The organism is Flavobacterium sp. KH_001 (assembly GCF_057840745.1).
Genome location: NZ_CM174520.1, coordinates 4498375 through 4556045, shown reverse-complemented (window position 1 = coordinate 4556045; position 57671 = coordinate 4498375). Strand labels below are relative to the sequence as shown.

54 protein-coding genes (2 of these 54 only partly in view) are annotated in these 57671 nt (G+C 33.2%); 34 read left to right on the top strand and 20 right to left on the bottom strand.

Translation table 11 applies throughout. From position 1 onward, the window contains the following. Window positions 1-1711: the 5' end (the start) of an amino acid adenylation domain-containing protein gene (locus AC3ITQ_RS19435; protein WP_489235782.1), read on the bottom strand. Its footprint begins 3641 nt before the window's first position; 1711 of the gene's 5352 nt are visible here — the first part of the coding sequence; it begins with the start codon at window positions 1709-1711; the stop codon falls past the left edge of the window. Between the two features lie 941 nt (window positions 1712-2652). Between AC3ITQ_RS19435 and AC3ITQ_RS19430 the strand changes: the two genes are divergently transcribed. From AC3ITQ_RS19430 to AC3ITQ_RS19410, 5 genes are all read left to right on the top strand, one after another. Continuing rightward, window positions 2653-3078, top strand: a complete 426-nt coding sequence (locus AC3ITQ_RS19430; RefSeq protein WP_489235781.1) for a T9SS type A sorting domain-containing protein — start codon at window positions 2653-2655, stop codon at window positions 3076-3078. Window positions 3079-3082: 4 nt separating this feature from the next. Next, entirely contained in the window at window positions 3083-3820 is a 738-nt protein-coding gene (locus tag AC3ITQ_RS19425) for a DUF8740 domain-containing protein (RefSeq protein WP_489235780.1), read from the top strand. Further along, window positions 3817-5997 carry a hypothetical protein gene (locus tag AC3ITQ_RS19420; protein WP_489235779.1) on the top strand — a complete coding sequence of 727 codons (2181 nt, stop codon included), beginning with the start codon at window positions 3817-3819 and terminating at the stop codon, window positions 5995-5997. The genes AC3ITQ_RS19425 and AC3ITQ_RS19420 overlap by 4 nt, the downstream gene beginning before the upstream one ends. 610 nt (window positions 5998-6607) lie before the next feature. Beyond that, window positions 6608-6841, top strand: a complete 234-nt coding sequence (locus AC3ITQ_RS19415; RefSeq protein ID WP_072973991.1) for a helix-turn-helix domain-containing protein — start codon at window positions 6608-6610, stop codon at window positions 6839-6841. A gap of 73 nt (window positions 6842-6914) precedes the next feature. Beyond that, entirely contained in the window at window positions 6915-7118 is a 204-nt protein-coding gene (locus AC3ITQ_RS19410; protein WP_194655958.1) for a helix-turn-helix domain-containing protein, read from the top strand. 95 nt (window positions 7119-7213) lie between these two features. On the opposite strand, the gene AC3ITQ_RS19405 is transcribed toward AC3ITQ_RS19410, so the two are convergent. Then, entirely contained in the window at window positions 7214-7678 is a 465-nt protein-coding gene (locus AC3ITQ_RS19405; RefSeq protein ID WP_489235778.1) for a UpxY family transcription antiterminator, read from the bottom strand. Between the two features lie 319 nt (window positions 7679-7997). Beyond that, a complete protein-coding gene (locus AC3ITQ_RS19400) occupies window positions 7998-8120 on the bottom strand; it encodes a hypothetical protein (RefSeq protein WP_489235777.1) in 123 nt (40 codons plus the stop codon). 160 nt (window positions 8121-8280) lie between these two features. On the opposite strand from AC3ITQ_RS19400, the gene AC3ITQ_RS19395 reads away from it, so the two are divergent. The 23 genes from AC3ITQ_RS19395 (at window position 8281) to AC3ITQ_RS19285 (ending at window position 31940) form a co-directional block, all read left to right on the top strand. Then, complete coding sequence (locus tag AC3ITQ_RS19395) at window positions 8281-8715, top strand: adenylyltransferase/cytidyltransferase family protein (protein ID WP_375033110.1); 435 nt, start codon at window positions 8281-8283, stop codon at window positions 8713-8715. Next, a complete protein-coding gene (locus AC3ITQ_RS19390; RefSeq protein WP_489235776.1) occupies window positions 8705-9706 on the top strand; it encodes a mannose-1-phosphate guanylyltransferase in 1002 nt (333 codons plus the stop codon). The genes AC3ITQ_RS19395 and AC3ITQ_RS19390 overlap by 11 nt, the downstream gene beginning before the upstream one ends. A gap of 32 nt (window positions 9707-9738) precedes the next feature. Beyond that, complete coding sequence (locus tag AC3ITQ_RS19385) at window positions 9739-10692, top strand: GDP-L-fucose synthase family protein (protein WP_489235775.1); 954 nt, start codon at window positions 9739-9741, stop codon at window positions 10690-10692. 97 nt (window positions 10693-10789) lie between these two features. Next, window positions 10790-11914, top strand: a complete 1125-nt coding sequence (gmd, locus tag AC3ITQ_RS19380; RefSeq protein WP_489235774.1) for a GDP-mannose 4,6-dehydratase — start codon at window positions 10790-10792, stop codon at window positions 11912-11914. Window positions 11915-11967: 53 nt separating this feature from the next. Next, entirely contained in the window at window positions 11968-13380 is a 1413-nt protein-coding gene (locus AC3ITQ_RS19375) for a UDP-glucose 6-dehydrogenase (RefSeq protein ID WP_489235773.1), read from the top strand. Window positions 13381-13431: 51 nt separating this feature from the next. After that, a complete protein-coding gene (locus tag AC3ITQ_RS19370) occupies window positions 13432-14745 on the top strand; it encodes an MATE family efflux transporter (protein ID WP_489235772.1) in 1314 nt (437 codons plus the stop codon). Window positions 14746-14821: 76 nt separating this feature from the next. Then, a complete protein-coding gene (locus AC3ITQ_RS19365; RefSeq protein WP_489235771.1) occupies window positions 14822-15904 on the top strand; it encodes a hypothetical protein in 1083 nt (360 codons plus the stop codon). Next, window positions 15901-17142 (top strand): glycosyltransferase family 4 protein, encoded by a 1242-nt coding sequence (locus AC3ITQ_RS19360; RefSeq protein WP_489235770.1) that lies wholly within the window; start codon window positions 15901-15903, stop codon window positions 17140-17142. Before AC3ITQ_RS19365 ends, AC3ITQ_RS19360 begins: the two co-directional genes overlap by 4 nt. A gap of 14 nt (window positions 17143-17156) precedes the next feature. Beyond that, window positions 17157-18476, top strand: coding sequence for a hypothetical protein (locus AC3ITQ_RS19355; protein ID WP_489235769.1), 1320 nt, complete (start codon window positions 17157-17159; stop codon window positions 18474-18476). Then, a complete protein-coding gene (locus tag AC3ITQ_RS19350) occupies window positions 18473-19612 on the top strand; it encodes a glycosyltransferase family 4 protein (protein ID WP_489235768.1) in 1140 nt (379 codons plus the stop codon). The genes AC3ITQ_RS19355 and AC3ITQ_RS19350 overlap by 4 nt, the downstream gene beginning before the upstream one ends. Window positions 19613-19614: 2 nt before the next feature. Next, the gene (locus tag AC3ITQ_RS19345) at window positions 19615-20280 is read left to right on the top strand and encodes an acyltransferase (RefSeq protein ID WP_489235767.1); all 666 of its coding nucleotides are present in this window, start codon (window positions 19615-19617) and stop codon (window positions 20278-20280) included. A gap of 40 nt (window positions 20281-20320) precedes the next feature. Then, window positions 20321-21394, top strand: a complete 1074-nt coding sequence (locus tag AC3ITQ_RS19340; protein WP_489235766.1) for a glycosyltransferase — start codon at window positions 20321-20323, stop codon at window positions 21392-21394. Between the two features lie 3 nt (window positions 21395-21397). Further along, window positions 21398-22516, top strand: a complete 1119-nt coding sequence (locus AC3ITQ_RS19335; RefSeq protein ID WP_489235765.1) for a glycosyltransferase family 4 protein — start codon at window positions 21398-21400, stop codon at window positions 22514-22516. Between the two features lie 2 nt (window positions 22517-22518). Then, window positions 22519-23070 (top strand): DapH/DapD/GlmU-related protein, encoded by a 552-nt coding sequence (locus tag AC3ITQ_RS19330; RefSeq protein WP_489235764.1) that lies wholly within the window; start codon window positions 22519-22521, stop codon window positions 23068-23070. Beyond that, window positions 23063-23893, top strand: coding sequence for a glycosyltransferase family 2 protein (locus tag AC3ITQ_RS19325; protein WP_489235763.1), 831 nt, complete (start codon window positions 23063-23065; stop codon window positions 23891-23893). Before AC3ITQ_RS19330 ends, AC3ITQ_RS19325 begins: the two co-directional genes overlap by 8 nt. Continuing rightward, window positions 23890-24834 carry a UDP-glucuronic acid decarboxylase family protein gene (locus AC3ITQ_RS19320; protein ID WP_489235762.1) on the top strand — a complete coding sequence of 315 codons (945 nt, stop codon included), beginning with the start codon at window positions 23890-23892 and terminating at the stop codon, window positions 24832-24834. The genes AC3ITQ_RS19325 and AC3ITQ_RS19320 overlap by 4 nt, the downstream gene beginning before the upstream one ends. 117 nt (window positions 24835-24951) lie before the next feature. After that, window positions 24952-25704, top strand: coding sequence for a glycosyltransferase family 2 protein (locus AC3ITQ_RS19315; protein WP_489235761.1), 753 nt, complete (start codon window positions 24952-24954; stop codon window positions 25702-25704). A gap of 240 nt (window positions 25705-25944) precedes the next feature. Further along, window positions 25945-26709, top strand: a complete 765-nt coding sequence (locus AC3ITQ_RS19310) for a polysaccharide biosynthesis/export family protein (protein WP_489235760.1) — start codon at window positions 25945-25947, stop codon at window positions 26707-26709. A gap of 49 nt (window positions 26710-26758) precedes the next feature. Next, window positions 26759-29098, top strand: coding sequence for a GumC family protein (locus AC3ITQ_RS19305; RefSeq protein WP_489235759.1), 2340 nt, complete (start codon window positions 26759-26761; stop codon window positions 29096-29098). Between the two features lie 85 nt (window positions 29099-29183). Further along, window positions 29184-29594, top strand: coding sequence for a VanZ family protein (locus AC3ITQ_RS19300; protein WP_489235758.1), 411 nt, complete (start codon window positions 29184-29186; stop codon window positions 29592-29594). Then, window positions 29564-30964: an exopolysaccharide biosynthesis polyprenyl glycosylphosphotransferase gene (locus AC3ITQ_RS19295; protein ID WP_489235757.1), complete on the top strand. Its 1401-nt coding sequence runs from the start codon at window positions 29564-29566 to the stop codon at window positions 30962-30964. Before AC3ITQ_RS19300 ends, AC3ITQ_RS19295 begins: the two co-directional genes overlap by 31 nt. 16 nt (window positions 30965-30980) lie before the next feature. After that, on the top strand, window positions 30981-31181 hold the full coding sequence (locus AC3ITQ_RS19290; protein WP_194655979.1) for a hypothetical protein: 201 nt from the start codon (window positions 30981-30983) through the stop codon (window positions 31179-31181). A gap of 306 nt (window positions 31182-31487) precedes the next feature. Next, complete coding sequence (locus AC3ITQ_RS19285) at window positions 31488-31940, top strand: hypothetical protein (RefSeq protein WP_489235756.1); 453 nt, start codon at window positions 31488-31490, stop codon at window positions 31938-31940. A gap of 484 nt (window positions 31941-32424) precedes the next feature. Here the strand turns inward: AC3ITQ_RS19285 and AC3ITQ_RS19280 are convergent, their stop codons facing one another. The 6 genes from AC3ITQ_RS19280 to AC3ITQ_RS19255 form a co-directional block, all read right to left on the bottom strand. Continuing rightward, complete coding sequence (locus AC3ITQ_RS19280; RefSeq protein ID WP_489235755.1) at window positions 32425-33207, bottom strand: GLPGLI family protein; 783 nt, start codon at window positions 33205-33207, stop codon at window positions 32425-32427. Between the two features lie 4 nt (window positions 33208-33211). Then, window positions 33212-36010 (bottom strand): outer membrane beta-barrel family protein, encoded by a 2799-nt coding sequence (locus AC3ITQ_RS19275; RefSeq protein ID WP_489235754.1) that lies wholly within the window; start codon window positions 36008-36010, stop codon window positions 33212-33214. An 886-nt stretch (window positions 36011-36896) separates the two neighbouring features. Next, complete coding sequence (locus tag AC3ITQ_RS19270; protein ID WP_489235753.1) at window positions 36897-38081, bottom strand: DUF3570 domain-containing protein; 1185 nt, start codon at window positions 38079-38081, stop codon at window positions 36897-36899. Window positions 38082-38098: 17 nt separating this feature from the next. Next, a complete protein-coding gene (locus tag AC3ITQ_RS19265; RefSeq protein ID WP_489235752.1) occupies window positions 38099-38332 on the bottom strand; it encodes a DUF4266 domain-containing protein in 234 nt (77 codons plus the stop codon). After that, window positions 38329-39222, bottom strand: coding sequence for an FAD:protein FMN transferase (locus tag AC3ITQ_RS19260; protein WP_489235751.1), 894 nt, complete (start codon window positions 39220-39222; stop codon window positions 38329-38331). The genes AC3ITQ_RS19265 and AC3ITQ_RS19260 overlap by 4 nt, the downstream gene beginning before the upstream one ends. A 40-nt stretch (window positions 39223-39262) precedes the next feature. Further along, entirely contained in the window at window positions 39263-39697 is a 435-nt protein-coding gene (locus AC3ITQ_RS19255; protein WP_489235750.1) for a thioredoxin family protein, read from the bottom strand. Between the two features lie 462 nt (window positions 39698-40159). On the opposite strand from AC3ITQ_RS19255, the gene AC3ITQ_RS19250 reads away from it, so the two are divergent. Genes AC3ITQ_RS19250 through AC3ITQ_RS19240 form a run of 3 tightly spaced genes read left to right on the top strand, consistent with a single transcriptional unit; the run spans window position 40160 to window position 42264 of the window. Further along, window positions 40160-40819, top strand: coding sequence for a BON domain-containing protein (locus AC3ITQ_RS19250; protein WP_375033132.1), 660 nt, complete (start codon window positions 40160-40162; stop codon window positions 40817-40819). A 24-nt stretch (window positions 40820-40843) separates the two neighbouring features. After that, window positions 40844-41515: a BON domain-containing protein gene (locus AC3ITQ_RS19245; protein ID WP_489235749.1), complete on the top strand. Its 672-nt coding sequence runs from the start codon at window positions 40844-40846 to the stop codon at window positions 41513-41515. Beyond that, entirely contained in the window at window positions 41509-42264 is a 756-nt protein-coding gene (locus AC3ITQ_RS19240; RefSeq protein ID WP_489235748.1) for an LOG family protein, read from the top strand. Before AC3ITQ_RS19245 ends, AC3ITQ_RS19240 begins: the two co-directional genes overlap by 7 nt. 82 nt (window positions 42265-42346) lie before the next feature. Here AC3ITQ_RS19240 and AC3ITQ_RS19235 read toward each other — a convergent pair whose 3' ends face one another. The 6 genes from AC3ITQ_RS19235 to AC3ITQ_RS19210 form a co-directional block, all read right to left on the bottom strand. After that, on the bottom strand, window positions 42347-42994 hold the full coding sequence (locus AC3ITQ_RS19235; RefSeq protein WP_489235747.1) for a hypothetical protein: 648 nt from the start codon (window positions 42992-42994) through the stop codon (window positions 42347-42349). Window positions 42995-43196: 202 nt separating this feature from the next. Beyond that, window positions 43197-44027 (bottom strand): universal stress protein, encoded by an 831-nt coding sequence (locus AC3ITQ_RS19230; protein ID WP_489235746.1) that lies wholly within the window; start codon window positions 44025-44027, stop codon window positions 43197-43199. Window positions 44028-44094: 67 nt separating this feature from the next. Beyond that, entirely contained in the window at window positions 44095-44574 is a 480-nt protein-coding gene (locus AC3ITQ_RS19225) for a hypothetical protein (RefSeq protein ID WP_489235745.1), read from the bottom strand. Between the two features lie 29 nt (window positions 44575-44603). Further along, entirely contained in the window at window positions 44604-44774 is a 171-nt protein-coding gene (locus AC3ITQ_RS19220) for a hypothetical protein (RefSeq protein ID WP_489235744.1), read from the bottom strand. 213 nt (window positions 44775-44987) lie between these two features. Next, entirely contained in the window at window positions 44988-45656 is a 669-nt protein-coding gene (locus AC3ITQ_RS19215; RefSeq protein WP_489235743.1) for a BON domain-containing protein, read from the bottom strand. A gap of 51 nt (window positions 45657-45707) precedes the next feature. Continuing rightward, complete coding sequence (locus AC3ITQ_RS19210) at window positions 45708-46235, bottom strand: hypothetical protein (RefSeq protein ID WP_291141687.1); 528 nt, start codon at window positions 46233-46235, stop codon at window positions 45708-45710. 258 nt (window positions 46236-46493) lie between these two features. On the opposite strand from AC3ITQ_RS19210, the gene AC3ITQ_RS19205 reads away from it, so the two are divergent. Together AC3ITQ_RS19205 and AC3ITQ_RS19200 are read left to right on the top strand one after the other, a co-directional pair. Then, window positions 46494-46931, top strand: a complete 438-nt coding sequence (locus AC3ITQ_RS19205) for an OsmC family protein (protein ID WP_489235742.1) — start codon at window positions 46494-46496, stop codon at window positions 46929-46931. 98 nt (window positions 46932-47029) lie between these two features. Next, on the top strand, window positions 47030-49522 hold the full coding sequence (locus tag AC3ITQ_RS19200) for a cation-translocating P-type ATPase (protein WP_489235741.1): 2493 nt from the start codon (window positions 47030-47032) through the stop codon (window positions 49520-49522). Between the two features lie 8 nt (window positions 49523-49530). On the opposite strand, the gene AC3ITQ_RS19195 is transcribed toward AC3ITQ_RS19200, so the two are convergent. The 5 genes from AC3ITQ_RS19195 to ppsA all read right to left on the bottom strand — a co-directional run bounded on the left by AC3ITQ_RS19195 (window position 49531) and on the right by ppsA (window position 56604). Next, window positions 49531-50886 (bottom strand): MBL fold metallo-hydrolase, encoded by a 1356-nt coding sequence (locus tag AC3ITQ_RS19195; RefSeq protein ID WP_489235740.1) that lies wholly within the window; start codon window positions 50884-50886, stop codon window positions 49531-49533. Between the two features lies 1 nt (window position 50887). Further along, window positions 50888-51718 carry a restriction endonuclease gene (locus tag AC3ITQ_RS19190; protein ID WP_489235739.1) on the bottom strand — a complete coding sequence of 277 codons (831 nt, stop codon included), beginning with the start codon at window positions 51716-51718 and terminating at the stop codon, window positions 50888-50890. A gap of 156 nt (window positions 51719-51874) precedes the next feature. Next, window positions 51875-52924 (bottom strand): response regulator, encoded by a 1050-nt coding sequence (locus tag AC3ITQ_RS19185; RefSeq protein WP_489235738.1) that lies wholly within the window; start codon window positions 52922-52924, stop codon window positions 51875-51877. After that, the gene (locus AC3ITQ_RS19180) at window positions 52917-54107 is read right to left on the bottom strand and encodes a PAS domain-containing sensor histidine kinase (protein ID WP_489235737.1); all 1191 of its coding nucleotides are present in this window, start codon (window positions 54105-54107) and stop codon (window positions 52917-52919) included. The genes AC3ITQ_RS19185 and AC3ITQ_RS19180 overlap by 8 nt, the downstream gene beginning before the upstream one ends. 58 nt (window positions 54108-54165) lie before the next feature. After that, on the bottom strand, window positions 54166-56604 hold the full coding sequence (gene ppsA, locus AC3ITQ_RS19175) for a phosphoenolpyruvate synthase (protein ID WP_489235736.1): 2439 nt from the start codon (window positions 56602-56604) through the stop codon (window positions 54166-54168). Window positions 56605-56829: 225 nt separating this feature from the next. Here ppsA and dinD point away from each other — a divergent pair, with 225 nt between their 5' ends. Then, window positions 56830-57671, top strand: the 5' portion of a protein-coding gene (dinD, locus tag AC3ITQ_RS19170) for a DNA damage-inducible protein D (RefSeq protein WP_489235735.1). It continues 43 nt past the right edge of the window; the window shows 842 of its 885 coding nt (coding positions 1-842); its start codon is at window positions 56830-56832; the stop codon falls past the right edge of the window.

Here is a 57671-nt window from a genome sequence, read left to right as displayed (position 1 = left end):
ATACCGAAGTAATTTTTTGTGCCAATACTGAACTACCCCCAATATCAAAAAAATCATCATCTATACCTATACTTGGTATTTTTAATTCTTCGCTCCAGATCTTTGCAATATCTTTTTCTAATTGTGTATTAGGTTTATTGAATAGAGGAGCAGAGTCTGGTCTGGTATATTCAGGAATTGGTAAATTCTTTTTATCAATTTTCCCATTTGGTGTTATTGGAAAATCCTCTACCCAAATATATTTGGAGGGTAATAATATTTCTGGTAAAATTTTTGAAAGTGCCTCATGAATTATTTTTTCATCCTTTAGTTGTTCATTAGATTTAAAATAAGCTATAAGTTTATCTTCATTTCCATAATAATTGCTTACGATTACTGCTGACTGTTTTATTCCTGGAAAACTATTTAAGGCAGTTTCAATTTCACCTAATTCAATACGATGTCCTCTAATTTTTACTTGATGATCTATACGCCCCAAACATTGAAATTCTCCATTCGGTAATAATTTTCCCAAGTCACCAGTACGATAAAGAATAGCATTTGGTTCTGTCGAAAATGAATCTGGAATAAATTTTTCAGCTGTCAGTTCCGGACGTTTCCAATAACCTTGAGCAACACCATCTCCACCAATAACTATTTCTCCAATTGTTCCCGGAGAAACAGCTTGCCCATGCTCATCTAATAAGTAAATTTGTGTGTTTGCAATAGGTCCTCCAATTGTAATTAATTCATCTTCTGCGTAAATTTGCTTGATAGCTGACCATATTGTAGTTTCTGTTGGACCGTACATATTCCAAAGAGAATCACATCTTGCAGTTAACTGATGCGCCAGATTTAAAGGCATAGCTTCGCCGCCACAAAGGGCTTTTAATCCCAATGGTGTTTCCCAGCCAGAATCAAGTAGTAATTGCCATGTAGTTGGCGTAGCCTGCAGTATTGTAATTTCTTTTTTTTGCAAAAGCTGAAGTAAAAGCTGTCCATCATGAGTAGTCTGGTAATCAGCAAAAACTACTGTAGCACCTTTAATTAATGGTAGAAATAATTCGAGACCTGCAATATCAAAAGAAATTGTAGTAATGGACAGTAATTTATCTTCAGGATTTATACCTGGCTCAATCGCCATGCTGAATAAGAAGTTTACTAAATTTTTATGAGTTACTGTAACTCCTTTTGGTTTTCCGGTAGATCCGGAGGTATACATCATATAAGCAACAGCCTCTTGAGCAACAGTTAGTAAAACAGGTGAAATAGGATAGTTGTCTATTGCAGACAACGCATTTTCGACCAATATTGTTTTTGAATAAATTGGCAATGAAGCTGCAAGTGATTTTGTAGTTAGCAAAAAACTAGCCTCAGAATCTTCCAGCATAAATTCTAAACGTGCAGTTGGAAATTTAGGATCTAATGGTAAATATGAGGCACCACATTGTAAAATGGCAAAGAGAGCGATAATTAATTTAGGACTTCGCTCCATGGAGACAGCAACTATTTGTCCAGAGGATAAACCCTGAGACAGAAAATAATTAGCCATTTGGTTTGTCTTTTTTAATAATTCGCCATAAGTAAGCTTTTCATCTTCAAATTCAAGAGCTATTGAATTAGGGAAAATGGCAGCTTGCTCTGCAAAAAGGTCATGTAACGCAATTGTTGGGTACGTCATTTTAGTCCAACTTATCTTGTTGTCTAAATTATTTTTGTAAAGTCTTTTCATTTTAATGCTATTAAAATTAAAGTTGAGCAAAATAATATGATGAGTTTAACGTCATGATATTTATAATTTATTACTTAAAACTGAGTGTTTTTTTTAACTAAATAGTTTGTTTATCTAACAAATAGATGTGGGAGTTATAATTCTTTTTGGCTAATAATTTTGATGTAAAATATTTCTGTATATATCTGTTAATTAGCTGTTAATGGTTTTTTTAAATAAAGTTTTTCTTCACTTATACTTGTATTCTCATTATATGCTATTATCATCTATGAATGACATATTCTAAATTAGATTTGGGTAATTTTATTAAATCTGATAAGTTGGTTACGAAACCAATTTCGTTTACCAATTTTCCTTTTTTGCAACTGCAAGATTTTTGTATGTAAATATCCTACCTATTTATCTTTCTGTTTTTTGTTTTAAAAGGCAATAATTCCTTGTTGAGACCAATTTACCCTTGAACAGGACAGTATTTATTTTGACAGAAATAAAATATTTAATTTTACGTTTTAATAAGTTGCTTTTGTTTAGATGTTTACATGTTTTTTGGAAGGTAAATATCTAGTAATAGCGCTTCAGGTTTTTAAAGAAATCAGATATGCTAATAAGTAAAAAAAGAAGCAACCAATATATTTTCATGAAAACATAACAGTTGTCATATTAGGTGTGATCTGGTTTATTATTATTTTTTAGTAAAGAGACAGGAACGCTATAAAGGATTTTTTCAATGTAGGTAAATAGTCATTAAAATACTACATTTAATGTCGTTTATCGGAATTAAAATTAGTTTTATCGGTTTTATTTTGTAAATAAATATTTTTGCAGTAAAATAATAAGCCTATAAAACTGTGAAGTATCAAAATTTAAAAATTATTAATCTGCTCATAATTATGCTGTTGTTCTTTCCTTTTAAAGGAAATAGTCAAAATACACAAGATATTATGGAAACCATAATTACATCTGGTAGTAATGCAACAGGAAGTTCTGGTTCTGTAACTTATTCAATTGGCCAGGTATTCTATACTTATATAGGAGTACAAACAGTTTATAATGTAGCTCAGGGTATACAGCATCAGGAAAATGATGAAAGTCTTGGTACACCAGAAATTGAAAAACCTACAACAGAAATATTTGTTTTCCCAAATCCAACGGCAGATTTTGTCAATATAAGTATGAAAGGCGATGAGCTGGAAGCCGCAAATAGATTCTATCGTCTTTATGACTTACAAGGCAGGCTTTTGAAGCAAAATGTAATTACTCAAGCTGAAACCCAGATTAGCTTAAACAACTTTAGTTCATCCCTTTATGTACTTACGGTATATGTGGATAACAAACTTTATAAATCTTTTAAAATATTAAAAAAATAATACAATGAAAATTGCACTTACGATACTTTTATTTTTGACTTTTACCTTTACAGTATTTGCTCAAGCACCTGAAAAAATGAGTTATCAGGCAATTATTCGCGCACAAGATAATAGTCTGATCATGAATTCGAGAATTAGCCTTAAAGTTATTATACATCAAAGTACTGTTAACGGAACAAGTGTATATCAGGAAACGCATTCTCCTACTACGAATAACAATGGTTTAGTTTCTCTTGAAATTGGAACAGGAACAGTTTCGATAGGTAATTTTAGCCAGATAGCCTGGGATAAAGGCCCTTATTTTATAGAAACGCAAGTTGATGTAAAGGGTGGTTCTAATTATAATATTACCGGAGTTACACAGCTTTTGAGTGTGCCATATGCGTTACATGCAAAAACAGCCGACAGATTAACCGGAGGGGTAACTACTCCAATTACCAAAGCAACCGTTATTTCATTCACTTCTTCAAGAAACATTGCTGCTGCGGATGTAAATAATACAATAGAGTGTACAACATCAGCCACATTAACATTAACCGCCAATTTTAGTAGTATGCTAATAGGGGAGACTATTAATTTAGAAGCGCATAACGGTGCTGTATTGACTATACTAGCCCCTTCAGGAGTGTCAATTAATTACAAAGCAAATGGTAGTGCAAAGTTTACCAGTGTTTCTGGAAACGTAAGGTTTGGCTTTCTTAGAAAAACGGGCACAAATTCCTATATTATATCTGGACAATGAAACATTTAATATTTTTTTTACTCTTTACGACTATAGTTTTTTCACAAAACTATCATTATGCTATTGATGATGCTCCCGTAAAAACTCCAGAAATACCACCAGGGGTCAATAATCAATTAGAAGAAATTAAATATTTTGAAGCTTTTTTGTTACCAATTGCTCAAAAAGCGAATCTTCAGGCGGCTTTAGACTTGCATGGTGCTGTACGATTAGAAAAAGGGGATTATTCAGGAGTAGATATTGTCATGAAAAGCAATCAAAGGCTTTATGGTTATCCATCATTAACCAAAGTATCTAATATTACCATAACAGCCGGAAGTACAGGAGTGGTTTTAGAAAACTTACTTCCACAAGATAAAACGATAACGCTTCAGGCAGGAGGAGTAATTTCTAATTGTACTTTTAAATCTATAAAGTGGGCAACTTTAAAAGCAACAAATGCAACGTTTACAAATAATACCTTTATAAATTACGGTGGTAATATTTTAATAGATTGTAGCCAGTCTGGTTATTTTAGAAATAATAAATTTATAAAACACCAATCAGGAGGGTTAACGACGGTTTTGACTATGAAAGGAAATACCGCAACTCCTAGTTATGGTAATGTGAATTTGCACACCAATTTTCTAACACCTCATGGAGATACAAGCGAACTGAATAATTTAGTATCGGCTACTTTTGTTGGTATTGATGCAGAAGGCTGGAATCTTACCGGAGACGGAACCAAAGCTATGTTTAAGGCGAGTAATATGGGCAATGTTAAAATAACAGATTTAGGAGGTGGTAACTCATATTCTGCTGTTCGAACCGGAGCTTATGATATCGATGCTGCCAATGTATCTATATTAAATAAAAAACTTTTTACAGAATTTGATGTAATATCACCGAGAACTAACATGATAATGATAGCTGCTTTAGGGGGATATAAAAGAGGGAGCGGGACAGTTACCGGGTATGATCTCTTGGGAAATTTAGATAATACCAACACTCTAAAATATAATAATGTTGAACAAACTACTGCTATAACTAATACAGCAATAGTTTCAAATCTTAGTGCTTCTATTCTGGGAAATAAATACACGCCCTGGAGTCGACCAGCATGGGAGACATTACCGGATCCGACAGGTGCAAATTGGAGATCTGACAGAGTAGGTAAACCAGATAGTACAACTTATATTCAGAATTTAATAAATACAAATGGAGTCGCAGAACTTCCTGAGGGTGTCTATTATATTAGTTCGACTTTAAAAGTCCCTCTTGACAGAGCTCATGGAATTATGGGTAAGGGTACAGGAAAAACTTCAATAGTAGGTTTGAAAGATGATTTCCCTTTAATAACGCTTACGGGTGGTCAGGACGATAATTTTGTATTGGCACATTTGACGCTGCAAGGCGGCAGTGTAGGTGTTTATTCATCACAAAACTTTGGTACACAACATATGAGTTTTGTATGGTTAAAATATGTAGTATTTAGAGATCAAAATTATGGCTTTCAGTTAGATAAAATGATGGGCTTCGATAATAATTTCTTTGATAATATTTCTTTTGTAAATTGCAATAAAGGATTTTTTCAAGATCCTCTTGTAAACGGAGATTCTGATCATTCCAGCTTTGTTGATAAAACAATGTTTTACAGAAGTCAGTTTATAAATTGCAATACAGCGGTTTCTATGTTGGCAACAAGGGCAGACAATTTAAATGCCTGGGTAGATTGTAAATTTAGCGGAGGACAATCCGCTCTTATCTTAGGTGGAAATAATTATCCAATAGCTGCGAATTGTGATTTTACAGGTTTTACAGGAAAGCAAGTTATAAGCAGTGGAGATATCTCTCTTTATAATTCTAATTTTTACAGTAACAGCACTACAGCTTCAACTATTAAAGCTATTAACTCCTATATTGAAGGATGTAATTTTTCAGATGCAACGACCTTATTTTCATCTGTTATATATAATCCTGTAAATGCCTATATAACAAACTCTACTGTAACAAGTACAGTATCTTCTTTAGTGATAGATGGAGATTGGAACAGTAAATATTCAGGAGTATTTATGAATAGTAATTTTAAGTCAAACTCCACACTTAGCAAGCTGTTAGTAAATGTAAAAGAAGGTACGGCAACCGTAATTATAAATACAGCTTCTAACCCTTATCCGCAGCTTTTAGTAACACGATAAACAGTATAATTTTTGATATACCATCTAACTTAACTGATCAATTTTTTTATTGATCAGTTTTTTGTTTTAAATACCTCTTGTGCATTATATAGTTATTAGACGTACTATCTTGCTTCTTTTATTATTTGGATAATTATGGATCAAAATTCCAAATGAGTTCTAAAAAAAATCAGATACTTTCGTAGTTTATAAAATCTGATTTCAAAAATTTTCGTGCACCGTTTTAATTAAAATTTATTTTTGGCAAGATTTTTCCTTTTTTCATTGTCATAATGATAAAGGCTTTGTTTGGCAACGCGTCGTTATTGTGGTTATTATCTGGTTAAATATAATTTTTAAACGGCTTAAATCGGCTATAGAAGGCGACTAATTGCATTTTATCGATTTTAAAATCCGTTGGACAGATTTATTATTTAAAACTATGAAAAATGCATATTTTTGAGCGAAATTTAAAATTGACAAAACAAAATTGATTGTTTGGTCAGAAATATTGTTAATAATTTATCATTTAAGGTTAAAGTTTAACTTTTTGATAACATTGAAAGAAGGGCGAATTATTTTTAACTACAATAGTAATTCAAGATAAGAATTATTAAAATTTTTTATTTTTATGAAATATAGTGTATACGAAAATATCAGAAAAATAAGAGAATTAAAAAACTTAACCAGAGAGTTTGTCGCGGCTGAATTAAAAATGAGCCCTAGTGGTTATGGTAAAATTGAAAGAGGAGATGTCGATTTAACTGTTTCTAAATTAATTGAAATTTCAAAAGTTTTAGATGTTTCAATTGAGTTCATATTTAAATTTGATGTGTCTATTTTTTTTAATGAAACTGCAAAATAAAGTATTCTGAAAAAATGTAAAATTAAAAGTTTTAATAGCGAGACATAAATAGAGTAAATTAAATAATAAAGTTATGGAAAATTACTATTTAAGAATCAAAAAGTATCGGATAGAAAATAATCATACTTCTGAATATATAGCTATTCAAATGGAAATGAGTTTGAAAAAGTATGAGAGTATTGAGAAAGGAATGGTTGATCTCAAATTATCAAAGTTAGATAAGTTAGTGAAAATTTTAGGAATCAAAAAAAGTGAAATTTTCAAATTGGATACTTAATTTTAGAAAAAAAACATTTTTGTTAATCACAAAAAAAAAAATAGAGTTCATTATTAAAAGAACTCTATTTTTTTACTTCCTATTAGTATCTATATTTATTTTTTTACTTTTAAAACATATCCCAAAGACTCCAGAATTAAAACATAATGCGTTTTTGTGATGTCCTTGACAACAGCATTATGATCACAAAATGGTCCGGAATTCAAATGTATTTCATCTCCAATTTGGTACTGCATAACCGATATTTCTTTGGCAGTATCGCCACTTTTAAGCCATTCTTTTATTGTCTGAATTTCCTGGTCTTTTACAACAGCATGTTTACCCAACCAAAATAAATACCGTACCACACCAGGTGAATTAAAAACCAGATTTCTGTCTTTTTCTTCCAATTGTACAAATATATAATGATCAAATAATGGTGATTCGACCTTTATTTTTCTATCAGATCTTTGTATGATTTTTTTAATCAAAGGGCAATAACAATTGACATTAAACCTGGTTAATTGTTCTGCGGCTCTTTTTTCCCATTTGGGTCTAGTGTATACGACGTACCATTTCATAATCCTAATTATTTATTGTATTAAAATACATTATGATTTAAATAGAGATTTACTCTTTTGTATTTACCTCAGTGATTTTTTTAAGAGTAATAGCTCTGCTTTAATTTTTCACTGCAAATAAACATTCTTCAAAATCTAAACAATCACGAGGGTTTGCAGCCTTTTTTATTAATAATCAGACGTGCTGTTTCAAGTATTAATTACTTTGTGAATTTAATTCCAAGTACGGTAAGCCTTTACATTTTTAATAGCATTTTTTCCTTAGTAAGGACATTTAGCAACGAAAATGTAGTTTTAATTCTACATGAATATTATAATTTTAACATAAATTAACATTGTTGATATAGCCGATAAAAATGATTTCTAATTTCTGGATTCTTAAGTCTGAATTTGAATTGTTTTTATTCTTATAAGGAACAATAATTTTAATTTCTTTAAACATAATTTTTCTTTTTTGGATAGCTAGATTGTAGCTATTCACGGGGAACCCCTTTTCATTTCTAAAAAAAGAAGCATTAAAATCCTGTAACAAGGTTAATAATGTATTTCGACTACAAAATCCATATTAACAAACTTACTTTTAACTTAAAAACATTAAGCTTATGAAAATTGGAATAACTTTTAGTGCTTTTGATTTATTACATGCAGGGCACGTGAAAATGCTTGAAGAAGCAAAACTACATTGTGATTATTTAATTGTTGGTTTACAGACCGATCCCACCTTAGATCGCCCAACAAAAAATAAACCAACCCAAACTGTTGTCGAACGTTACATACAATTAAAAGCGTGTAAGTTTGTTGATGAAATAGTTCCTTATGCTACTGAACAGGACTTAGAAGATATTTTGAAAGCCTTTACTATTGATGTCCGTATCTTAGGAGATGAATATAAAGAGAGAGATTTTACAGGCAGAAGCTATTGTGAAGAAAAAGGAATTGAGTTGTACTTTAATATAAGAGACCATCGTTTTTCAAGTACCAATTTGCGTCATGAAGTGTATCAGAAAGAAATTTTAATAAACAGTAATGGCAATTAGTACTCTTACTCATGTAATTCTAACAGGGGGAGTTGGCAGCAGATTGTGGCCTCTATCCAGAAAAACACTGCCTAAGCAATATCTTGAACTTTTTGACGGAGAGTCACTTTTTGAAAAAACAGTGAACCGTAATCAAGTTGTTTCCAATAAAACGATAGTGGTTGGAAATATAGAAAATTACAAAATGAGTAATGCCATTATGTCAAAATTAAGTAAGTCTTTTACTCATATTGTAGAAGCTGTACCTCGCAATACAGCTGCAGCAATTGCATTTGCTGCATTTGCATCAAAGCCAGAAGATATTTTACTGATTACACCATCAGATCATATTATAGAAAGCAATCAGTTATATGATGCTGCTTTACAAAAAGCGATTGTACTGGCTAATCAGGATTACCTTGTTACGTTTGGTATAAAACCTATTAAACCGGAAACGGGTTATGGTTATATTGAATTTGAGAATGAAAACGTGGTCGCATTTCATGAAAAGCCAGATTTCGAAACAGCAACAGCTTATCTTCAAAATGGAAATTACTTTTGGAACAGTGGACTTTTTTGCTTTAAAGCAGAAAAATTTTTAGTAGAGCTTAAAAAGCAGGAGCCTGAGGTTTATTGGGCTTCAAAAGCGGTTTGGGAGGTAAATCAAAACGGCTTTCTGAATTATGAATTGTCACTAAATATTCCTTCGATAAGTATTGATTATGCTGTTATGGAACGAAGTAAAGACATTAAAGTAGTCCCTGGTCATTTTGAATGGTCTGATCTGGGTTCGTTCGAATCGGTTTATGACTATCTGGTGCAAAAAGGCCATCCAATTGACGAAAACAGAAATATTGCTATTGGAACTTCATTACACACTACTTTTATTGGGGTTAAAAATTGCATTTTAATTTACACCGCCGATGCCTTAATGGTCTTGCAAAAAGAAAATTCTCAAGAGGTAAAACAAGTTTATCAACATTTAGAATCTATTGCTTCGCCATTATTATAATTCATTTTAATTTTTTTATAAACGAGCCTACAATGATCGACAAAAATGCTGCAATATATATTGCCGGACACCAAGGAATGGTTGGAAGTGCTATTTGGAGAACCTTACAAGCAAAAGGTTACCATAATCTTATAGGAGCTTCAAGTAAAGAATTGGATTTAAGAGAACAAGAAGATGTTCGGGACTTTCTTCGAAAAATAAAACCTGATGTTATTATAGATGCTGCGGCAAAGGTAGGAGGGATCATGGCGAATAATGATTTTCCCTATCAATTTTTGATGGAAAACATGCAAATTCAAAATAACCTTATTGGGGAAGCGCATAAGTTGGGTGTAAGCAAGTTTATCTTTTTAGGTAGTTCGTGTATTTATCCAAAATTAGCATTACAGCCTTTAAAAGAAGAGTATTTGATGACAGGTTCGTTAGAAACTACAAACGAATGGTATGCTTTAGCAAAAATTAGTGGTGTAAAATTATGCCAGGCCATACGCAAACAATTCAAAAAAGATTTTGTGAGTTTAATGCCAACAAATTTATACGGTATCCATGACAATTTTGATTTGAACAGTTCTCACGTTTTGCCGGCGATGATTCGTAAATTTCATGAAGGCAAAGAAAATAATAATGCTTCAGTTATTCTTTGGGGTACAGGTAAACCAATGCGGGAATTTCTATTTGTAGATGATATGGCAGAAGCTGTAATTTTTGCTTTAGAAAATGAACTTCCGGGACATTTGTACAATGTGGGAAGCGGAGAAGATATTACTATTAAAGAATTAGCTGCTATCATACAAAAAATCGTCGGGCATACCGGACAGATTATTTGGGATGATAACAAGCCGGATGGGACACCAAGAAAATTACTGGATGTTTCTAAAATGCATAAGATTGGTTGGAAACACCAGGTCAATCTTGAACAAGGAATTCAAAAAACCTACAATTGGTTTTTGGAAAACATTGAAAATTTCAAAGAAAAGATCTATTAGTAGGTCCTTTTAATTTATCTCCAACAAAAATTTTATCGTTACGATTTTAAAAATTTGCACTTTGCAACACAATGCCTTGTGCCTTATACTTAACATTATGAATCCATTAAAAAAAATAGCTTTTATTACAGGTGTTACCGGACAAGACGGAGCTTATTTGAGTGAATTTTTACTAGAAAAAGGCTATATCGTACACGGTTTAAAAAGACGAACTTCTATGTTTAATACAGATCGTATCGATCATTTATATCAAGATCCATATATAGAAAACAGGAATTTTATTTTGCATTATGGTGATATGACTGATAGTACCAATTTGACTCGTTTAATTCAGCAAATTCAGCCTGATGAGATTTATAATTTGGCGGCGATGAGTCATGTAGCAGTTTCATTTGAAACTCCGGAATATACTGGAAATGCAGATGGATTAGGAACCTTGCGCCTTCTGGATGCGATTCGCTTACTGGGGTTGGAAAAAAAGACACGAATTTATCAGGCATCGACTTCAGAGTTGTATGGGAAAGTGCAGGAAGTACCCCAAACTGAAAAAACACCTTTTTATCCGCGCTCGCCTTATGCTGTGGCAAAAATGTATGCCTATTGGATTACCGTAAATTATAGAGAAGCTTATGGAATGTATGCCTGTAACGGAATTTTGTTTAATCATGAATCACCTATTCGTGGAGAAACTTTTGTAACGCGTAAAATTACCAGAGCAACTTCAAGAATAGCTTTAGGATTGCAAGAAAAATTATACCTAGGAAATCTGGATGCTAAACGCGATTGGGGACATGCCAAAGATTATGTGCGTATGATGTGGATGATTTTGCAAGCAGAAGAACCTGAAGATTGGGTAATTGCAACAGGGACAACTACTCCAGTTCGTGAATTTGTTCGTATGAGTTTTGCAGAAGTAGGTATTGAATTAGAATTTAAAGGTAAAGGCGTAGAAGAAAAAGGCTTTGTGAAATATTGTAGCAACCCGGATTATCAGATTGCTATAGGGACAGAAGTATTGGCAGTTGATCCAAATTATTTTAGACCTACAGAAGTAGATTTACTAATAGGAGATGCTTCAAAAGCCAGGACTAAACTAGGTTGGCAATGCCAATACGATTTACCTGCATTAGTAAAAGAAATGATGGAATCTGATTTAAAGTTGATGGCTAAAGAACAGCATTTAAAGGAATTTGGTTATAGCATCTTAAATTATTTCGAGTAAACCAATAATAAAGTAGTAGAACGTAATTTTTTATGCTTCCTAAAAGATATTAAATGAAAATTAAAAATATTTGCTGTTTAGGTGCCGGTTACGTTGGTGGTCCAACGATGTCTGTTATCGCATTAAAATGCCCGGAAATTAAAGTAACTGTTGTAGATTTAAACGAAGCTCGCATTTCGGCATGGAATGAGGCGGATCTGGATAAGTTACCTGTTTATGAACCAGGACTTGCAGAAGTAATTCGTGAGGCAAGAGGTCGTAATTTGTTTTTTTCAACTGAAGTAGAGCGTGCAATTGAAGCTGCAGATATGATTTTTATAGCAGTAAATACTCCCACGAAAACTTATGGAGAAGGCAAAGGAATGGCGGCAGATTTAAAATTTGTTGAGCTTTGTGCCAGACAAATAGCCCGAGTAGCCAAAACGGATAAAATAATAGTCGAAAAATCAACTCTTCCAGTCCGGACAGCCGAAACATTACAGACTATTTTAGATCATACAGGTAACGGTGTTAAATTTGAAGTACTTTCAAATCCGGAGTTTTTAGCAGAAGGAACAGCTATTGATGATTTACTTAATGCCGACAGGGTTTTAATTGGAGGAAAACAAACGGAGAGTGGTCTACAGGCAATTCAGTTTTTGGTTGATATTTACAGGCACTGGTTGTCACCAGAACAAATTTTAACCACAAATGTATGGTCTTCAGAATTATCAAAATTAACTGCTAATGCATTTTTAGCGCAAAGAATTTCCTCGATTAATGCGTTATCTGCTTTATGTGAAGTAACTGAAGCAGATGTAGATGAAGTTGCCAATGCCATTGGAACTGATACTCGAATTGGATCAAAATTTCTTAAAGCTTCAGTAGGATTTGGAGGATCTTGTTTTCAAAAAGACATTCTAAATTTAGTCTATTTATGCCGCTATTTTAATTTACCTGAAGTGGCTAATTATTGGGAGCAGATTATTATCCTGAACGATTATCAGAAATATCGTTTTGCAAAGAATATTATCAACACGCTTTTTAATACAGTTAGTGGGAAGAAAATAACTTTTTTAGGTTGGGCATTTAAAAAAAACACCAACGATACCAGAGAGTCCGCTGCTATTTATGTAGCAGAACATCTCATTGAAGATGGCGCAGAAATTCATATTTATGACCCAAAAGTTTCTGAAGAAAAAATCAAATCCGATATGCGCTATATATTGGAATTAAAGGGACTTACAGAACAGAAAATTGAATCAAAAATAAAACAAATTTTCGTTTATAAAACAGCAATGGATGCTCTCGATCAAGCTCATGCTGTTGCAGTGTTAACTGAATGGGATGAATTTAAAAAGTATGATTGGGCGACTATTTATTCCAGAATGTATAAGCCTGCTTTTGTATTTGATGGGCGTAATATTCTGGATGCAGAAAAATTAAAAACAATTGGTTTTCAGATTAAGGGAATTGGAAAAGGGTAAGCTAATCGAGTACATAAAAAACTATTTTTTTAACCATTTTATTTTCATTCCTTGAAAAATATTTTGATAAAGTTCAAACAGCATCCTAAGTATGATACAGTCATAAGTTGGGGAAAATTGCTTTCGATTACCGGAAGTGCTCAAATTATTATACAGATTTTAGGATTTGGTTCGGGTATTTTAATAATCCGTTTGTTAACTGTTCAGGAATATGCTTTTTATACTTTAGCTAATACAATGCTGGGGATGATGGCCGTACTTGCTGACGGGGGTATCGTTCCGGGAGTCATGGCTCAAGGAGGAAAAGTTTGGGAAAATAAGCAAAAAATGGGCACTGTTTTAGCAACTGGTTTAGATTTAAGAAGAAAATTTGCAATTGCAAGTTTGTTAATCTCAGTACCTATTTTGTTTTATCTTTTATTGCATAATGGTGCTAGTTGGATTATGGCATTACTTATAGCAACGGCGCTGATCCCTGCTTTTTATGCGACTTTATCAGATTCTTTATTAGAGATTATTCCTAAATTGAACCAGACTATTGTACCATTACAACGAAATCAAATCGAGGTAGGAGTTGCCAGATTATTTTTATCAGGTTTAACTATGTTTGTTTTTCCCTGGGCTTTTGTAGCTATATTAACGGCAGGTATCCCTCGTATATGGGGAAATGTTGGTTTAAGAAAAATAGTCTATACTATGGCTGACAAAGACAAAAAGCCTGACAAAGAAGTGAGAAGTGAAATATTAAGCTTAGTTAAACGGATACTTCCAACCTCTATTTATTACTGTTTTTCAGGGCAAATTACAATTTGGTTAGTTTCTATTTTTGGCAATACACATTCTTTGGCTCAATTAGGTGCTTTAAGTAAAGTAAGTGTTATGTTGTCCATTTTCAATGTAATAATTGCAACATTAATTATCCCTCACTTTGCCAAATTAGTTTCAGATAAATATCTATTGCTTAACCGTTTCTTGCAAATAATGGGGCTCTTGCTTGTTTTAGTAAATGCTATCGCTTTAATAGTTTATTTATTTCCTACTCCAATTCTATGGGTACTTGGAGACGCTTACAAAGGTTTGCAATTTGAGTTGTTATTAAGTATAATTAGTAGCTGCATTGGCTTACTAGGGGGAGTCGTTTTTAACTTATATACATCAAGAGGTTGGGCTATGTCTCCAATAGTGTCAATTTTAATTAATTTGTTTTCGATTGTTTTTTTTGCAAGTGCATTAGATTTAAGGAGCTTAAAAGGAGTTTTGTTTTTTAATATAGCCTTAGGAATAGTTTCATTGTTGCAAACCATTTTGTTTTGTTTATATAATATTTTTCTAATAAAAAATAATGATAAAGAATTAACCCAATAAAAATGGGATTTAAGAGAAATAGAAAAATAAGTAATTATTAATATCAGTAAGTTCTTAGACAGTTTTATTTGACAATATGGAAATTCTTTTTATTTGCGGCTCAGCCGAAATTGGTAATGATGGTGTAGGCGATTATACTCGTCGATTATGTGGAAAACTTATAAAATCTGGCCATGAAGCTCAAATATTATCTTTATGTGACCATCAGGCAAATTCTTTTATCAGTGAAACTCAAATAACAGAAGAAACGGACGTACTGGTACATAGAATACCTATTTCAACTCCCAATAATCAACGCCTAATTTGGTTACAAAGTGTTTTGAAAACTTTTGAACCCGATTGGATTTCTTTACAATATGTCCCTTATAGTTTTAACCCGAAAGGATTGCCATTTTGGCTTCCGTCTTACTTAAAAAAAATAAAAGGAAATCATAAGTGGCATATAATGTTTCATGAATTATGGTTAGGGATCGATGTTGAATCTTCTATCAAACACAAATGTATTGGTCGATTACAACAAATTATAGCTAAAAAGGTAATTCATAATACTAAAACACATTTTATAAGTACTCAAAATAAATTATATCAATTCTTTCTGCAATCTCATAATATTAGTGCAGAAATTTTACCAATTTGTGGTAATATACCTTTGACAGGAATAAAAAAAGAGTCTGTGGAATTTGTGCAGTTTGTTTTATTTGGTACAATTCATAATGGAGCTCCTTTTGAAGATTTTGTTGCTGATTTAATGAGTACTTCAAATAAGTTTGAAAAACCAATAAAATTTGTTTTTATTGGTAAAAACGGCCCGGAACTTACAAGTTACACCTCTATACTTGATCATTATAAAATAGGTTATGAGGTTTTAGGCGTACAATCTGAAAATGTAATATCACAAGTACTCCGTGATAGTGATTTTGGAATATCTACAACACCTTATTACCAAAGTGAAAAAAGCGGAGTTTATGCGGCCTACAAAGAGCATCAGCTAAATACGATTTGTGTTTCACGCGAATGGACCCCAATAAAGGGACAGTACATTATACCACAAATGATTAAATATGAAAAAAATAATTTGAATATAATTCCGATGGATATTGAAGTTCCTGATACGCAAAATATGGCCACACAGTTTATTAATTCAATTTTCGTATCATGAAGTTATTGGTTTCTCATCCAACATTAAATGCGAATTCAAAAAATCTGATGATTGGATTATTGCAAAATAAGCTAGTTTTTAAATTATTTACGTCGATAGCAATATTCCCGGGGCAGCTATTATACAAATTAAGCAGTAACCCCAAATTAAAAGATTTAAAAAGAAGAAGTTTAGATAAAACATGGCAACCTTACACAAGATCAAACTCTTTTTTTGAGTTTGGACGTTTATTAACTTCAAAATTGAATTTAGATAGTTTAATTGCACATGAAAATGGTGTTTTTTGTATTGACAAAGTTTATCAAAAGCATGATAAATGGGTTTCAAATAATTTAGCGAAAGCAAAAAAAAGAGGCCTGTCAGGAGTCTATGCCTATGAAGATGGAGCATTGTCTACCTTTAAAAAAGCAAAACAATTAGGACTTTGCTGTATTTATGACTTACCTATTGGTTATTGGAAAAGTGCCCGGTTATTACTGCAGGAAGAATTTGACGTCAATCCTGATTGGTCAGGCACACTTACGGGATTTAATGACTCAGTAGATAAACTCCAAAAAAAAGATCAGGAATTAGCATTGGCCGATGTGCTCTTTGTTGCAAGTAGTTTTACCAAAGAGACATTAAAAGAGTATTCAGGAGATTTACCGGAAATAAAAGTAATTCCGTATGGATTTCCGGAAGTTAAGCAAAAGAAAAACTATCAGCCGCTTGGAAATAGAAAGCTTAAAGTTTTATTTATAGGCGGTCTATCGCAACGAAAAGGGATCTCTTATTTATTTGAAGCAGTTGAAGGAATGCAAAATAAAGTAGAGTTGACTGTTGTAGGTCAAAAAGCAGTAGCTAATTGCGCTGCACTGAATGAAGCCTTAGAAAAACACACATGGATTCCGTCTTTACCTCATGAAGAAATATTAGCCTGTATGAGTGAACATGATGTATTTGTTTTTCCTTCTCTTTTTGAAGGTTTTGGTTTGGTAATAACAGAAGCAATGTCGCAAGGAGTACCAGTCATTACAACAGATCGTACTGCAGGACCGGATCTGATCAGGGATGACGAAGATGGATGGATTGTGCCGGCCGGTTCTTCATCGGCACTGAAAGAAGTTCTTATTAAAATACTGGAAAAACCAGAAATACTGGAACAATTCGGATTAGCAGCTCAAAATAAAGCTAAAGCCAGACCATGGTCTGTTTATGGACAGGAAATGGCTGATGCACTTTCTTCGTTAGAGATTTAAAACAAATAGAATAAATGGATAGTACGATAGAAGAAGTAGTAGAACCAAGATATAACTTTTTAAAAATAGCTATTTGGTTGTATTTTTTACTTTGGATTTTTGAAGGTGCTTTACGTAAATGGGTTTTACCAGGACTGGCTACACCATTACTGATTGTACGTGATCCTGTTGCTATTTTTATAATAGGCAGGGCTTTATATGAGAATGTAAAATTTATAAATCCATATATTATTTTTGGATCGATATTTACCTTGTTTGGGTTAGTAATTACACTAACATTTGGGCATGAAAATCTTTTCGTAGGTATTTATGGTGCCAGAATTATGCTGCTTCATTTTCCACTTATTTTTATAATTGGACAAGTTCTGGTAAAAGAAGATGTGCTAAAAGTCGGACGATTTCTTTTAGTAATGAACATTTTAATGACAACTATTGTTTATTTTCAATTTATAAGTCCTCAATCAGCATTTATAAATATTGGTGTTGGAGGAGAGGGAAGTGCAGGATTTTCCGGAGCGATGGGTTACAGCAGGCCACCAGGAACATTTTCGTTTATTTCAGGTTTGTCTATTTTCTATACAGCGGTCTCTGTCTTCGTTTTTTATTTTTGGTTGTCTAAGGATTACTGTTCCAAAATTCTACTTTATACCAGTACCATTGCCTTAGTTATTGCGTTGCCTCTTACTATAAGCCGTGGTGCCGTTGTGGCTGTTGCTATTGTAGGCTTATTCGCCATCATCGCGTCAGTAACTTCAGCCAAAATGTTAGTTAAATTGCTTATTAGTGGTATTGCTTTCTATTTAGTGATACTCATTTTACAAAAATATTCTACAATATTTAGTTTAGGTACTGAAGTATTTATGGATCGAGTAGATACCGTGAATAAAGTAACTGGCGGAGGTTTAACGGATTCAATTTTTTTAAGGGCCATAAATGAATTCATCGGACCTATCTTGGAACTATTTGATCAGCCACTGTTTGCAGGAAATTTAGGTATGGGAACAAATGCCGGTGCTCAAATGTTAACAGGTAAAATTGTCTTTCTGGTTGGAGAAACAGAGTTTAGTCGCATAGGAGGTGAACAGGGAATTATTCTTGGAGGGGGACTTATGGTTTTGCGTATCGTTTTAGCAATTAGTATCGCTGTTCAGTCTATAAAGTTACCGAAAGAAGAAAAACTTCTGCCATTTATTATTTGCGGAGCTGCCTGCATAGCAATATTTCAAGGACAATGGGCTCAACCCAGTATTTTAGGTTATGCAGTTATAATGACGGGTTTAGTTATGGCTAGTTTAAAAAAGGAAGAAACTTCGTCGAAAAAAAATAGTTTATGATTAGAAGAATAATTTTAATTGGTAATTATAAGCCCGACAAGCAATTTAGTATGCAAATTTTTGAAGTTCTAATGGCAGAAGGATACACAAAATCCAAGCTTCACGTTAAAGTGATTCGTCCTGGTGAGATATTCAGAAAATTAAGCTTAAATAGGCAAGGCGTAATGAAATGGTTAGGATATATAGACAAGTTTTTTTTATTCCCTATTCAGCTTTTAGTTACGAGAAGCATAAATTTTATCTTGTTTAGATCAGTAAGTTATCATATTTGTGATCATTCTAATGCTTTTTACCTTTATTTTCTACCTAAAAAGAAAACAATTATCACCTGTCATGATGTTTTAGCAATAAGAGCGGGTCTTGGATTTGGAGATACTTATTGTCATGCCACAAAATCTGGCAAAGTATTGCAAAAGATAATTTTAAAAGCCTTATCAGGAGCTAAAAAACTGGCCGCAGTATCTGAATTTACACTAAATCAATTATTAGAGATTGATACAAAAGGTGATAGCAACAAAAATTGGATAATTATTCATAATGCTTTATCTGAAAAGTTTGTGCCTTTGCCAGAAGAGCAGATTCAGGCAGTATTAAATAAGTTTCAACAACTAAAAGGCAAGGACATTATTTTGCATGTAGGTTCTGATCTGGAACGTAAAAACAGAAAATTATTGATCTATATGATTTATGAATTGCAACAGAATTGGGATGGATTATTAGTTTTGGCCGGAGAAGTACTAAATGCACAACTGCTTGAATTAATTCAAAAATTAAATGTTTCCGATAAAATTTTGCAAATACAGAATCCTAGTGATATTGAAATTATAGCACTTTATTCCAGGTGTCAGGCCATGATTTTTCCCTCTTATTCTGAAGGTTTCGGCTGGCCAATAATCGAAGCTCAGGCTTGCGGATCGCCTGTTATTACAAGCAATAAAGCTCCTATGATGGATGAAGTAGGCGGAAATGCTGCATTATATGCTGATCCAAACGATGCAAGCTCTTTTGCAAATCAGTTTTTAAAATTTAATGATATAAAATTTAGGGACGCTACCATTAAACTTGGATATGAAAATGCAAAACGATTTGATTTCAGTAATACAATTCGGCAATATGTTGAATTAATAGAAAATTAATCATGTTGGTACTAAAAATAATAACCGTTTTATTGCCTTGGCCTTTAAAACGATTTGTTCTGATTCATTTTTTTAAATATGATATTCATTCATCAGCCAGAATTGGTTTTTCATGGATTTATCCTAAAAGGCTGATTATGGATTTGGATTCTAATATTGGAAACTTTAATGTCGCAGTACATTTGCATTTAATGATAATTGGAAAACACTCGAGCATTGCAAGAGGTAACTGGATCACTGGATTTCCTACTAACACTAATTCTAAGCATTTTTCACATCAGCCAGATCGCAAATCGAATTTAATAATTGGAGAACATTCGGCTATTACAAAAAAACATCATATAGACTGCACTAACATGATTCAGATTGGCAATTTTGTTACAATTGCAGGTTATTCAAGTCAATTGCTTACCCATTCAATTAATATCGAATTAAATATTCAGGACAGTCATCCCATAACTATTGGAGATTATTGTTTTGTTGGAACTGCTTCAACTATTTTAGGCGGCGCGTCTTTACCAGCCAATTCTGTGCTTGGAGCAAATGCCTTATTAAATAAAAAGTTTACAGTTCCTTACAGATTATACGGTGGGAATCCTGCTAAAGAAATCAAAGAACTGTCAAAAAATTGTAAATATTTTAATAGACAAAAAGGTTTTGTCTATTGAATACTCAAACTATCAACATAACTAACATAATGATCCAGACATGAAAATAATTCATTATATAGCTAGTATTGATAAAAGTGGCGGTGGAACCACAGAATATATGCGGTTGCTGAGCGCAGCATTAAAAAAAGATACCTCCTTTAGCATTGCTACAGGTATTTCTAAGGACCCTATAAATATTGAAGGTGTTCCAATAAAGTTTTTTAACAGCAATTTATTTCGATGGTTTTCCTTAATGAATGAGTTTCATTCTTTTCTTAAAAGTGAAAAACCTGATATTGTACATATTAACGGAATTTGGACCCCTCAAAATTGGGGATTTCAAAATGTGGCGCAAAAACAGGGAATAAAAGTAGTAGTATCACCTCATGGCATGCTGGAACCCTGGATTCTGGCTCATAATTCATTCAAAAAAAAGATTGCATTGTTTTTATATCAAAAGAGAGCTCTGAAACAGTCAATATGTCTTCATGCAACTGCTCAAATGGAGGCAGCAAATATTAAAGCTTTAGGTTATAAAAATCCTATTCATATTATTCCAAACGGAATTTATTTAAGTGATATAAAAGTGATTAAGGAATGTTACGGAACAAAAAAAATGATATTTATGTCCCGGATTCATCCTAAAAAAGGTATTGAAATCCTGTTGGAAGCCTGGAGAAATTGTTATACAGAGGATTGGACTCTTGAAATTGCAGGGACAGGTGAAGAAAATTACATGGCAAGTCTAATTCAAAGTGTCGAGGATTTAGAAAATGTGCGTTTTGTTGGAGCACAGTATGGTGAAGAAAAGTGGGACTTCTTGCGATCTGCCGATGTAATGGTACTGCCAACGCATAGCGAGAATTTTGGAATCGTAGTTGCCGAAGCTCTGGCAGTAGGGGTTCCGGTAATAACAACTCAAGGTACACCGTGGGAAGATTTAGAAATATATAAATGTGGGTGGTGGATTGATTTATCGGTTAGGAATTTAGAAGATGCATTATTTAAAGCCTTCAATGCACCAATCATGTTATTAGAAGTTATGGGAAGGCAAGGACGGGAACTAGTGAAAAATAAATACGACATGGAAGTAATGGGTAAGCAAATGTTGGAATTATATAAGAATATCTAAGCGATGAAAATAACAATAGTTCAGGGCGCTTTTTTTCCTGTGCCCCCATTAATGGGCGGAGCTGTTGAAAAAATGTGGTACGGTTTAGCAAAAGAATTTGCGAATCGGGGACACGAAGTAAACTATATCTCAAAATCATTTGAAGGACTTTCAAATGTTGAAAGTGAAGATGGAATTGACCATATTAGAGTAAAAGGCTATAAAGCACCATCTTCTGGTATTGTACTAAAGATTCTGGATTTATTTTACACTTTAAAAGCTGTTCGAAAAATTGCCACTAATACAGATATCATAATTTCAAATACCTTTTGGCTGCCTATTATTTTATCATTGAAGCAAAAGAAAAAATGTATGATAGATGTCGCGAGAATGCCAAAAGGACAAATGAAATTTTATACCAAAAATGCACGTTTAAGAGCTAATTCCAGCCCTGTAGCAAAAGCAATAAAAGATGAAATCAAGACCGAATATTTTGATAAGGTCGTTATGATACCAAATACATTACCTTACAGAAACACAACTACTATTGATTTTTCAAAAAAGCAAAAAATAATTTTATATACGGGTCGAATTCATCCTGAAAAAGGTTTAGATATTTTAATAAAATCTTTTGTTTCCCTTGACGCAAAAGATTGGCAATTACTTATTGTAGGTCCTTATTCTACAGAAACCGGAGGAGGAGGAGGAGCTTATCTGGATAAACTAAAACAGTTAGCCCAAAATAGCAACGTGAGATTTTTGGAACCTATTTTCGATATCGATAAATTAAATGTAATATATTCAAAAGCCTCTGTATTTGTCTATCCTTCTATAGCAGAACAAGGTGAGACTTTTGGCGTTTCACCTTTAGAAGCTATGAGTTGGGGATGTGCTACAATAGTTTCAAATTTAGATTGTTTCAAAGATTTTTTAATTCATAATAAAAATGGTTTGTGTTTCGACCATCGCGCAGAAAGAAGAGTCGAAATTTTGAGTCAGTATCTTAAAGACTTAATAAATAATCCGCAACTAATCAATGACTTAGCAACAGCAGGCTTGATGGTAAATGATACACATTCCAATGAAAAATTAGCAGCAGAATTCTTAAATGAATTTGAGTCTATGAAAATCACCCAAAATTAAGAATGAAACAAAAGTATTCTCAAAATTCACCGTACGATTCACCATGGTCTGTATCGCAGCGTATTAAAATGATAGTATGGGAATATGTTTGGTTATTATTTTGTACCTGGACTCCAAAACCTGCTAATTCATGGAGGTTGTTTTGGCTCAAATTGTTCGGATGTAAAATTTATGGAAAACCATTTGTGCATCAAAGGGCAAGAATTCAAATTCCATGGAACCTGATCTTACACGATCACGCATGCCTGGGTGATCGGGCCAATGCTTATACGTTGGGAGTTATAGAAATATTTGAGCACGCCACAGTAGGCCAGGAAGTATATCTGTGTACTGGTACTCATGCATTTAATGAACCTGCTATGAATTTGATAACGAGTAAAATAATAATACAAAGAAATGTTTTTATTGGGGTAAGAGCTATCATAATGCCTGGCATAATAGTAGGAGAAAATGCTATTATAGGAGCAGGAAGTTTAGTGACTAAAAATGTCGAAAAAAATACCATAGTAGGAGGAAATCCTGCCAAACTTATAAAACCTAGAAGCTTTGAATAAAATTCCAATTTCTGTAATCGTTTCTGTAAAGAACGAAGCTTTAAATTTACCATCTTGTTTGGATAAACTCGAGCGTTTTGATCAAATAATTGTAGTAGATTCCTGCAGCACTGATGATACTCCGATTATTGCAAAGACCAAGGGGGCCGAAGTATTGCAGTTCCAATGGAATGGTAAATTTCCAAAAAAACGCAATTGGGCACTACAAAATGCTGACCTTCGCCACGAGTGGATTTTGTTTTTGGACGCTGATGAATTTGTTTCTGATGAATTTGTAAACGAAGTCGGTATCAAAATCCACGATCCCTATTATAATGGTTTCACAATACGTTTTGAAAACTATTTTATGGGAAGGAAACTTAAATATGGGTATGGATTTCAAAAGTCGGCTCTTTTTAAGAAATCAAAGGGCGCTTATGAAAAAATCGATGAAGATTTGTGGAGCCATTTAGACATGGAGGTACATGAACATCCAATTATTGAGGGTAAGGTTGGGGTTATTAAATCGAAAGTTGTTCATAAAGATTTTAAAAACTTAGAACATTACATATCCAAACATAACGCTTATTCTACTTGGGAAGCCCACAGATACCTGCAGTTAAAGCAAACGAAAAATACCCTTCTATCTTTCAATCAAAAAATTAAATACAGTCTTATTAATACAGGACTACTTCCTGCGGTCTATTTTTTAGGTTCTTACTTTTTTAAATTGGGCTTTTTAGATGGTAAGGAAGGATTTTATCTGGCACGTTTTAAGTCACATTACTTTTTTCAAATTCAAACCAAAATTGATTCATTCAAAAATAACATCGAATTAAAATGAAAAGAATATTGATAACTGGAGGAGCTGGATTTGTCGGTTCTCATTTGTGTAAAAGATTGTTGAATGAAGGAAATGAAGTGATTTGTCTGGACAATTACTTTACGGGAGCTAAATCCAATATAATTGAGCTGTTGGATAATCCTTATTTTGAAATGGTAAGACACGACATAACAGAGTCCTATTACGCTGAGGTTGACGAGATTTACAATCTGGCTTGTCCTGCATCTCCTGTTCATTACCAATATAATCCGATAAAAACAATTAAAACTTCTGTAATGGGTGCCATCAATGTTTTAGGATTAGCCAAACGTGTTAATGCTAAAGTATTGCAAGCCAGTACTAGTGAAGTGTATGGAGATCCGTTGGTACATCCTCAAACCGAAAGCTATTGGGGGCATGTAAACCCAATAGGTATTCGCTCCTGTTATGACGAAGGAAAGCGTTGTGCCGAGACTTTATTTATGGATTATCACAATCAGAACAAAGTTGCCATTAAAATCATTAGAATATTTAATACTTACGGGCCTAATATGAACCCGGGTGATGGGAGAGTGGTTTCGAATTTTATTGTACAGGCTCTGCAGGGAAAAGATATTACCATTTTTGGAGATGGTTTGCAAACCCGTTCATTTCAATACGTTGATGATTTAGTTGAAGGCATGATTCGTATGATGGGGTCTGAACCTTCATTTCTGGGTCCGGTAAATTTAGGCAACCCTAACGAATTTACGATGCTCGAACTGGCACAGGCAATTATTGAATTGACAGGTTCCAAATCGAAAATTATTCATCTTGATTTACCACAAGATGATCCCAAACAAAGACAGCCAGACATTTCTTTGGCAAAAAATAAGCTTAATGGCTGGGAGCCTAAAATACAATTGCGAGAAGGTCTGATTACTACCATCAGCTATTTTGAAAAGCTATTGGTAAAGCTATAGCCAACCTCTTTTTTATAAAATAATACAATTTATTTCTACTTTTTTTTCTCAGTTTTTTATTGGGGGATCAGGTTTTTATACGCTAAAAATTCAGTTAGTATTAATCTTAAAATCTATATGATGAGAATAACTATTATAACCGTATGTTTCAATAGAAAAGCTACTATCGAAAAAGCTATCAAAAGTGTATTGGAACAAAATTATCATGATATTGAATACATTATCATTGATGGCAATTCTACAGATGGTACAAAAGAAATTATTGAATCTTACGGAGACAAAATATCCAAATTTGTCTCAGAACCTGATAGTGGAATGTATGATGCAATAAATAAAGGACTCAAATTGGCAACAGGAGATGTTGTTGGTTTGATGCATTCTGATGATGAATTTTATGATAAAAAGGCCATTGGAAGAATTGCCGCTCGTTTTAATGCTGACCCTAGTATTGATGGCGTTTATGGTGATGGTGTTTATGTTTCGAACGATAAGGAAGAACGTCTGATTCGCGATCGTATAGGGGGTGTCTTTAGTCTCAAAAAAATTAAAGAAGGTTGGTTGCCTTTGCATCCTACTGTTTACCTAAAGAAAACAATAATAGATAATAATGGTGCTTATAACCTTGATTTTAAAATAGCATCAGATACTGAATTCTTACTTCGCTACTTGTACAAATATAAAATTAAGATGAGTTATATCGATTCTTACATCGTTAGAATGAGAATGGGAGGTATGAGTACCAGTTTTAAATCTGCGTTTGAAGTTTTATATGAAGACTATAAGATTTATAAGTTTCATGGTTTAACAGCAATTCAGACTGTCTTTCTTAAAAAGACTATTGCTTTAAGACAATACATGCTGCATTTATAAAAGATCAAAATTAATCTGTCTACTTTTTTTGATAGTCTAAATCACCAGCGAAAAAGTGGGTTAACAGCAGGATTTGCCAAATAGATAAATTAAATAAAACCAGTAATTGTAACCAGGAAATGAAAACTTTTTTCGTTTATGAAAACATTCTGAATAAGGATATTTTTAGCTCTGAAAAAGTTTTCATTTTAAATTGATTAGAATCTGGAATAGATAAATATTAATATATATACAGTTAAAATGAAGAAAATTTTCCTTTCGATTATTTTATTGCTTTTATTGATGCTTCAGTCTTGTACAACCAAAAAGCAAATGTTGTATTTACAAGATTTAGATAACTATGCGAATTCGAATTTAAATTATACATCGAGTAAAATACAACCGAATGATATTTTAAAAGTTGAAGTTGGTGATCTTAACCCTTTAGTAGCTGCGCCTTTTAATATAAATACGACTGCGACTTCGCAAACATCAGTAGAAATGATGAGATTATCAGGCTATTTAGTGACTCCACATGGGAATATCACGCTGCCAATTTTAAACGAAATTAAAGTGGGTGGTTTAACACCGGCCGATGCAGAGATAAAAATAAAAGGGCGTCTTGTAAATGAAGGTTATTTAGTAAATCCTACAGTGCAGGTTCGCGTTCTCAATAATAAATTTACCATTTTGGGAGAAGTAAATGCTCCAGGTGTAATATCTTTTAGTGAAGAGTCTATTAGCTTACTTGATGCAATAGGGCTGGCAAAAGATTTAACGTATTCAGCCATTCGAAAAGATGTAAAACTTATTAGAGAACAAGACGGAAAGCGTTTGGTTTACCACATCGATTTAACTACGGCTGCTTGGATGTCTAATCCAAATTTCCGAATAAGACAAAACGATGTTATTGTGGTAACACCTAATAAACTAAAAGTAAATAGCGGGGGATTAATCAAGGACCCGATACAACTGCTGGCGATATCTGCCTCTATTTTAACAGTTATTCTTTTGCTGACAGATTAATACTGATATAAAAGAGAATTTTACATTTTTCTACTTAATTAAAATAATTATGGATTTAAAAAAAGAGTTTTTAAAGTATTTACAGTATTGGCCTTGGTTTTTGCTAAGCTTAATTTTATGTGTAGGTGCCGCTTTTATTTTTATCAAAATAGTACCACCAACATACCAAACTTCGGCTTTGATCTTTATAGATAAAAAACAAGAAGACAAAACAAAAATAATTACCATCACTACGAATCAAAAAAATGATGATGATAATGTAGAGGAAGAAATCCGTCTAATTACCTCTAATGAATTTTTGATGGATGTAGTAAAAAATGTGAATTTAAATATTAGCTATTTTGAAAAAGTATATACCATCCAAAATAATAATGTAAATGAAGTTCCCTTCATTTTGAAATTTACGGTTTCTAATGATTCATTACCACAAGTTTCTTATGACATTAAAGTAAATAAAGAAGGATTTACCATTACAGATCCTGATACCGAAGAAAAGTATGACGTTAAAGGATACGAAGGAGATCAGATCATTAAAGGTTTACCATTTAAAATTCAGTTGTCTCAAAAAGCGAAGAAAAATCCAGCCTATTATTTCGAAAACGAATATAAAGTGAGTCTTGAACCTACCGCTATTGCTTTAAAAAATCTAAAGTCATCGCTTATCGTTTTATCCGATGAAAAGTCAAAAGGAACAATAGAATTAAATCACACTGGTTCAAGCCCTGTGCTTTCAAGAAAAATATTAAATGAAATTATCATTTTGCTGGATAAAAATATTGTTATCAACAAGCAAAAATTATTTACAAATACGGTTTCTTACTTAAATCAAAGAATAAGAACTTTCACTAAAGAAAAAGATTCTATTGAAAGTGTAAAAGAAAAATATTTGCAAAATAATGATATCGCGGTAATGGACAATTATGCTATCGAAAGAACCGCCGAGAGAAGCCAGAAAAAAGAAAGCTCTATGCTTAATGAAAAACAAATTACACTTACTAGTTATGCTATTAGTGATATTAAGAGATCTGGTGCTACCCAAACTTTAGGTACAGATTATAATTTAGAATCACCGATAGTTAATCAAATGCTTTTAAATTATAATGCAAAACTTCTTGAGAGTGAAGTAATCCTGGAAAGAGCACAAAAAAACAATCCTGCCTACATTACTTTAATAACCCAATTAACTAGTCAAAAGCAGCAGATAGTGAATACTTTAGAAGGTTATTTGAACTTTTTAAATCAAAATAACAGAGTTAATAAATCGGAAGAAAATATTGCCGAATCAAAAGTTAAAAACATTCCTACACAAGATAAAGTTTTGGGCAATATCAATAGTGATCTAAGTATGAAAGAAGAAACCTATGTAGCATTATTACAAAAGAGGGAAGAGGCTGTTTTGAATGGTGCGATTTTAGAATCAAATTTAAATACTTTAAACGCGCCCGAAACGAATTATACGGCAATCTTTCCGCAACCAAAATCATTTTTGCTTGGTGCTTTTATGTTTGGTTTGCTTCTTCCTTTTGGATTCATATACCTGCGTTTAGTCTTAGATACCAAAATACATAACGAAGACGATATTCTGAAAATAATGTCTAATATTCCTATTTTGGGGTACATTCCTAAAGTAGATAATGGTGAAAAACTCGATAACACGGCTACTTCACGTTCTATGATAGCGGAAGCAACACGTACTGTGGTTTCAAATATATCTTATTTACTACCAAAAAAAGAGGAAAAGAAAGGACGAGTAATATTGTTTACTTCTTCTATTCAGGGAGAAGGGAAATCCTTTAGCGCATTTCATAATGCTATAACCGTTAGTAACCTTAATAAAAAAGTATTGCTAATAGGTGTCGATCTAAGAAATCCTCAATTGCATGATTATTTTAAAGTGGATAAAAATAAATTAGGGCTCACCAATTTCCTGGCTAATAAAAGTGATGACTGGAAAGGATTCGTGCAAAAAGATACTACTTTTTCTAAAAACCTGGATATTTTATTTGCAGGAGAGGCTCCTCCTAATCCTTCACAATTAATAACCAATTCTAATTTTGAATCCTTAATTGAAGAGGCAAAAATGCTTTATGATTTTATACTACTTGATACTGCTCCGGTACAAATAGTATCTGACACACTCAATTTTAGTTATTTGGCTGATGTTACCGTATTTGTAGTAAAATATGGTTTTACAGATAAAAGCAATTTAGTTCACATAAATAATTTTATTAAGAAAGAGCAGTTGAAAAATGTAGGGATCCTTATAAACGGAGTAAATATGAAAACCGCTTATAGCTACGGCTATGGACTAAACTATGGTTATCAATACAAGGAGGTAAAAGTAAGACGCCCGTGGTATAAGAGAGGCCTTACGATGAAAGAAGCCTAATAATAGTCTGGTGCTACAAACCCATCTCAAACAAAAAACTGTTTATTAATATTAAAAGATAAAAATGGTTCATAAAATACTTCTAATGATATTGCTTTTAATTATCGCTGTCGTTTTTTATTTTTCCTGGTTACCTGATCCCAGCCTTAAAAGTGAAAGCTATTTACCAAACTGGCTTTTGAAGTGGAGTAATCATTATTATAATTTACGTACTGCTATTCCTTTTATAGCTGTCGGTTTTTTACTCGAAGCCTATACGAAGTACAAGAATTCAAATGAATTAAATCCTGCTAAAAATTTCAATTTTATACAAAATATTGGTATCGCGACAATAATTGTTTGTATAGCTGAGGGCGGGCAATTTTTAATTCATAAAAGGAGTCCGGATTTCATGGACGTTTTTTACGGAATTATTGGAAGTGTAATAGGGGCAGTAGGTTACAATTTATTTAAAAAAAATCAGAAATGCGAAACAGACATAAATTTACGTTCATAATTTGCTGTGCTATTGCAGACATGATCGCTATGGTATTTGCTACCATACTATTTTTGAATTATGCAAGTGAAGAAAAGATTGGATGGAATGCCTTATTTCTTAACAAGATGATTCCAATTACAATTTTAAGTTGGTTATTCTCGGTTACTTATTTTCAATTATATAAAGTAAATGTTCTTTTCAGTTTAGAAACTTTTTTTCGCAATAGTTGGCGTGCTTTCTTCACACAAAGAATACTGTGGCACAGTTATATATTTATTTTTCAGGATAATGTATTGTACTTCTTTAGTAGCAGGGCAAATTTATTTCAAATAAGTTTTTTGCTGTTCTATTTTTTGCTGTCCAGAATTTTATTTACTGTAATTATAGGCCAAATTAAAGGATGGGTTTTCAAACGTTATACAGTTGCGATATGGGGATTTAACAAAACAAGTATCGAATTGGCATCTCATTTAGAGAGCAACTCTTTTTTTATTGATTTCGTAGGTATTCTCAATGAAAATTCTTCTGTTGAATACATAAATAATGAAGATTTCAGTGAAGCGCTTTCCGAAGCTATTGATAATGCATCCAGAGACAATATTAATGAATTATTCATAGTATCTAAGCCTGATTTCATCTCAGATTTGAATTATTTCTTTGAGCTGGGAGATAAACATTGTATGCGTTTGAAATTTGTTCCTGATTTTTCATCCATTTCAAAAAAACATTTTAATTCCAGCCATTTAAATAATTTTCATGTCATCAAACCACGTTTTGAACCATTACAAAATGCCTACAATCGGTTAGTGAAGAGAATATTTGACCTTGTTTTCAGCATGTTGGTCATTATTTTTATTTTGTCATGGCTTTATCCTTTGTTAGCCATTCTTATTAAGAGACAAAGTAAAGGACCTGTTTTATTCAAACAAATGCGAACGGGTAAAAAAAACGAACATTTTTGGTGTTATAAATTCCGAAGTATGTATGTAAATATGGGGGATGAAAGTGAACAGGCAAAAAGAGAAGATTGCCGAATTACACCTATCGGGAAATTCCTTCGACGTACTAGTCTCGATGAGATGCCTCAATTTTTTAATGTCCTGATGGGAAAAATGAGTATAGTAGGACCACGGCCTCATATGATCAAACATACATCAGACTACAATGGTCATATTAATAATTTTATGGTTCGTCATTTTGTCAAACCGGGAATTACTGGTCTGGCTCAGGTATCGGGACTTAGAGGCGAAACCAAAAAAGTATCCGATATGAAGCGCCGCGTTACGACAGACATCGAATATGTGCAACGCTGGAGCTTAATCACTGATATTAAAATTTGCTTATTAACAGTTATTGTAACCTTGAAAGGAGATAAAAATGCTTTTTAACTAAAAAATAGAAATTATGGATATTACTAATTACTTTGTTGGTTTACTTACAGGAGTTTCTGTGACAACCTTTTTTATTGGAAAAGAATGGTATAAATATTATACGAAATACACGATTCAACAAAAACAATTGGACCGGGTTCTGAAATTGAATGATAAAATTAAAAAAATTAAGAATTTGAGTTCAACAGGAACTTCGAATCTTAATGTTGGTTAGAATCATTTTCTTAGTTTATTTTTTCCAGGAATGTTTTGCAAAAATCAACCGTATCGGTAATGATTTTTTGTGAAGTGAAATAATATTGTCTTTTATTATTTTTTGCCAAAATTGATACTTGTTTGCACTCAAAAGTTTCGCAGAGTTTATAATTGAATTTAATAATAATTCTTTCCTTGTTTTAAGCATGTCTTTAAAGTGTTCAGAATATAAAATATGCTCTTTTTTATATTCAGGGATAATTTCCTCTCACTATATAATTAGAGCATAAATTATTATAAGAAAGATAAATGTTAATTCTTAAAGATGATTAAAAAAAGAGTATTAGTTCGGGATAATAAAGGAATTTTTTTAAAAATGTTTAAAAGAAAGTTTAAAGATGAATTTGAATTTTCTGAAGATTCTTTTTTACTGAAAAATAAGAACAAACGGGATAAATTTGATTATTCGGTATTTGTAGTATATGACTATTCAGAGCTGGTAGAATTTTTCGAATTAGATAGTATAAGAACAAATTTTACGGTATGCTTATTTAGTAAACATCTTTATAATAGTTTATCATTGATAGAAGAAATTAAAGACTTAGTTTTAATAGATGCTTCAAAAAATAAGGCAGAACTTTTTGAAGATTTGAAATTGTATTTTAAAAAAACATCAGGTTTAATCCCCAAAATAGCACGTAGAAAAAAAATCGTAGACTCAAAGATATCTAAAATACAGCTGGATATACTTCAAAAAGCATTATTTTATTTAACGTAATAAAATGGAAATAATCATTTTTTTTAAATAAGAATGCTTTTGAAATGATTCGCCTTGGGCTAAAAAAGGCAATTAAAACTAGAATTTGTAGCCTCAGAGACTTTTAAATAGTGGAAAAAGTAATAAATTTTTATGCCCCAAATCGAGCAGTAATAAAGCACAATTTTGGACTCGACCAAAATTTGAGTTTCATAAAAAAAATCCATTAGAAATAATGGATTTTTTTATGGTTTATCTGAGCATTTTAAATAGATATTGTTTCATTCTTGATAGATGTTTTTAAGAATTTATTTCGCGGGTTTTCGAATAATGGTTGTTCTATTCTGAATTCTCTAACTCGAACTGGGCAAAAATATTTTAAAAAACCGCCTTAGCTTTGTGTGGCAGTTTTGAAAGTAGCTCCATTGGCTTTATTGATATATTCTGGAAATCTCAGGAAGCATTTAGATTACTTTTTGTGTAAGAAATAAGTTTTATTAGCTTTTTACAAGGAGTAGGCTTGTAATGTTTTTTTTGCCCATTTTCCCCAGTCTTTCAAAGCATCCAAAAGTATTTTGTTTAGGCCTTTATTGTCAGTAGGTTTGCCTTTAATTGGTGGGGCTAAATCTTTGTCAGAAACTGGAATTTCTGTAACTTTTGTAGCAAACCATGTCATATTTTCATGTGGCAGAGCCAATCCTAAAATTGTTCCGGGTAATCCTGTAAAAGATTCAGGGCCACCAGCAAATGGAATTTGAATGGTGTAATAGGCAACAACATAAACAGAATCGATAATTATAGCATTTGCTCTGCGGCATTCATAACCCGCAATTTCTCTGGTTTCATCGGTAATTTTCCAATCAATTTTGCGTAAACTGTCTTTAACTAGGTATAAATCATCGTAAACGTTTTTTTGGGTAATGCTGGTTTGGGCATCTAGATCTGTGGCGATAACATTTTTTAAATTAGCCATTGCATCGTCAGCAATCCAACTGTTGCTTGCTGATTGATTTGTTTCATCCCATTTGTATAAACTCTTGTTTTTCGAAAAACTGAGAATGCTTTTTGTAGTTTTAAATTGTGGATTGGTTTTTTTATAACTTTCAAAAGCAGCTTGATAATAACTATCAGTTTCTCCTTTTATTTTTTTTGTAATCAAAGCATACATATTCGATTTTTTCTCAAATTCGATTACACCATTTTCTACAAAGTGGTCATTTTGTGCAAAAGTATTGCAGCTTGTCAATACAATTATTAGAATTAAGATGCGATTTATTATTGTTTTCATGGTTTTAGTTTTGTTTAATTTCTCCTCCGCCCATTTTGCTGAAATCCCAGCTTACAGAGAACATAAAGTATCTTTGGATAGTGGTATAAGTACTTTGGTTGATATTTCCATTGAATGCAGAACGATTAAATCCTACATTTTGGTTCAAAAGATCTCTTCCCGTTATAGAAACTCTCAAATTATCTGATTTTAAGAATTTTTTGGTGATAGATGCATTCCAAATAAAACGTTCAAAAGTTTCCTGAATCACTTGCGTTTTTCCATTATATTGATAATTACCATCTGTGCTAATTTCTAATTTGAAAGGTAATTCTACACTGGTCCAGAAATTTCCATTAAAACCCCAACCATTACTATCACTATTTTCGTTGATACTTGCATTAGCAACGTTGTAAACAGGTCCGAAGCTGGTATTAAAATTGTATTTTTTTTCTTTATACTTTGATAAGTTTAAATTAAAGGAATAACTTGAATTTTTAGTTTGATTCAGTTTTGTATTGATGTAATTATAGTTTACATTTTTGTTGGCGCTTAAACCAATTCCTGCTGTCATGTCTATAGCTTTGATTGTTTTGCCAAAATTACCATTCAAATAATAACTTGTTGTAGCTTTGTCTTTTAGGTTTACAAATTTTGATATACTTTCTCCTCTGTCATTTGTAACCACATTACTTATTATTGGATCTAGCGTAAAATTATACGATCCATTAACCGAAAAATATTGATTGCTAAGTACTTTATACGAATAATAACTTCCTCTAAAATTATTTCTAAAAGAAGGATCTAAATTTGGATTACCCACAATTGTATTCAATTGATTTTGATTGTTTCGGACAGGCTGTATTTGTTCTAATGTTGGCTGATCGGTGTTTCCGTTATAAGACAAACGCAATGATTCTCTTTGTTTAAAATTATATTGATAGTTTATCTGAGGCATGTAGTTGACAAATTTTTGCTTAAAAGAACTATCTGTATAAACATCATATTGTTTAAAGTTTACACCACTAAATTTAGAGCCAAAAGAAAAAACAGTTTTATTTTTTTTGTAATTAAAAATAGCTCCAAGTTGGTTTATCGTTTGGTCTAATTCATAATTATTACTAAAGATAGAATCCAAAACATTATAATCCCCATTTGGAGATTGATTAAAAGATTTACGATCAGCTTTTCCATTACTAATGTTGAAGCCATAATTAAGAATTACAGATAGACTTTTGGATAATGGTTCGGTATAGATTAAATTTGATTTAAAAGCTGTATTGCTAATATTATTGACTTTATTTTGATCGACTACTTTGGTGCTATCGGGACTAATTACGGATGCTGTAAAAAATTCAGCTCTGGAATTTAAGTAACCATCACTTTTACTATCTGTACTTGATTGGCTTAAATTAAGAGATAATGTTCGGCCCGTTTTTTTTAGTCTTTTGGTTAATAAAGTATTTATATTAAAAGCTTTATCATCAACATCGTTTGTAGTGGTCTGTTTCAAATTATTCAATTGGTTACCTTGTTCGTCAGTACCTTTTCGCATTTCTGCTTCACTTGAATTACTATTTTTAAATAACCCATCTACATTTAATTTTAAAGTTAAAGTAGTATCAATTTTAATTTCATAAGCCAGATCAAGTTTATTTTTAGTCATGTTTTTTTCAAAACTCTTGTCTGAAGTATTATAAATGCTGCTAGAACTTAAATTTTGCTGGTTAATATCATTGCGACTTCCTGAAAGTTTTATATCGCCAATTTTATAATTTGCATTGATAGATTCTTTATCGTTGTTCCATTTATTGTCAAAATGTATTCCGCCAGTTTGAGCTACTGGAATTCCTTCACCATTAAATTGTCCATCCCAACTTTCAAATTCATCATTTCCATTGTTTGAAAAGTTAATACCGCCGTCATCAGTTACTTGATAACTATTTTGGCCATATTTATCTTTATCTCCCCATCCTAATCCTACTTGTCCGGTATTACCTAAAATACCATAAGCTGCTAATTTTTTCTTATCCCAAAACTTATTAAACATAACTTGGCCCTTGTAAAAATTATCAGTTCCTCCTCCGAGTTCTACTTTACCGAAATGACCATTTTTTTTGTCTTCTTTAAGTTTAACATTTAGCGTTTTGGTTTTCTGACCATCATCAATTCCTGTAAAAGCGGCCTGATCACTTTTTTTGTCGTACAATTGTACTTTATCAACCATGTCCGCACGTAGATTTTTTGTAACTAAAGTGGGATCATCACCAAAAAATTCTTCACCATCAACCAAAACTTTGGTTACAGTTTCGCCCTGAGCGGTAATTTTTCCATCCTTATCAATTTGTATTCCTGGGAATTGTTTTATCAGATCTTCCACTTTTGCATTAGGCTCTATTTTAAATGCTTTTGGATCAAATTCTAACGTATCCCCTTTGATTTTCATGGCGGCTCTATTGCCTTTTATAATTATTTCTGACAGCAGTCTACCCTTATCAGCCAAATTAATTTTACCATAATCTTTGATTAACTTTGTGGAATCAACAGAAAATTGATCTACAAAATCAGCATATTTGGGATAAGAAACCAGCAAAATAAATTTACCGGATTTAATATTATTCAACTCAAAATAACCATTTTCTTTGGCTCGGGTAAATTTTACTAAAATGGAATCTTGTGCTCTTAACAAAGAGACTGATGCTTTCGTTAAAGAAGAATTGTTTATGGTATCTGTTACATATCCTTTAACTGTGCCTGATATTTGTGCCTGTAAAGTATTTGATAAAAAAAGAACGCAACATAATGCTAGAATTGTTTGTCTCATTAATTGGTTTTGGTTTTTTGAAAAAGAGGCATTATAGTTCTATTCTATTTTTTGAAAAATAGAAATAAAATGCACTCGTGTGTGATTTGTTTTTGTGTAAGCAAGATTGTAGATCCTAAAATAGAAATTGAAATAGTACCTTTTGATACAGGTTTACTGAAGTGTAGTGACTTGGTATTATGAAATTCATAATTTTTTTGCGAGGTTTTGGTTGTTAGTGGTGTTAGTTTTAATTGTTTTAATTAGGAATTGTTACTATAATAGTTAAATGTGAATATCGCTCAAAAGTAAATAAAAATACTACAATATTAAAAAAGACTTTACTTTTATTGTCATGATTAATTATTTACATTAACAATCATGTTTTTAGCCCATATCTTTCAATGTTAAGCTGATCTTAAAATCTTCTTCAAAATTATGAAGCAGCTAATTCTAAAATGATTTGGTTTTGCATATGATGTTAGTAAGGACTCCAAAAATCAAAAAAACTTCAAGGCTCGCTCGGATAAAATTAAATTTCAGTTTGTATTTTGCTTGAATTTCATTTTAGTTTGTTCTATTGTGGAAACGTACTTTCTGGCAATGAATAAGTAAAATTCTCTGATTCAAAGCACGTAGAAATATTTCTAAAAAACCGCCTTAAGTTTCATGGCAAAATTGAAGGCAATTCCATTATGATATTGCCTTCAATTTTGCCATGAAACTTACAACGCCTGCTTGAAGTTGTTTTTAAGATGATTTGTCTTAACTTGTTTAAAGTAAGTTCTATAATTATTTTTAAGAGTCAAAAGCAAATAATTATTTTTAATAAGCTGAAAATCAGCATCTTGACTTTTTGTGATAAATAAAAGAGTACGCAGATATTTTCATACTCGGTTTGTATTGATTATTTATATTTAATGTTAATACTAATAATATCAGATGTCATATTAGTAGTTCTGGTATAATGACCATAACGAATTTCTAGGGTGTTCCAATGTTTGAGGCCAAAGACGCCATTCAAAGGCGTAAACTTCATGCCCATTCCAAAGAAACTACTATCAAATTTTGATAAATCATAGTTACTAGTGTAATATTCATCGGCAGCAGTATGCTCTCCGTATGGTTTAAAGTATTTTGTTCCTGTTTGGGTATAATACCTGTAAAAAGGACTCAACGAGAACGCCTGGGTTAATTTTACCGGTATTTCAAGATCAGCTGTATGCGCTTTTAGACTCCAGTCATCTGTATAATAGCGATAGTAAGCCCTGATAATCATATTATCTCCTAAAAAGTAACTAGCCCTTATTCCCAAAGGAATTTTGAGTCTGGTATCCGGCATTTTTTCCTGATGTACTGATCCGTCAGTAAAATAAACTCTATGAAACGGAAGACTTAAATACCCATTTTGGCTGATAACATCTCCTACAAGCATCACCTGCAAGTCTTTGTTTATAACCTGTGAGTAACTCAGGGTTCCTGCAAAAGTATTTCGGTTGGCACTGCCATAACCTTCCTGACCTGGTGGACGCAGCTCCACCGGCTCTATTAATTTAAGCTGATCTATAAAAGTTTGAAATTTGGCTGTAAATTCTCCATTTTTATTTTTTGTTTTCTGAGAGAAACTAATATTTCCTCCGAAAGATTGATAATCAAACTCGGTTGATGACGATACACCAATTCCGAGCGTTCTTCCTTTTTCTTCATTCTCTCTAAAATAGGTCAATGATGGATAAAAGCGATTATCTGCGCTTGATGCAGATGAATTGGCACTCAAATCAATCATATCTGAAGAGGCAGACGTATAATGATCAATTCCTGCTTCGATGTCGAAAGTATGCTTGATTCCGGTTTCTCCGTACTTGACTAATTTAACATCAATGGTATTGGCAATGTCTGTCAGATGTTCAGAACCAATTCCTCCGGTAACGGCAGAATTATTTCCATCCTGACTATAGTAGCTTGATACTAAATTTACTTCTTCAAGTTTTAATTTTTTGCTTTTATAGCTGGTAGAATCAGTAGGAGCGTTTTGCGCTCTTGATTGAAATAATGCCAATAAAGCAAATCCTGTAATGAATATTCTTTTCATTTTTTATAGTATGAAAATTAGTTACAACCACAGCCACCGCCGCTTTTTCCTGAATTTGCTCCGGAAGCTCCTTCTCGGTAGGATTGAAAGCTGAGTTCTGTCTTTTCGATTTTCCTGTTAGAAAGTACCATTTCAGAATCGTTGATTTTTCCTTTTTGGTATTCTTTTACCGAGGTACAGGAGGTGAGCAGAATGCCTGCAAAAGCAATGCTACACAATAGTACGAGCGCTTTTTGTTTTGGCTTTTTCATTTCAGATTGATGTTTTTTGAAGTGTAAATTTTATTATTGTCGTCGATGATAATACAATATAGATCCGAAATCTGGTCAATTAGAAACAGTCCGGCTTTAATTCCCATAACTGCTATTGGAGTAGCCATAGCATCGGCAAATTCGGCATTTGAAGCAATGATAGTCACGCTTTTAATTCCTGTTATTGGAAGACCTGTTTTAGGGTCAATGGTATGCGAATATTTTTTTCCGTTAATTGTGACAAACTTTTCGTAATTTCCTGAAGTGGCAACTGCCTTGTTGGATATTTCCATATAAGAGAACGCTGCATTTGGGGCGTCAGGATTGGCTACACCAATAGTCCATTTTTGCCCGTTTGGCTGTAGTCCCCAGGCACAAAGATCTCCACTGGCATTTATAATACCACTCTGAACATTATTTTTAAGCAGTACTTGTTTTGCCATTTCTGCGGCATAACCTTTTCCGATACCACCAAAACCAATCCGCATTCCTTTTTCTTTTAGAAAAACAGTACAATTCTGTTTATCAAGAATAATATTTCGGTAATCAATAAGGTGAATCATTTTTTTTGCTGTCTGCGGGTCAGGAAGACTGGTCATTGTTTTGTCAAAATTCCACAGGCTTTTGTCAAGACTTCCATACGAAATATCAAAAGCACCTTGTGTAATTTTAGAAATTCCTATCGCTCTTTCAATGAGATTAAAAACTTCCTGATCTACTTCTACAGGCTTAATACCAGCATTTTCATTAATTAGATTAGTCTGACTGTCTTCCTTGTAAGTAGTAAGCAGTTTTTCAATTCTTCTGATCTCTTCAATGGCAAGATTGATATTCTCATTTCCTGTTTTCTCATTTGCGGCAACAACGGTAATAGTAAAGTTGTTCCCCATAAGTTTTAGGGATTGTGAATATTTTTGATTTTTTAATATGTTACTTTTTGCTATCACAGATCGCTTTTATTTCGGCAGTCCATTGTTCAGGTGTAGTTTCAGGTTTACCATGCCAGGTTTTGATTACTTTTCCATCGGCATCCAGAAGAAGAGTAAGAGGGAAACTTCCTTCTTTATTATAAATTTCGGCTAAATCTTCGTTACGTTTTACCTGTTCTGGGGTACCAATATTTTTCTTCTTTCTTGGAAAATCAGCATTTACCAATACTAAATTTGAGTTAGCCATATCAGTAAATACCTGGCTCTCTAAATAATCCCTTCGAAGAACGATACAAGGGCCGCACCAGTCTGATCCTGAGAAGTTCAGTAGAATCAATTCATGTTTTTCCTTTGCAATTTTTTTAGCATTATTAAAGTCAGGTTCCCAATTTATAGGAAGTACTGTCAATAAAAGGAACAAAGTAATTAGTTTCATCTTTAAAGTCTTGTTTTTAGGTCTTTACGAAATAACGAATTGTTCTATATCTTATTTTTTTTATTCGCTTAAGATTGGGTTAATATTTTATAGGTTGAGTAATCAAATTATTTTAAGGCGTTCTATTCATTTTAATACTATGTAACTTCTTATAAATATGGCAGTTTTTTTAGAGCAATAAAATTTAAGTTATTAATTATTTTGGGATAAGAGCTAAGATTAACGAGATGTAGACTTTTAAAATATCTGCGCTGAATAATTATAATTCACAGTCATAAATCTTTCAAATACTTTCGATAAATTTAGTATATCTCTTAATTATTGATAATGATTTATATCACTTTTGAGATTGATAGGGATCATTTGTTTTTCAATCTGCTTTTTTGAATTTTACCTAACTATAAAAAAGGATAATGCTTTGTTTATTATCAAGCAAAGCGATAATTTTTAAATTTTTGTGCCATGAAAAAAAGTAATGATGTTTTACGTAAGGAAGTAATAGAAGCGATCAAATGGGAGCCTATTTTAAATTCTAACGAAATAGATGTTAGTGTTGATGATGGTATTGTTACGCTAGGAGGTACGGTAGATAATTATACGCAGAAAAAAGAGGCGGAGCAAACTGTTAAAAATATTGCTGGTGTAAAAGCAGTTGTAGACGATGTAAAAGTTGATTTATATTTTTCAGCAATTAAAAGTGATACCGATATAGCTGCTGCGGTTATTAAAGTATTGCGCGAAAACTGGGCTGTTCCTGACCATTTGCTCAAAGTAACGGTAGAGAATGGATGGGTAACACTTGAAGGGATTTTGCACTGGAATTTTCAAAGAAAAGCAGCAGACAATGCTATTCGTTATTTAGAGGGTGTTAGGGGAGTAATTGATAAAATAAAAATTGAGGCTGAAATAAAAAATGAACTAGAAAAGGAGTTCGTTGAAAAAGCGCTTCGCCGCAGCTGGCTTCTTGATATTGATAATATCAGGGTCAGAGTTGATAATAAGACTATTATCCTTAGTGGCATTGTCAGCTCCTTATTTCAGAAAGAGGAAGCAGAAAGAATTGCATGGAATACACCTGGTGTTTGCTTTGTAGATAATGAGCTTTTAGTAGAAGTTGATTGATTTTTAACTATAAATTTAAAAAAAATGAAAAGTAATGATATTTTGCAAAGAGAAATTCAGGAAGCACTTAAATTTGAGCCTTTGCTGCATGCAGCCGAGATTGGTGTTATCGTAAAAGAAGGTGTAGTGACCCTTACGGGAAATGTTGACTTGCTTGTTAAAAAGACAGAAGCGCTTCATGCTGCAAAAAGAATTAAGGGGGTAGCGGCAATTGTAGATGAAATTCAGGTAATATTTGAAAAAGGTTCCTGTAGTTCTGATCAGGAAATTGCTGTTCAAATTGTTTCAAAATTTAAAGAAAATCAGATTGTTCCTCAAAATACAATAAACATAACAGTAGAAAAAGGTTGTGTTACGGCGGAGGGTATTTTACCATGGAATTATCAGCGGGAAGTAGCTCTTGAGGTAATTAGAAATCAGAAAGGAGTAAAAGAAGTTACCAATAATATTAGACTTAAAAGAGAAGTATACGATCAGGTAGAGAAAGAATTACTGGAAAAGGCATTACAAAGACATTGGGCGTTTGATACAGATGAGATCGATGTTGAGGTTGCCGGTGCAACTGTGCAGTTATCTGGAACGGTTGGGTCAATTTTTCAAAAAGAAGAAGCGGAAAGGATTGCGTATAAAACGCCTGGAGTAATCAAAGTTATCAATCATTTAAAAGTGAACCTTGAACAGCCTTATTTGTGTTAAATAATAAATCGATTGAAATTATGACAGAGCGAAAAACTCAAAGTGATAAGTCAGAAATTAAGTTTTTAGAAGGGCCACAGTCGAGATTTGCAGAACTGAAATTTATAATTATTATTTTATGGGAACTGATAAGATGCTTTCGTAAACTGTATTATATTGGTCCCTGCATTACTTTTTTTGGCTCTTCCCGTTTTAAGGAAGATCACGTTTATTATGAATTTACCAAAAAGGCTGCAGGAGAATTTGCGAAACTTGGTTTTACAATAATGACAGGCGGAGGACCAGGTCTTATGGAAGCCGCTAATCGCGGAGCAAAAGAAGTGGGTGGGAAGACTGTTGGTTGTAATATTAAACTGCCGGTTGATCAAATACCTAATTCTTATCTCGATAAATGGGTAGAGACAAAACATTTTTTTATTCGTAAAATACTTTTGGTAAAATATTCTTTTGCCTTTGTAGTTATGCCCGGAGGTTTTGGGACATTAGATGAATATTTTGAAGCGCTTACACTTATACAGACAGGCAAGATTAAAAATTTTCCAATAATAATTTTCAATACACAATATCATAAAGCGCTTATTGAGCATATTAATCTAATGAAAAGTGAGGGAACCATTAATGATGCTGATTCGAAATTATTTATGATTACTGATGATATTGAACAGGCAAGGCTTTTTATAATTGAGCATAGCATTAAAAATTATGGATTAAAAGCAAAATTTCAGCCTACGCCCATTCAATGGATTTAAGGTTTTAACTTTTCATTTTACATTTGTAATTTAAAATTTTAGTCTTTTGAAATCTTTTCTAAGCCGAATGGCTCTATTCTTTCTATTCTTTCTGTTTATGACTATTATGGATTATATTATTGCTAAGCATATCCTGTATAATTAGTTTTCCATATGCATGTGCAAGACTAGTAGCGTTTAAGGGATTAAAGGATTGTGTCTGTACGGAATATTCTAATTTTTGATCTGGCATTGTAAATAGATTACTTTCCCAAAAATAATAGGTATCATTGACATAATATCCTTCCTGGTAGATTTTGGTGTAAATGGCGTTATAGTAAATAGAGAAGTCATTATCATTATATGGGTCTGCCAAATCATACATACTTTTTAGAGCATAGTACTTTTCTTTTTGTTTATTAAGTAATACAATCGTTAAAACGGCAGCTATATCATCTTGCTCTAATTGTTTTATAATCTCTTTTTCATCTTTTCCTTTAAATGCTTCAATGCCATAAATTTCAATAGATGGAATGGCATCATAACCAAGGTTGCAAAGATCGTCAGCAAGGTGATTTTCCATTTGCCACTGAAGCGATTGGTCTGATTCTTTTATCAATCCAACTACGACGATACGACCAGTTTTTACATTTAGCTTCTCAGAGGCCTGCCATGAACTAATTATACTTGAGCTAGAGCATTGAACTAAAAAAACAGACAATACTATAATGAACCATATACTTCTTTTCATTGTAATTGTTTTTTGATTACCCAAATTCTATAACAGTATGAGATTATGATTTCAACCTCGATTGAAAATAAAGAGGATTTTAAAAGTAATATTCAAAGATTGTGAACCATTAAAGATACTACCGCTATTACGAAAAAGCAGGATTGTTTAAGATATAAAGTGTTGGCAGGTTAAATCGTATATCTGATTTTCCTGCCAATTATTATTTTTTAAATACAAGCATCGGGGTTCTGGTATTAAAACCTTTTTCAGAAGTTTTAAGTGGTTGAAATAATTGCTCCAACCAGTTTCGGTTTTCTTTGGCAAACATGGTTATGATAGATGGTTTGATTGTCATAATATCAATTTGTAAGTGTCGTAATAAAGATACTTCCGGATTTAACTTTTTGAAATGAAAAGATACTTTGTCAGACTTAAATTTATGCTCTATTTTATTGAGTTTTTTGTTGACTTCTTCCTCCTCTGTAAAATAATCATAATGGTAAACAGCGATCGAAGCATCAAACGAGGATCCAAATTTTTTAATCAACGGCAGTTCAGTTTCTATTTTTTCTAAATCTGACGGGTATAAAATAGTACTTAATTTTTTTATTCTGTAATGTCTTGGAACAACCAGAAGTGGGATCGGAGAGTCATGTAAGATTCTGGTCGTATGACTTCCCAATAGCTTATTTACAAGACCACCGCCTCTTGTACTCATACAGATATAATCGGCTTTAATTCTTTTGGCACAATTTAGAATGGCTTCGCTTACATCAAGTTTATTTTCCGCAATATAAGTTGTTTTACCTGGCTGTTTGTTGGTTTGTCTGTAGAGCGTATGTACAAATTTTATAAGAGCTTGCTCCTGTTTTTTGTTATCTGGCTCCGGAAGACCTACAAAAGTAACAGCTGAAAAGGGATCAATAATAAATGACGTATTTACATATAGAAATGTAAGTTCATAACCTATTTGAGATGCCAGCTGAATAGCAAAACGTACAGCTACTTTGGAGCTATGAGATAAGTCGGTTGTAACAAGTATTTTTTTCATGCTTTCTAGATTTTTGATCGGGTACGAAGGCCCAATTATTTTAATTAATGACAAATTCAGTTTATTATTATTTTGAAGCAAACTTCATTTCATTAACATAAAGATTCATTTTTTTCCAGTGTTTGTGATCGATTTTCGTGGTATCAATATCAGTAGTCCAGTCAAATCCGGGAAATAATTTTAACCTGTTTACAACGCGCTTTTTATATCCGAATGAAAAGCGATCCCCCCGCATTTGAAACTCTATATTCTTATTATCATTCGTCAAGTTCTTGTATAAAATTGTTTGTGTTTTCCAGTCACCACCCCAAGTAAGGAAGGATTTAATAAAACATAAAACTCCAACAATAATGAATGCCATTAACTGTGATCTTGATCTTTTTAATTTTCCAAAAAACTGACTTGCTATAAATACAAAAGTTAAAGCTGCAATAAAAAGGATGATAAAATGAAGTATTGAATTATTGATATAAAGCGGAGTATAACGATTCACTAGCGTAAGTGTCGCAGTTATGAGAAACAGAGCATACAGTATTGTAGTTTTCATATTTTCATATTGTTAATAGGATAAAAAAATTAAAATTTATCTAAGTCATTTACTTCAGATTCGTCCTCATAGAAATTTGAAGTTGAATTTAAATCTTCTTCATATTGTTTTCGGTCTTTATTGTTTTGTATAAAGATGTAAATCATCACGATTAAAATTACGATGCTCAGAAATGTTAATATAATCCAGCTTGGTTCCATGGTATAGCTATTTAAGAGTTAGTTTTTTTTGGTTTTGTCTTATGTTACTAATCAGAATTACAACAGTAATTGCAGTAATTGCCATTAAGGTTATTATTGTTTTCATGATTTTTAATTTTAAAAATAATTTTTAGGAAAAGCTGTCAAAATGAAAACCTCCTTATGCGTTTTAAAAACTGGAATAAAAGGGAGAATTTTATCTCCCTTTTAAAGTTATTCTGATATGGCATACTTATGTTCCACAACAAGCTGATTATTGACGGACCAGATTCCCGGTGTTTTCCAAACTATTTTTTCTGCAAGATCTTTTTGAAAAAGTGAAGAAACAGCTCCTGTCAATGTCACGGTTGTACCATCTACTTTAACGAATATGTTCTCAGAGTGCAGTGTCCAGTTGCTTTCTAAGGCTCTTACGATATTTTTTTTCTCAATTTCATCCTGTATTTCAGATTTTATTTTGATGCGGTTGGTTACGCCTTTCACACCTGTAAGATGGCCGACGGATTTATTGGCGGCTTCTTTTTGATAATTCCAGATTACCTGACCCTCAAGGGTGACCCAGCCTTTTTCAACTTTAATCTGAATCTTTTCCTGAGGTACATTCCAATTATCTGTTAGAGCCTTTAAGACATCGTTGGCAATATCTTCATCAGACTTGGTATTGCTGGAATATTTGATTTCAATTTCTTCAACAACTGCTTTGACGCCATCAACATTTTTGGCGGCATTTTCAGCTTCAATTTTTTTATAATAGGCGTCTACAGTTCCCATTAGGGTTACTACACCATCTTTTGCAGTTACACCAATTTCTGCGGCATGCAGCTGTGGTTCCCATTTAATGGCGTCTTGAACATCTCTTTGTAATTCTTCATTTGTTTTCATATTATTTTCATTTAGATAGTTGCTTAATTTGAGTTTATAGTGTTTTATTTGTTAGAGATGAAAAGCTTCGTTCTCTAATAGCGCGCGGTTCTCTTTTTCCTCTATTGAATTTTCTTTAGGAATATGAGTATTAAGTGTGGTTCTCATAATTTCAATGTTGGCATTTGTTTCCTGAGCAAGCAGCACATATTTACGAGCTTTTACTTCGGTTTTATATTTTATGGTTTTGTCTTTTGAAAATCCCATACCTATTAATGGCAACGTAGCTCCTAGAAGTACGGCGACACAGGCATATATAATGGGTATTCTAAAGTAGGGAAGATTGGCAGTGAGGTTGAAAATAAATAGTAATCCAAACAATAACCCGCATAGCCCTATGGCAAATAGTCCGGTAGTACTCCATTTTTCCATTTTATCGTAAATGTTAAAGTATCCAAGAACATTTTGTTCCGTATAGCAATCTTTACCAATTATTGAAAGTTTTGTAATGTCGTATCCACTTTTTTTTAATTTTTTGATTGCATCCTCTGCCTGCTGCAGTGATTTATAATTTGCTACGAATAATTGTTGATTTTCCATGGCTATCTTTTTTTGGGTTAGTATAAGATTTTATTAGGTTTTTAGAAATTAGAAGCTTGTGCAACTCTTAAATCTAAAATTTACCGTTAATTCCTTTTGCTATGTAAAATTGCATTAAAGCACAAAGAATAAAAATGATCTGAATCATTTGTAATAATGACTTTTAGCACTTCTGTTTTTAGTTTTTAATTTAGTGCCAGATAAAAGATATGTTGGATATCATTTATTACTAATGAAGAACTAACTAATTTAGTTATTATGAAAACTTCACAGGAATATCAGGTAGATTTGGAATGTCAGCAAAATGGAACTGCAAAAGTAAGTGCCGTTATCTTTAATAATGATATAGAAGTATCATCTTATTCCTGTTTAAAAAATCTCGATGAAAATACGTGGTCAGCAGAACATCTATTTCTCGCCGCCGTAGAAAGTTCTTATATGACTGCATTTTTTAATACAGCCAAACATAAAGGAATCAAGTTTAAAAAGTTCAAAAGTACAGCCCGTGCAGCTATACTAATCTCAGATGAATTTTCAGAGATAACTGATATTGTACTAAGACCTATGGCCGTTATTGAGGAAAGTAAAATGATCAACAAAACATTGAAGATTTTCTCAATTTGTAAAGAACATTGTTTGGTTTTAAAGGCCTTAAAAGTACGACTGCACATCTTTCCATCAGTTAGTCTGGAATAAAAAAGCTATACTTTTCAATACTTGAAGCCGCTGTTTAAAGCAAAACTTATTTTGTATCTTTAAGATATTATACGGCGATGCTAATTTATGTACAAGCTATGAATAATAAGGAACAAGAATTACAGGGATTAAATATTGAAGAAGTACTTGACTTTAGAGCAAAATATGGAATCAATAAGTATAATTACAAAAAAGAGAACAGGTTCGTAGCTTTTCTAAAAAGCATCTTTGCAGAACCAATGATTCTTTTATTACTCGTTGCCGCCGGAATTTACTTTATCAATAGGCAATATAGTGACGCAGTATTTCTTACCGTTTCAATTTTATTAATAGCGGCAATATCACTTTATCAGGAAAAGAGAAGCCAAAATGCTTTGGCAAAATTACAGGAATTCACAGAACCTTTGTGCAAAGTTATTCGTGAGGGTAAACAGCAAAATATTAAAACACAAGATATTGTTGTTAGTGACCTGGTAATTGTAGAGGAAGGGGGATTAGTCCCTGCTGACGGAGTTATCATGAGTTCAAATGATTTTTCAGTAAACGAATCGATACTTACCGGGGAGTCTTTGAGTGTTTTTAAAGATCAAGAAAAAGAAGATAATAAAGTGTTTTCGGGAACTACCATTGTAAGCGGATTAGCAATTATTAAAGTTACAGAGATAGGAAACCAAACAAGATTAGGGAAAATAGGGAGCAGTCTGGAAGCTATTAACGAAGAAAAGACACCATTAGAACTTCAGATTGGGAATTTTATAAAAAAGATGGTTTTTGTTGGAGTTCTGGTTTTTATTCTGGTATGGGCTATCAATTATTCCAGAATGGGTAATATTCTGGGAAGCCTTTTGGTAGCGCTTACTTTGGCAATGAGTATATTACCAGAGGAGATTCCGGTTGCTTTTACAACATTTATGGCACTGGGAGCACGCCGGTTAATGAAAATGGGCATTGTAGTCAAACAAATGAAAACAGTTGAAACACTGGGTAGTGCCACCATTATCTGTACAGATAAAACAGGAACCATAACTCAGAATAAAATGGAGTTAGCGGGTCTTTATTTGCCGTCAGGGTTAGAGACCGATGTTAGCACTTTTAAAGAATCAACAGAAACGGAGGACCTTTTAACAACTGCTATGTGGGCCAGTGAACCCATACCTTTTGATCCGATGGAAATTGCTCTTCATACTACTTATAAAAAGTTTACAACTAACGATTTGACTGCCAACTTTAAAATGATTCATGAATATCCATTATCAGGCAAGCCCCCAATGATGACACATATTTTTGAAGATGCTGTCAATAATCGTATTATTGCTGCTAAAGGAGCGCCTGAAGCAATTTTTGAAGTTTGCCATCTTATAAGCAAGGAAAGAGAAGTTGTACAATTGGCTATGGATAAATTAACCGGAAAAGGCTACAGGGTTCTTGGTGTTGCCAAAGGTGTTTTGGAAGGAAATAGTTATCCTGAAAAACAGCAGGAAATTCCCTTTGCGTTTAAAGGCCTTGTTGCTTTCTATGATCCACCAAAGGATAATATTTCGCAGGTACTGCAGTCTTTTTACGAAGCCGGAATAGGAGTAAAGATTATAACCGGAGATAATGCCCGTACAACAAACGCAATTGCTCAGCAGATCGGCTTTAAAGGATTTGAAAAATCCATTACAGGTGATGAACTTATGAAACTAAACAATGCAGAATTACAAAGTAAAGTAATGGATATCAATTTGTTTAGCCGAATGTTTCCCGAAGCCAAACTAAGAATTGTCAACGCTTTGAAAGCAAATGGACAAATTGTTGCCATGACGGGAGACGGTGTTAATGATGGGCCTTCACTTAAAGCAGCTCACATAGGTATTGCCATGGGAAAAAAGGGAACAGCTATAGCAAAAGATGCTGCCTCCCTTATTCTGGTAGAAGATGATCTTTCTAAAATGGTAGAGGCCGTCGCAATGGGAAGAAGAATTTATACGAATCTGAAAAAGGCAATTCAATATATTATATCAATACATATTCCCATAATTCTGATCGTTTTTATTCCACTTGCTTTAGGATGGATTTATCCCAATATATTCAGTCCGCTCCATGTAATTCTGCTAGAACTTATTATGGGACCAACCTGTTCAATACTCTATGAGAATGAACCTACTGAAGCCGATACCATGCAAAGAGGACCGAGAGCATTGACATCTACTTTTTTTAAGACAAAAGAATTGATAACAAGTATTTTGCAGGGAGTTGTTATTACTATAGGAGTATTAGGTATATATCAGTGGTCAGTATACAATCAATGGAATGAAAACAGCACACGAAGTATGGTTTTTTTGACTTTGATTACGGCCAATGTTGTGCTCACATTAGTAAACAGATCTTTTTATTATTCATTATGGGTAACACTTCAATATAAAAATTTCATGGTTTCGCTTTTAATAGGGATTACAGTGCTTTTGGTTATACTACTATTTGCAGTACCCTTTTTACGTTCTTTATTTAATTTTGAAATGCCTACAGTTTTTCAGCTTATTGTATGTGTACTGGCAGGATCAGTATCCGTATTATGGTTTGAGGTTCCAAAATATTTTAGAAGGAAATGAAAAATCTTCTAGATTTCTACTTCACTTCCTATAAGCGGAACACTGCAGTTATAACCATATCGATCCTGAATTTTAATTCGAAGTTCATCTGCCGGAAGATTTTCTCCATGTACCAGATAGATACATTTGGGAATATTTTTAAGTGCTGAAAGCCAGTTTACAAGATCTTGTTGATCGCCGTGAGCAGAGAGTCCTTCAATCTGAACTATTTTAGCTTCTACGTTGTAGTAGTTTCCATATATTTTAATTTCATCGGCACCTTCAAGAAGTCTTCTTCCTCGAGTGCCCTCTGCCTGATAACCTACCATTACAACAATAGTTTTCTCCAGACCTATATAATGCTCGAAATAGGATAATACGCGACCTCCTGTGGCCATTCCGCTAGCAGCAATGATTACCTTCGGCTGAGGATCTTCAATTATTCGCATAGTCTGTTCGTATTCAGAAACTATTTTAAACATTTTGCACATTTCATGACAGTCATTAGCAGAGAGTTTGTGCCATTGCATATTCTGTAAAAAAATATCCAGGACACTGGCACCCATCGGTGTATCCAGAATATAAGGAACATTTGGAATTCTGCCCTCCGTTTTAAGTTGCCATATCAAATACATTATGGATTGTGCTCTTTCAACGGCAAATCCTGGAATAATAACAGTTCCTTTTTGTTCTATAGTGGTATTGATATAGTTTTCAAGCTCCTTTTTTGCATCCAGATCCGGATGAATACGGTTACCATAAGTACTTTCTAAAAAAAGATAATCACCTAGTATGGGTTTTGTTGGCGGAAACATCAAGACATCATCATCACGTCCTATGTCACCTGAAAAAACCAAAGTTTTGCCTTCAAGTATTAGTGTAATAGTGCAGGCACCAATAATATGTCCTGCACCAGTATAAGTAGCAGTAATATCAGAAGAAATGTCTGTTGAAGTATCTGGTTGTACGATTTTAAAATAGGGAAGAACAGCTTCAGCTTGCTCTAAAGTGTAGAGTGGTTCTGCCTTTTCATGTTTAGAATAATGTTCTTTGTTGGCTTTATTGGCTTCTTCTTCCTGAATTTTAGCACTATCTAAAAGAACAAGTTTGGCCACATCTCTAGTAGGAGAGGTGCAATATATTTTACCTGTGAATCCCTGTGCAACCAATCTTGGAAGCCATCCGCAATGGTCCAGGTGACCATGGGTAAGAAGTACGTAATCTATTGTAGAAGGCAAAACCGGTAAGGGCTCCCAGTTAAGTTGTCTCAGAGCTTTAAGGCCTTGAAAAAGTCCACAATCAATCAATATTCTGGTACCATTACTTTCTATGAGTGTCTTTGAGCCTGTTACGGTTCCGGCGCCTCCAATAAATTTTACTTTCATTTTAAATAAGTTTACAAATTTGTGAAGCTTCTTTTAGTACATTTCGAATCCTGTTTTCACTAATTCCTATTTTATGAAGACTTTTCGAATCATTAATTAGATCTTTTACAAGTATCTGATCGAGAATAAGCAATTTTTCTTTTTCGACTATTGAGAGTGTTGTGAGACAGGTAATGGGGTAGAGTGCTCCTTTGTCTATTTTATTTTTAATACTTTCATTTTTAGGATAATCCCAGCTTAAGAGCGTTATTCCACTACAGATGGCAAAATTTTCAGCATCTTTAGTAAATCGGTTGTTAGTTACTATTATACAGGAATCGATGTTTTCGCTTCCGCTAAAAATAGTATGCTGTTTCGCTTTGAGATCATTAAAACGAGACAGAATATACATCGGCACTTTTACATCTGAAGCGCCTTCTCTGCTGCTGTGAAATTTACATTCAACCATCCAGACTTTGTTCTCTTTTTTCAGTGCCACATCTACTTCATGCGATACACATTTTCCCTGCAAGGTGAGATTTGTCCTTGTTTTATAACCTTCGGTGGCATAAAGTCTGGATATGAATTTTTCAAAGAAAAAGCCTGCCGGTCCAAGCATTTGTAATGCGTAGCGCAGGTTATATCGCGCAGCATGTCCGTTTGATGCTTTTTTTAAGATCGCAAATGCCAGCTTGTATATTTGCTTGGTGGTTATGCCTTCATACATTTGATTCTGTATCTGTACCAGGCACTCCCTGATAAGATCAGGATCAGCACCTGATTTTTGAAGAGAAAGTTTTAACTTTTCAATATTGAAAGGTACAACATGTCCTGAGTGCTTAATTACTTTCATTATTCAAGAGTTTTACAAGACGATTAGAATACTTTGATTAAAAGGAAATAAGATTTTATCTGTTTTGAAATAGTCAAATCAAAATTACCATAGATTATCCCTAGACAGGGTGACAACAATCATTTACGAATATGATCTTCATCATAAATTGAGTTTTTAGTTTTTTATTCTGCTTAGTTTTTCTAAATTAAGGATATGTATCGTACTGGAAGTCTTTTCGATTAACCCTTCCTCTTTAAAATCGCTTAAAGTGCGGCTTACAGTTTCAGGTGAAGTTCCGGAAAAAGCTGCCAGATCATCTCTGGAAAATTTAATACTGGTTCCATCAGAGCTATGTTGCTTTAGCAGGTGTACAATGCCTTGGGCAATTCTTTTTCGTACCGACATATAAGCAATCTGCAGCAATCGTTCTTCTTTTTCCCGCATGTCATTTGCGAGAATTTTTATGAATTTGGCACCTACATCAGGATACAGAAAAAGAAGTTTATCAAGCTGCTCTGTTGGCAAAAAACTTAAAACCGTTTCTTCGAGTGCGATAGTAGTATCGTTATACGTATCATTCGAAAACAATATACTAATATCCAGATAATCGTTTTCTTTATAAACACCCGTAATAAGTTCACGTCCTTCTTGAGTAAGTTTTACGGTTTTGACTTTTCCGCTTATGATGTAATAGATCCCTAGTACATGATCGCCTTCGTAATGAATATATTGATTTTTTTTATAATGTCGCGTACTGCGATCAAGCATGATTTCTTTTAGTTTTACTAACCCGTCTTCTTTAGAAATAACTGCGTTGAGGTTTTCGGCACTCTGCCCATAAAAAAGTTGTTGCATTTCTTTTTTCTTCAATCTGGCCTCTATTGCCTTCAGGAGCTCAATATCATCAAATGGCTTGGTAAGATAATCGTCAACTCCCAGTTCCATTCCTTTACGAATATCGGCTCTTTCCGCTTTGGCAGTCAAAAATATAATAGGTGTTGCTTGTGTTTCAGGATGTTTATGAAGAATGTGTAAAACGCCATATCCGTCAAGTTCAGGCATCATAATATCACATAGTATTAGATCAGGCAATATTTTAAGTGCTGTTTCCACTCCTGTTTTTCCATTAGCTGCCGCAAAAACCTCATAACCGGAGAGTTCAAGGATTTCAACAACATTTTCTCTGATATTGTCATTATCTTCAATGATAAGTATTTTAGTCATAACGTGGCAATTCAATAGTAAATAAGGTTCCTTTATCAATGGCGCTTTTAAATGAAATGGTTCCATTCATTAGTGATACATAGCGTGAAACAATATGAAGTCCCAGACCCGTCCCTGGAATATTTCCTGTATTATGCGCTCTGAAGAAAGCTTCAAACAAATGTTTATGATCTTCCTCGGGAATACCAATGCCGTTATCTTTTACATTGATGGTTACTATAGTATCAGTTATAGAAGTCGATAGTTCGATTTCTGTTTCTTCTCCAGAATATTTTATGGCATTAGATACGAGATTAATAATACAATTTTTGAGTAGGTTTTTGTCTAGTTTTACCAATGTAATTTCAGTATTAGGGATACTGATTATCTTTTGTCTCTTTTTTGTGAGGAGCTTCAGTTCTCCTATAATTTCTTTGATAAAATCCTGTAGATTAAAACTAGTTATCTGTAAGGTTATTTTATTTGATTCTGCCTTTTCAAGAAGTAGAAAATCATCCAGAATTGCAGTAAGATTTGCAATAGCGCTTTTGATTTTTCGAATATGGGTTTCAATTTTCGGATTATCGATATTTTCTACGTAACGCTGCAGTAGGGACGTGGAGAGCTGAATAGTGCTCAACGGTGTTCTAAATTCGTGAGATGCCATAGATAAAAGCCGGCTTTTAATTTTATTAAGTTCTTTCTCTTTTTCGAGGGTATTACTAACTTCTTCTTGTGTGACGGTTAGGGCTTCAATGGTTTCATTTAATGTCTGTGTGCGATCTTTTACGAGTTCTTCCAGGTGCTGAGTGTATTGCATTAAGCGGTTTTCCGCTTCTTTTTGATGGCTCATATCGTGAATGAAACCTGCAAAAATTCTTTCTCCTTCAAATTTTACTTCGCTTACTCCAAGTCTGAAAGGAAAAATGTTTCCATCTTTTTTCCGTCCAAGTACATCTCTGTCATGGCCAATAATATGTGGAATTGCCGAAGATTTATAATTTTCTATATAAGAATCGTGTTTTTCTCTATCTGGGGATGGCATCAACAGTGAAATGTTTTTACCAATTACTTCCTCAGGATTATACAGAAAAAGCCGGCAGGCAGAAGGATTTATAGATTCAACAATTCCCTTTTCGTTAATTGTGATTATTCCATCGATTGCATTTTCAATAATTGCATTTAAAAGTGCCTGGTTTTTCATTTCGCAATCGATTTTTGGTATAACAAATATCGTGAAATGTTTTTTGATAATCAGTTTCTTATGTGTGTAATTTATTGAAGTGTACTATTGTCATTTCAACAGGCATTGTATCTCTTATTTTAGAGGTGTTTACAGCCGCATTTATAATTTTAATGCCATTTATTAAAGCATCTGAATTGAATGAGATACTATTAATTCCTGCCGCAACCAAAAAAAAGGTAAAACCTGGCGAGTTACTTGGTGCCTGTCCGCAAAGGCCAATTTTCTTTCCCAGATTTTTTGCTGTATGAATCATTTGAAATATCATCTGTTTAGGGGCTTCATTTTCTTCATCAAATAAATCTGAAATTAATTCACAGTCACGATCTATACCCAATGTGAGTTGCGTTAAGTCATTAGATCCTATAGAGAAACCATCAAAAATTTCCCCAAATTCTTTAGCCAGTAAAATGTTAGAGGGTAATTCGGCCATGACATATATTTCAAGGCCATTATTATGCTGTTTTAAACCATATTCTTCCATTAGAGCGATTACTTTTTTCCCTTCCTCGGGCGTACGACAAAATGGAATCATGAGTTTTACATTGGTAAGTCCCATTTCATCCCGAACTATTTTCATTGCTTCACATTCAAGCCTGAATCCTTCACGATATTTTTCATGGTAATAACGAGAAGCGCCGCGAAAACCAAGCATTGGATTTTCTTCGTGAGGCTCAAAAAAAGAGCCTCCAAGAAGTTGAGAATATTCATTGCTTTTAAAATCACTCATTCTTACAATGACTTCTTTGGGATAAAAGGCTGCAGCAATTGTAGCGACACCCTGTGAGAGTTTTTCGATGAGGTAATTTGGTTTGTAACTGTAATTCTGTGTGAGTGCTGCTATCGCTAAACTTTGATCAGCATCAAGTACTTTTTCCGGATGAATGAGCGCCATGGGATGTATCTTAACGTTGTGGCTTATAATAAATTCAAGTCTGAGTAATCCTACGCCATCATTTGGATAAAATGATAATTCAAATGCTTTTTCTGGTTCAGAAACTATTAGCTGGACTTTTGGTTTTTCAGGAAGCTTTATTTTGTTGAGAGGAGAAGTTGTTTGCAGGTATTTTAGTTTGCCTTCATAGACATAACCGGTTTTTCCTTCTGCACAGCTTAAGGTAATAAGATCTCCATCTTTAATAATTTCAGTGGCATTACCCGTTCCGACAATGGCTGGTGTTCCCATTTCTCTGGCTACTATAGAGGCATGACTTGTTCGTCCGCCTTTATTGGTAATGATTCCAGCTACTTTTTTTAGGATAGGATCCCAATCCGGGCTGGTAAAATTAGTAACCAGAATTTCTCCACCTTGAAGTGTCGAAGCTTCTTTTGGCGATAATAAAATTCTTGCAGTACCGCAAATTATACGGTTTCCAACAGCCTCGCCCTGTACCAGTGCTACTCCTTTTTTTTCTAATTTATAAGTAGTAATTGATATTGGTTTTACGAGGGAATGTACCGTTTCTGGTCTGGCCTGAATAATATAAAGCTCTCCATTTAAGCCATCCTTCGCCCATTCAAAATCCATTGGTTTATTATAATGTTCTTCTATAATAACGGCCCATCTGGCGAGTTTTTCAATTTCGGAGTCGTCAAGTACAAATTTATTGCACCATTTTCGGGGTGTAATTTTTAAAACCGTTGAATTAATGCCCGATGAATTATCATTGTAAATGAGCATCTTATTTTTTGCTCCGAGATTTTTCTGCAAAATAGCCTTTTTATTGTTTTTAATGGATCTTTTAAATACAAGAAATTCATCAGGAGTTACAGTACCCTGTACAATTGTTTCACCTAGACCCCAGGTTCCCGCAATATGAATCACATCAAGGAATCCTGACTCGGGTTCGAGTGTAAATCCGATACCGGAACAAGCTAAATCTGAGCGAACCATTTGTTGTATGCCTACAGAAAGAAATACCTTATCATGATCAAAACCGTTGTCAAGCCTGTACTTAATGGCTCTGTCTGTATAGAGTGATGCAAAACAGCATTTAACCGCGTATATAAGAGGCATTGTACCTTTAATATTTAGAAATGAATCGTGCTGCCCTGCAAAGCTTGCATTGGCAAGATCTTCTGCAGTGGCACTGCTTCTAACTGCAACTGCCAGATCTTGGTTTTCACATAAGGAGAAGTAAGCGTCTGAAATTTCGGTTTGAAGATCCAGAGGAAATTTTGCATCAAATAGCAGCTTTCTTGTTTTCTCACCAATTTCGGTTAAGTTGCTAAAGTCTTTCTTATCCAGAAGTTGCATTAGTTCATTCAGTGCTAAACCTAATTTATTGTATTCTATAAAATCTTTGTAAGCAGTTGTAGTTATAGCAAAACCATTGGGAACTCTAATACCATGAGGACTAAGATTATTATACATCTCTCCAAGAGAAGCATTTTTGCCACCTACTTTATTAATATCGTTAATTCCGATCTGACTAAACTTTAAAGTATATTTTTCCATTTTCATTATTTTCAAATCTCTCATCTCTATAGTTTTAATTTGAATTAAAGATAGTTCGATGGCAAAAAAATGGAAATGATCGTAATCATCTTTTGCGATTTAGAACATTTGTACCAAGTGACGCAGATCATTTTACTATTTGAGATAATAGATGAAATTTGTCATATTCGATTACTTAATGGTCAGGTTTAGAAAAGTAATTTCAAGTTTTAAATAAGAACTAAAATGGAAACAAGTAAAACACAATATAAAAGCATATCAGTATTTGAGAAACTTAGAAAAACAGATAAGACTGGTAATGAGTATTGGAGTGCCAAGGATGTAGCAAAATTACTAGGGTACTCTAAGTATAGTTCATTTATTAAGGTGGTCGATAAAGCAAAGGCTGCCTGCATTAATACTGATCAGGAGACGGCATTACATTTTAAAGATTTTAGTGCAATAAAATCAGTTGGTAATGATTTGCAAAGAAATAGGGGAGACGTAAAATTATCACGCTATGGCTGTTATCTTATAATTCAAAATGCAGATTCTACTTTAAAACCGGTAGCACTTGGGCAAGCCTATTTTGCGACACAAGCTCGTCTGCAGGAATTAAACCAACAGCAGAAAAGTAAAAATTTTAAAATAGTAAAAGAGCGAAGATATTTTCTCCGCAAAGAACTGGCTAAGCGAAATCTTCAGTTAGCGGGCGCCGCGAGCAAAGCAGGTATTATCAAACCTTCAGATTATGCTTTTTTTCAAAATCATGGATATAGAGGACTGTATGGGGGTCTGGATGTAAAAGCGATCCGTGAGATCAGAGGTCTTGATTCTGATGAAAATATTCTTGATCATATGGATAGTACAGAATTAGCAGTCAATTTATTTCGTGTCACCCAAACCGCTGAAAAGCTAAATAATGAAAATGTGCAGGATAGTGCCGAGGCTAATAGTATTCATTTTGCGGTTGGGTTAAAAGCACGTAAGGCAATTGAAGAAATCGGAAATATAGTGCCAGAGAATATGCCTGTAATGGAAAGTATCAGATTGCAGCAAAAACGTGATAAAAAATTGACATCAGAAAA

Bases quoted from the DNA above. Each gene is read 5' to 3' on its own strand.
- AC3ITQ_RS19410 (WP_194655958.1), top strand. From the start codon at position 6,915: ATGGAAAATTACTATTTAAGAATCAAAAAGTATCGGATAGAAAATAAT.
- AC3ITQ_RS19305 (WP_489235759.1), top strand. From the start codon at position 26,759: ATGGATTTAAAAAAAGAGTTTTTAAAGTATTTACAGTATTGGCCTTGG.
- AC3ITQ_RS19320 (WP_489235762.1), top strand. From the start codon at position 23,890: ATGAAAAGAATATTGATAACTGGAGGAGCTGGATTTGTCGGTTCTCAT.
- AC3ITQ_RS19340 (WP_489235766.1), top strand. From the start codon at position 20,321: ATGAAAATAATTCATTATATAGCTAGTATTGATAAAAGTGGCGGTGGA.
- AC3ITQ_RS19290 (WP_194655979.1), top strand. From the start codon at position 30,981: ATGGATATTACTAATTACTTTGTTGGTTTACTTACAGGAGTTTCTGTG.
- AC3ITQ_RS19270 (WP_489235753.1), bottom strand. From the start codon at position 38,081: ATGAAAAGAATATTCATTACAGGATTTGCTTTATTGGCATTATTTCAA.
- AC3ITQ_RS19195 (WP_489235740.1), bottom strand. From the start codon at position 50,886: ATGAAAGTAAAATTTATTGGAGGCGCCGGAACCGTAACAGGCTCAAAG.
- AC3ITQ_RS19390 (WP_489235776.1), top strand. From the start codon at position 8,705: ATGGCAATTAGTACTCTTACTCATGTAATTCTAACAGGGGGAGTTGGC.
- AC3ITQ_RS19400 (WP_489235777.1), bottom strand. From the start codon at position 8,120: ATGTTTAAAGAAATTAAAATTATTGTTCCTTATAAGAATAAAAACAAT.
- AC3ITQ_RS19375 (WP_489235773.1), top strand. From the start codon at position 11,968: ATGAAAATTAAAAATATTTGCTGTTTAGGTGCCGGTTACGTTGGTGGT.
- AC3ITQ_RS19185 (WP_489235738.1), bottom strand. From the start codon at position 52,924: ATGACTAAAATACTTATCATTGAAGATAATGACAATATCAGAGAAAAT.
- AC3ITQ_RS19230 (WP_489235746.1), bottom strand. From the start codon at position 44,027: ATGAAAAAAATACTTGTTACAACCGACTTATCTCATAGCTCCAAAGTA.
- AC3ITQ_RS19205 (WP_489235742.1), top strand. From the start codon at position 46,494: ATGAAAACTTCACAGGAATATCAGGTAGATTTGGAATGTCAGCAAAAT.
- AC3ITQ_RS19275 (WP_489235754.1), bottom strand. From the start codon at position 36,010: ATGAGACAAACAATTCTAGCATTATGTTGCGTTCTTTTTTTATCAAAT.
- AC3ITQ_RS19200 (WP_489235741.1), top strand. From the start codon at position 47,030: ATGAATAATAAGGAACAAGAATTACAGGGATTAAATATTGAAGAAGTA.
- AC3ITQ_RS19345 (WP_489235767.1), top strand. From the start codon at position 19,615: ATGTTGGTACTAAAAATAATAACCGTTTTATTGCCTTGGCCTTTAAAA.
- AC3ITQ_RS19350 (WP_489235768.1), top strand. From the start codon at position 18,473: ATGATTAGAAGAATAATTTTAATTGGTAATTATAAGCCCGACAAGCAA.
- AC3ITQ_RS19430 (WP_489235781.1), top strand. From the start codon at position 2,653: ATGGAAACCATAATTACATCTGGTAGTAATGCAACAGGAAGTTCTGGT.
- AC3ITQ_RS19260 (WP_489235751.1), bottom strand. From the start codon at position 39,222: ATGGGGAACAACTTTACTATTACCGTTGTTGCCGCAAATGAGAAAACA.
- AC3ITQ_RS19335 (WP_489235765.1), top strand. From the start codon at position 21,398: ATGAAAATAACAATAGTTCAGGGCGCTTTTTTTCCTGTGCCCCCATTA.
- AC3ITQ_RS19210 (WP_291141687.1), bottom strand. From the start codon at position 46,235: ATGGAAAATCAACAATTATTCGTAGCAAATTATAAATCACTGCAGCAG.
- AC3ITQ_RS19255 (WP_489235750.1), bottom strand. From the start codon at position 39,697: ATGAAACTAATTACTTTGTTCCTTTTATTGACAGTACTTCCTATAAAT.
- AC3ITQ_RS19180 (WP_489235737.1), bottom strand. From the start codon at position 54,107: ATGAAAAACCAGGCACTTTTAAATGCAATTATTGAAAATGCAATCGAT.
- AC3ITQ_RS19285 (WP_489235756.1), top strand. From the start codon at position 31,488: ATGATTAAAAAAAGAGTATTAGTTCGGGATAATAAAGGAATTTTTTTA.
- AC3ITQ_RS19355 (WP_489235769.1), top strand. From the start codon at position 17,157: ATGGATAGTACGATAGAAGAAGTAGTAGAACCAAGATATAACTTTTTA.
- ppsA (WP_489235736.1), bottom strand. From the start codon at position 56,604: ATGGAAAAATATACTTTAAAGTTTAGTCAGATCGGAATTAACGATATT.
- AC3ITQ_RS19250 (WP_375033132.1), top strand. From the start codon at position 40,160: ATGAAAAAAAGTAATGATGTTTTACGTAAGGAAGTAATAGAAGCGATC.
- AC3ITQ_RS19315 (WP_489235761.1), top strand. From the start codon at position 24,952: ATGATGAGAATAACTATTATAACCGTATGTTTCAATAGAAAAGCTACT.
- gmd (WP_489235774.1), top strand. From the start codon at position 10,790: ATGAATCCATTAAAAAAAATAGCTTTTATTACAGGTGTTACCGGACAA.
- AC3ITQ_RS19220 (WP_489235744.1), bottom strand. From the start codon at position 44,774: ATGGAACCAAGCTGGATTATATTAACATTTCTGAGCATCGTAATTTTA.
- AC3ITQ_RS19310 (WP_489235760.1), top strand. From the start codon at position 25,945: ATGAAGAAAATTTTCCTTTCGATTATTTTATTGCTTTTATTGATGCTT.
- AC3ITQ_RS19245 (WP_489235749.1), top strand. From the start codon at position 40,844: ATGAAAAGTAATGATATTTTGCAAAGAGAAATTCAGGAAGCACTTAAA.
- AC3ITQ_RS19215 (WP_489235743.1), bottom strand. From the start codon at position 45,656: ATGAAAACAAATGAAGAATTACAAAGAGATGTTCAAGACGCCATTAAA.
- AC3ITQ_RS19225 (WP_489235745.1), bottom strand. From the start codon at position 44,574: ATGAAAACTACAATACTGTATGCTCTGTTTCTCATAACTGCGACACTT.
- AC3ITQ_RS19280 (WP_489235755.1), bottom strand. From the start codon at position 33,207: ATGAAAACAATAATAAATCGCATCTTAATTCTAATAATTGTATTGACA.
- AC3ITQ_RS19295 (WP_489235757.1), top strand. From the start codon at position 29,564: ATGCGAAACAGACATAAATTTACGTTCATAATTTGCTGTGCTATTGCA.
- AC3ITQ_RS19360 (WP_489235770.1), top strand. From the start codon at position 15,901: ATGAAGTTATTGGTTTCTCATCCAACATTAAATGCGAATTCAAAAAAT.
- AC3ITQ_RS19415 (WP_072973991.1), top strand. From the start codon at position 6,608: ATGAAATATAGTGTATACGAAAATATCAGAAAAATAAGAGAATTAAAA.
- AC3ITQ_RS19405 (WP_489235778.1), bottom strand. From the start codon at position 7,678: ATGAAATGGTACGTCGTATACACTAGACCCAAATGGGAAAAAAGAGCC.
- AC3ITQ_RS19190 (WP_489235739.1), bottom strand. From the start codon at position 51,718: ATGAAAGTAATTAAGCACTCAGGACATGTTGTACCTTTCAATATTGAA.
- AC3ITQ_RS19385 (WP_489235775.1), top strand. From the start codon at position 9,739: ATGATCGACAAAAATGCTGCAATATATATTGCCGGACACCAAGGAATG.
- AC3ITQ_RS19300 (WP_489235758.1), top strand. From the start codon at position 29,184: ATGATATTGCTTTTAATTATCGCTGTCGTTTTTTATTTTTCCTGGTTA.
- AC3ITQ_RS19365 (WP_489235771.1), top strand. From the start codon at position 14,822: ATGGAAATTCTTTTTATTTGCGGCTCAGCCGAAATTGGTAATGATGGT.
- AC3ITQ_RS19425 (WP_489235780.1), top strand. From the start codon at position 3,083: ATGAAAATTGCACTTACGATACTTTTATTTTTGACTTTTACCTTTACA.
- AC3ITQ_RS19265 (WP_489235752.1), bottom strand. From the start codon at position 38,332: ATGAAAAAGCCAAAACAAAAAGCGCTCGTACTATTGTGTAGCATTGCT.
- AC3ITQ_RS19420 (WP_489235779.1), top strand. From the start codon at position 3,817: ATGAAACATTTAATATTTTTTTTACTCTTTACGACTATAGTTTTTTCA.
- AC3ITQ_RS19235 (WP_489235747.1), bottom strand. From the start codon at position 42,994: ATGAAAAGAAGTATATGGTTCATTATAGTATTGTCTGTTTTTTTAGTT.
- AC3ITQ_RS19330 (WP_489235764.1), top strand. From the start codon at position 22,519: ATGAAACAAAAGTATTCTCAAAATTCACCGTACGATTCACCATGGTCT.
- AC3ITQ_RS19395 (WP_375033110.1), top strand. From the start codon at position 8,281: ATGAAAATTGGAATAACTTTTAGTGCTTTTGATTTATTACATGCAGGG.